The 53,280-nt window shown below is 62.1% G+C and carries 51 protein-coding genes and 1 riboswitch; of the genes, 24 read left to right on the plus strand and 27 right to left on the minus strand.

Features of this window, described 5'->3' with window-relative positions; all coding sequences use genetic code 11:
- The first annotated feature begins 8 nt into the window (after nt 1-8).
- The 3 genes from QZ522_RS01240 to QZ522_RS01250 all read left to right on the plus strand — a co-directional run bounded on the left by QZ522_RS01240 (nt 9) and on the right by QZ522_RS01250 (nt 3,278).
- Nucleotides 9-719, plus strand: coding sequence for an HAD family hydrolase (locus QZ522_RS01240; protein ID WP_294606711.1), 711 nt, complete (start codon nt 9-11; stop codon nt 717-719).
- Nucleotides 716-1,615 carry a DMT family transporter gene (locus tag QZ522_RS01245; protein ID WP_294606622.1) on the plus strand — a complete coding sequence of 300 codons (900 nt, stop codon included), beginning with the start codon at nt 716-718 and terminating at the stop codon, nt 1,613-1,615. The genes QZ522_RS01240 and QZ522_RS01245 overlap by 4 nt, the downstream gene beginning before the upstream one ends.
- A gap of 100 nt (nt 1,616-1,715) precedes the next feature.
- Complete coding sequence (locus tag QZ522_RS01250; protein WP_294606624.1) at nt 1,716-3,278, plus strand: trimethylamine methyltransferase family protein; 1,563 nt, start codon at nt 1,716-1,718, stop codon at nt 3,276-3,278.
- 37 nt (nt 3,279-3,315) lie between these two features.
- Here the strand turns inward: QZ522_RS01250 and QZ522_RS01255 are convergent, their stop codons facing one another.
- Complete coding sequence (locus tag QZ522_RS01255; RefSeq protein WP_294606626.1) at nt 3,316-3,513, minus strand: hypothetical protein; 198 nt, start codon at nt 3,511-3,513, stop codon at nt 3,316-3,318.
- A 173-nt stretch (nt 3,514-3,686) separates the two neighbouring features.
- On the opposite strand from QZ522_RS01255, the gene QZ522_RS01260 reads away from it, so the two are divergent.
- The gene (locus QZ522_RS01260; RefSeq protein WP_294606628.1) at nt 3,687-4,889 is read left to right on the plus strand and encodes a helix-turn-helix transcriptional regulator; all 1,203 of its coding nucleotides are present in this window, start codon (nt 3,687-3,689) and stop codon (nt 4,887-4,889) included.
- A 13-nt stretch (nt 4,890-4,902) separates the two neighbouring features.
- On the opposite strand, the gene QZ522_RS01265 is transcribed toward QZ522_RS01260, so the two are convergent.
- The 4 genes from QZ522_RS01265 to QZ522_RS01280 all read right to left on the minus strand — a co-directional run bounded on the left by QZ522_RS01265 (nt 4,903) and on the right by QZ522_RS01280 (nt 7,740).
- The gene (locus tag QZ522_RS01265; RefSeq protein WP_294606630.1) at nt 4,903-5,517 is read right to left on the minus strand and encodes a cation transporter; all 615 of its coding nucleotides are present in this window, start codon (nt 5,515-5,517) and stop codon (nt 4,903-4,905) included.
- Nucleotides 5,518-5,579: 62 nt separating this feature from the next.
- On the minus strand, nt 5,580-6,335 hold the full coding sequence (locus QZ522_RS01270) for an ABC transporter permease (RefSeq protein WP_294606713.1): 756 nt from the start codon (nt 6,333-6,335) through the stop codon (nt 5,580-5,582).
- The gene (locus QZ522_RS01275) at nt 6,335-7,009 is read right to left on the minus strand and encodes a TenA family protein (protein WP_294606632.1); all 675 of its coding nucleotides are present in this window, start codon (nt 7,007-7,009) and stop codon (nt 6,335-6,337) included. The genes QZ522_RS01270 and QZ522_RS01275 overlap by 1 nt, the downstream gene beginning before the upstream one ends.
- On the minus strand, nt 7,006-7,740 hold the full coding sequence (locus QZ522_RS01280; protein WP_294606634.1) for an ATP-binding cassette domain-containing protein: 735 nt from the start codon (nt 7,738-7,740) through the stop codon (nt 7,006-7,008). The genes QZ522_RS01275 and QZ522_RS01280 overlap by 4 nt, the downstream gene beginning before the upstream one ends.
- A 49-nt stretch (nt 7,741-7,789) precedes the next feature.
- A riboswitch (TPP riboswitch) is annotated at nt 7,790-7,891 on the minus strand.
- A 130-nt stretch (nt 7,892-8,021) separates the two neighbouring features.
- On the opposite strand from QZ522_RS01280, the gene QZ522_RS01285 reads away from it, so the two are divergent.
- Together QZ522_RS01285 and QZ522_RS01290 are read left to right on the plus strand one after the other, a co-directional pair.
- The gene (locus QZ522_RS01285) at nt 8,022-8,624 is read left to right on the plus strand and encodes a heme NO-binding domain-containing protein (protein WP_294606636.1); all 603 of its coding nucleotides are present in this window, start codon (nt 8,022-8,024) and stop codon (nt 8,622-8,624) included.
- Nucleotides 8,621-9,655, plus strand: a complete 1,035-nt coding sequence (locus tag QZ522_RS01290) for a diguanylate cyclase (RefSeq protein WP_294606638.1) — start codon at nt 8,621-8,623, stop codon at nt 9,653-9,655. Before QZ522_RS01285 ends, QZ522_RS01290 begins: the two co-directional genes overlap by 4 nt.
- Before the next feature lie 16 nt (nt 9,656-9,671).
- Here the strand turns inward: QZ522_RS01290 and QZ522_RS01295 are convergent, their stop codons facing one another.
- The 3 genes from QZ522_RS01295 to QZ522_RS01305 all read right to left on the minus strand — a co-directional run bounded on the left by QZ522_RS01295 (nt 9,672) and on the right by QZ522_RS01305 (nt 14,224).
- Nucleotides 9,672-10,913 (minus strand): FAD-dependent oxidoreductase, encoded by a 1,242-nt coding sequence (locus QZ522_RS01295; protein WP_294606640.1) that lies wholly within the window; start codon nt 10,911-10,913, stop codon nt 9,672-9,674.
- Entirely contained in the window at nt 10,910-13,138 is a 2,229-nt protein-coding gene (locus QZ522_RS01300) for a TRAP transporter fused permease subunit (protein ID WP_294606642.1), read from the minus strand. The genes QZ522_RS01295 and QZ522_RS01300 overlap by 4 nt, the downstream gene beginning before the upstream one ends.
- A gap of 84 nt (nt 13,139-13,222) precedes the next feature.
- The gene (locus QZ522_RS01305) at nt 13,223-14,224 is read right to left on the minus strand and encodes a TAXI family TRAP transporter solute-binding subunit (protein ID WP_294606644.1); all 1,002 of its coding nucleotides are present in this window, start codon (nt 14,222-14,224) and stop codon (nt 13,223-13,225) included.
- A 183-nt stretch (nt 14,225-14,407) separates the two neighbouring features.
- Here QZ522_RS01305 and QZ522_RS01310 point away from each other — a divergent pair, with 183 nt between their 5' ends.
- The gene (locus QZ522_RS01310; RefSeq protein WP_294606646.1) at nt 14,408-15,340 is read left to right on the plus strand and encodes a LysR family transcriptional regulator; all 933 of its coding nucleotides are present in this window, start codon (nt 14,408-14,410) and stop codon (nt 15,338-15,340) included.
- Nucleotides 15,341-15,350: 10 nt separating this feature from the next.
- Here QZ522_RS01310 and QZ522_RS01315 read toward each other — a convergent pair whose 3' ends face one another.
- The gene (locus tag QZ522_RS01315) at nt 15,351-15,803 is read right to left on the minus strand and encodes a cytochrome C (RefSeq protein ID WP_294606648.1); all 453 of its coding nucleotides are present in this window, start codon (nt 15,801-15,803) and stop codon (nt 15,351-15,353) included.
- Nucleotides 15,804-16,170: 367 nt separating this feature from the next.
- Between QZ522_RS01315 and idi the strand changes: the two genes are divergently transcribed.
- Complete coding sequence (gene idi, locus QZ522_RS01320) at nt 16,171-16,686, plus strand: isopentenyl-diphosphate Delta-isomerase (RefSeq protein WP_294606650.1); 516 nt, start codon at nt 16,171-16,173, stop codon at nt 16,684-16,686.
- 82 nt (nt 16,687-16,768) lie between these two features.
- On the opposite strand, the gene QZ522_RS01325 is transcribed toward idi, so the two are convergent.
- From QZ522_RS01325 to QZ522_RS01355, 7 genes are all read right to left on the minus strand, one after another.
- Nucleotides 16,769-17,554 carry a carnitinyl-CoA dehydratase gene (locus tag QZ522_RS01325; protein ID WP_294606652.1) on the minus strand — a complete coding sequence of 262 codons (786 nt, stop codon included), beginning with the start codon at nt 17,552-17,554 and terminating at the stop codon, nt 16,769-16,771.
- A complete protein-coding gene (locus QZ522_RS01330; RefSeq protein ID WP_294606715.1) occupies nt 17,551-19,590 on the minus strand; it encodes an acetate--CoA ligase family protein in 2,040 nt (679 codons plus the stop codon). The genes QZ522_RS01325 and QZ522_RS01330 overlap by 4 nt, the downstream gene beginning before the upstream one ends.
- 255 nt (nt 19,591-19,845) lie before the next feature.
- Nucleotides 19,846-21,006, minus strand: coding sequence for an acyl-CoA dehydrogenase family protein (locus QZ522_RS01335; protein WP_294606653.1), 1,161 nt, complete (start codon nt 21,004-21,006; stop codon nt 19,846-19,848).
- A gap of 1 nt (nt 21,007) precedes the next feature.
- Nucleotides 21,008-22,417, minus strand: a complete 1,410-nt coding sequence (locus tag QZ522_RS01340; protein ID WP_294606656.1) for a carnitine 3-dehydrogenase — start codon at nt 22,415-22,417, stop codon at nt 21,008-21,010.
- A gap of 13 nt (nt 22,418-22,430) precedes the next feature.
- Complete coding sequence (locus tag QZ522_RS01345; RefSeq protein ID WP_294606658.1) at nt 22,431-22,949, minus strand: lipocalin family protein; 519 nt, start codon at nt 22,947-22,949, stop codon at nt 22,431-22,433.
- A complete protein-coding gene (locus QZ522_RS01350) occupies nt 22,946-23,710 on the minus strand; it encodes an SDR family oxidoreductase (RefSeq protein ID WP_294606659.1) in 765 nt (254 codons plus the stop codon). The genes QZ522_RS01345 and QZ522_RS01350 overlap by 4 nt, the downstream gene beginning before the upstream one ends.
- Nucleotides 23,707-24,621 (minus strand): 3-keto-5-aminohexanoate cleavage protein, encoded by a 915-nt coding sequence (locus QZ522_RS01355; protein WP_294606661.1) that lies wholly within the window; start codon nt 24,619-24,621, stop codon nt 23,707-23,709. The genes QZ522_RS01350 and QZ522_RS01355 overlap by 4 nt, the downstream gene beginning before the upstream one ends.
- 79 nt (nt 24,622-24,700) lie before the next feature.
- Between QZ522_RS01355 and QZ522_RS01360 the strand changes: the two genes are divergently transcribed.
- On the plus strand, nt 24,701-25,651 hold the full coding sequence (locus QZ522_RS01360; protein WP_294606663.1) for a GlxA family transcriptional regulator: 951 nt from the start codon (nt 24,701-24,703) through the stop codon (nt 25,649-25,651).
- 6 nt (nt 25,652-25,657) lie between these two features.
- Here the strand turns inward: QZ522_RS01360 and QZ522_RS01365 are convergent, their stop codons facing one another.
- A complete protein-coding gene (locus tag QZ522_RS01365; protein WP_294606664.1) occupies nt 25,658-26,941 on the minus strand; it encodes a hypothetical protein in 1,284 nt (427 codons plus the stop codon).
- 292 nt (nt 26,942-27,233) lie between these two features.
- Between QZ522_RS01365 and QZ522_RS01370 the strand changes: the two genes are divergently transcribed.
- Complete coding sequence (locus tag QZ522_RS01370; RefSeq protein ID WP_365353270.1) at nt 27,234-27,743, plus strand: transglycosylase SLT domain-containing protein; 510 nt, start codon at nt 27,234-27,236, stop codon at nt 27,741-27,743.
- 19 nt (nt 27,744-27,762) lie between these two features.
- Here the strand turns inward: QZ522_RS01370 and pepN are convergent, their stop codons facing one another.
- Nucleotides 27,763-30,315, minus strand: coding sequence for an aminopeptidase N (gene pepN, locus QZ522_RS01375; RefSeq protein WP_294606669.1), 2,553 nt, complete (start codon nt 30,313-30,315; stop codon nt 27,763-27,765).
- A gap of 456 nt (nt 30,316-30,771) precedes the next feature.
- Between pepN and QZ522_RS01380 the strand changes: the two genes are divergently transcribed.
- Complete coding sequence (locus QZ522_RS01380) at nt 30,772-31,548, plus strand: gamma-glutamyl-gamma-aminobutyrate hydrolase family protein (protein WP_294606671.1); 777 nt, start codon at nt 30,772-30,774, stop codon at nt 31,546-31,548.
- An 81-nt stretch (nt 31,549-31,629) separates the two neighbouring features.
- Here QZ522_RS01380 and QZ522_RS01385 read toward each other — a convergent pair whose 3' ends face one another.
- Both QZ522_RS01385 and QZ522_RS01390 read right to left on the minus strand, forming a co-directional pair.
- Nucleotides 31,630-32,622: a response regulator gene (locus tag QZ522_RS01385; RefSeq protein WP_294606673.1), complete on the minus strand. Its 993-nt coding sequence runs from the start codon at nt 32,620-32,622 to the stop codon at nt 31,630-31,632.
- A 272-nt stretch (nt 32,623-32,894) separates the two neighbouring features.
- Complete coding sequence (locus QZ522_RS01390; protein WP_294606675.1) at nt 32,895-33,647, minus strand: SDR family oxidoreductase; 753 nt, start codon at nt 33,645-33,647, stop codon at nt 32,895-32,897.
- Nucleotides 33,648-33,749: 102 nt separating this feature from the next.
- Between QZ522_RS01390 and QZ522_RS01395 the strand changes: the two genes are divergently transcribed.
- The 5 genes from QZ522_RS01395 to QZ522_RS01415 all read left to right on the plus strand — a co-directional run bounded on the left by QZ522_RS01395 (nt 33,750) and on the right by QZ522_RS01415 (nt 39,237).
- A complete protein-coding gene (locus tag QZ522_RS01395) occupies nt 33,750-34,184 on the plus strand; it encodes a methyltransferase (RefSeq protein WP_294606717.1) in 435 nt (144 codons plus the stop codon).
- A gap of 127 nt (nt 34,185-34,311) precedes the next feature.
- Entirely contained in the window at nt 34,312-35,886 is a 1,575-nt protein-coding gene (locus tag QZ522_RS01400; RefSeq protein ID WP_294606676.1) for a Re/Si-specific NAD(P)(+) transhydrogenase subunit alpha, read from the plus strand.
- Between the two features lie 13 nt (nt 35,887-35,899).
- Nucleotides 35,900-37,333: an NAD(P)(+) transhydrogenase (Re/Si-specific) subunit beta gene (locus QZ522_RS01405; protein WP_294606678.1), complete on the plus strand. Its 1,434-nt coding sequence runs from the start codon at nt 35,900-35,902 to the stop codon at nt 37,331-37,333.
- Between the two features lie 225 nt (nt 37,334-37,558).
- On the plus strand, nt 37,559-38,839 hold the full coding sequence (locus QZ522_RS01410; protein ID WP_294606680.1) for a DUF3422 domain-containing protein: 1,281 nt from the start codon (nt 37,559-37,561) through the stop codon (nt 38,837-38,839).
- Nucleotides 38,840-38,898: 59 nt separating this feature from the next.
- Nucleotides 38,899-39,237 (plus strand): cupin domain-containing protein, encoded by a 339-nt coding sequence (locus QZ522_RS01415; protein WP_294606682.1) that lies wholly within the window; start codon nt 38,899-38,901, stop codon nt 39,235-39,237.
- Nucleotides 39,238-39,288: 51 nt separating this feature from the next.
- On the opposite strand, the gene QZ522_RS01420 is transcribed toward QZ522_RS01415, so the two are convergent.
- Nucleotides 39,289-40,605: an aminotransferase class I/II-fold pyridoxal phosphate-dependent enzyme gene (locus QZ522_RS01420; protein WP_294606684.1), complete on the minus strand. Its 1,317-nt coding sequence runs from the start codon at nt 40,603-40,605 to the stop codon at nt 39,289-39,291.
- 103 nt (nt 40,606-40,708) lie between these two features.
- Here QZ522_RS01420 and QZ522_RS01425 point away from each other — a divergent pair, with 103 nt between their 5' ends.
- From QZ522_RS01425 to nusB, 4 genes are all read left to right on the plus strand, one after another.
- Nucleotides 40,709-41,590 (plus strand): LysR family transcriptional regulator, encoded by an 882-nt coding sequence (locus tag QZ522_RS01425; protein ID WP_294606686.1) that lies wholly within the window; start codon nt 40,709-40,711, stop codon nt 41,588-41,590.
- A gap of 80 nt (nt 41,591-41,670) precedes the next feature.
- Complete coding sequence (ribB, locus tag QZ522_RS01430; protein WP_294606688.1) at nt 41,671-42,819, plus strand: 3,4-dihydroxy-2-butanone-4-phosphate synthase; 1,149 nt, start codon at nt 41,671-41,673, stop codon at nt 42,817-42,819.
- An 11-nt stretch (nt 42,820-42,830) separates the two neighbouring features.
- Entirely contained in the window at nt 42,831-43,376 is a 546-nt protein-coding gene (locus tag QZ522_RS01435) for a 6,7-dimethyl-8-ribityllumazine synthase (RefSeq protein WP_294606690.1), read from the plus strand.
- On the plus strand, nt 43,373-43,867 hold the full coding sequence (nusB, locus tag QZ522_RS01440; protein ID WP_294606692.1) for a transcription antitermination factor NusB: 495 nt from the start codon (nt 43,373-43,375) through the stop codon (nt 43,865-43,867). The genes QZ522_RS01435 and nusB overlap by 4 nt, the downstream gene beginning before the upstream one ends.
- Before the next feature lie 217 nt (nt 43,868-44,084).
- Here nusB and QZ522_RS01445 read toward each other — a convergent pair whose 3' ends face one another.
- The 3 genes from QZ522_RS01445 to QZ522_RS01455 form a co-directional block, all read right to left on the minus strand.
- A complete protein-coding gene (locus tag QZ522_RS01445) occupies nt 44,085-45,455 on the minus strand; it encodes a glutamate--cysteine ligase (RefSeq protein ID WP_294606694.1) in 1,371 nt (456 codons plus the stop codon).
- Between the two features lie 65 nt (nt 45,456-45,520).
- On the minus strand, nt 45,521-46,048 hold the full coding sequence (locus QZ522_RS01450; RefSeq protein ID WP_294606696.1) for a hypothetical protein: 528 nt from the start codon (nt 46,046-46,048) through the stop codon (nt 45,521-45,523).
- Nucleotides 46,045-46,776, minus strand: a complete 732-nt coding sequence (locus QZ522_RS01455) for a 16S rRNA (uracil(1498)-N(3))-methyltransferase (RefSeq protein ID WP_294606698.1) — start codon at nt 46,774-46,776, stop codon at nt 46,045-46,047. Before QZ522_RS01455 ends, QZ522_RS01450 begins: the two co-directional genes overlap by 4 nt.
- Nucleotides 46,777-46,787: 11 nt before the next feature.
- Between QZ522_RS01455 and ubiA the strand changes: the two genes are divergently transcribed.
- From ubiA to QZ522_RS01470, 3 genes are all read left to right on the plus strand, one after another.
- Nucleotides 46,788-47,765, plus strand: a complete 978-nt coding sequence (gene ubiA, locus QZ522_RS01460) for a 4-hydroxybenzoate octaprenyltransferase (RefSeq protein WP_294606699.1) — start codon at nt 46,788-46,790, stop codon at nt 47,763-47,765.
- A gap of 72 nt (nt 47,766-47,837) precedes the next feature.
- The gene (locus QZ522_RS01465; RefSeq protein ID WP_294606701.1) at nt 47,838-49,748 is read left to right on the plus strand and encodes an OmpA family protein; all 1,911 of its coding nucleotides are present in this window, start codon (nt 47,838-47,840) and stop codon (nt 49,746-49,748) included.
- Complete coding sequence (locus tag QZ522_RS01470) at nt 49,735-50,070, plus strand: hypothetical protein (RefSeq protein WP_294606703.1); 336 nt, start codon at nt 49,735-49,737, stop codon at nt 50,068-50,070. The genes QZ522_RS01465 and QZ522_RS01470 overlap by 14 nt, the downstream gene beginning before the upstream one ends.
- Nucleotides 50,071-50,140: 70 nt before the next feature.
- Here the strand turns inward: QZ522_RS01470 and QZ522_RS01475 are convergent, their stop codons facing one another.
- The 3 genes from QZ522_RS01475 to QZ522_RS01485 form a co-directional block, all read right to left on the minus strand.
- Nucleotides 50,141-50,821, minus strand: coding sequence for an amino acid racemase (locus QZ522_RS01475; RefSeq protein ID WP_294606704.1), 681 nt, complete (start codon nt 50,819-50,821; stop codon nt 50,141-50,143).
- A 57-nt stretch (nt 50,822-50,878) separates the two neighbouring features.
- Nucleotides 50,879-52,183: a histidinol dehydrogenase gene (gene hisD / locus QZ522_RS01480; protein WP_294606706.1), complete on the minus strand. Its 1,305-nt coding sequence runs from the start codon at nt 52,181-52,183 to the stop codon at nt 50,879-50,881.
- A 123-nt stretch (nt 52,184-52,306) separates the two neighbouring features.
- A complete protein-coding gene (locus QZ522_RS01485; RefSeq protein ID WP_294606707.1) occupies nt 52,307-52,744 on the minus strand; it encodes a low molecular weight protein-tyrosine-phosphatase in 438 nt (145 codons plus the stop codon).
- A gap of 53 nt (nt 52,745-52,797) precedes the next feature.
- Between QZ522_RS01485 and QZ522_RS01490 the strand changes: the two genes are divergently transcribed.
- Nucleotides 52,798-53,280: Sir2 family NAD-dependent protein deacetylase (locus tag QZ522_RS01490; protein ID WP_294606709.1), on the plus strand; the 483-nt coding region annotated here is incomplete at its 3' end.

Raw genomic sequence — 53,280 nt, forward strand, 5'->3', positions numbered from 1 at the left:
AACTGGACATGACGCTCGCCGCGCAAACCCGCCGGGCCGATGGCATCCTGTTCGACAAGGATGGCACGCTGTTTGATTTTCACGCCACCTGGAGTGTCTGGGCCCATGGCGTCATAAGCGATCTTGGCCAGAATGACACGGCGCTGATGCAACGGATCGCCGATGCCGCGGATTACGATCTTGCGCAGCGCCGGTTTCGTCCGACCAGCCCGATTATCGCGTGCACCAACCGCGAGGCGGCGGAATGTCTTGCACGGGCCTTGCCCCTGCGCGCGGTGGAAGAGATCGAAACTTACCTGACGCGGACGGCGGCCCTTGCATCGCTCGCGCCGGCGGTGCCGCTCGCGCCCTATCTTGAAGGGCTGGCGCTTGCGGGGCTGCGGCTTGGCGTGATGACGAATGACACCGAACAAGGCGCACGCGCGCATCTTGACGCCGCGGGGGTCGCCGAGCATTTCCATTTCATTGCCGGATTTGATTCCGGCCATGGCGCCAAACCCTCGCCCGCGCCGCTTTTGGCCTTTGCAAGTGCGATGGCGCTTGATCCGGCGCGCATCGTCATGGTGGGCGACAGCGCGCATGATCTGATCGCCGGGCGCGCGGCCGGGATGCAGACCATTGGCGTGCTGACCGGCCCCGCGCAAGAGGCCGACCTTGCACCGCTGGCTGATGCGGTTCTGCCCGATATCGGACATATCCCCGGCTGGCTTGGGGCATGACGCGCCATCCGCTGTTCGGTCTGGCGCTGGCCGGTATTGGCGCGCTGACCCTGACGCCGGATGCCTTGTTCATGCGGCTCTCGGGCATGGGCGGCTATCAGATGGTCGCCTGGCGCGGTCTTTTGATGGGCGCGGTCATGCTTGTGCTTTGGGCTTTGACAAGCAAGGCGCGGCGGCGTGATCTTGCGGTTCTGGCCAGCGGCTATGGCATCCTGATCCTCCTGTGCCAGTATTTCAATGCGACGCTGTTCAGTCTCGGGATCGCCCATGCGCCGGTTTCGATCGTGCTGTTTGCGGTGGCGACGGTGCCGGTCTTTGCCGCCGTTTTTGCCCGGCTGATCCTGAATCAACCGACGCGCCCGGCGACATGGGTCACGATCGCGGCGGTGATGGCGGGCATCGCACTGGCGGTGTTTGGCGGGGATCACGCCGAGGTGGGCCTTGATCGCGCGGCGCTTCTGGGGGCGCTTGCGGGGCTGGGCGTGGCGATGGTCCTGGCCCTGAACTTTGTCATTCTGCGCGCTCAGCCACAGATACCGATCCTTCTGGTGATCGGTCTTGGGGCGCTGATGGCGGGGGCGACCGGGGCGGTCATCACCGGCGGTTCTGCGATGCTTCTGGGACAGGTCTGGGCGATTGCGGTCTGCGGGCTGGTGATCCTGCCGATCTCGTTTTTCTCCCTCTCGCTGGCCTCGCGGTATACTCATGCCTCGAATGTCAGCCTTTTGTTGTTGCTTGAAACCGTTCTCGGGCCGCTCTGGGTCTGGATCGGGATCGGCGAGGCGCCGACGGCCTTGATGCTTGTCGGAGGCACGGTGGTGGTCGTGAGTCTGGCGATTTACCTCTGGTTCACCGGGGTGCGGGTGACAAAGCGCGCGGCGCAGGTGCAAACGTGATTTCGGAAAATCAAAAACGACAAGATAGGTCGCAAAGCGGCATGTAACCTTCCCAAGGGCGGTGTTTCGTCAAATCAGACGGGCACCGGGAGGGAATGACATGGCCGGAGATCTCAAACGCAGAACACGCAGCGGCGGGCGCGCGGGCAGTGTGGCCCGGCGGGGCAGCGCGGGGATCGAGCAAATGCCATGGAACCCGCCGATCAATATCGACCGCCCGACAGAGCCGCTTGACGAGGCGGGCGTGCTGGCCATCCATGACGGCGCGATGCGGATTCTCGAAGAAATCGGCATCACGTTTCTCAACCCCGAAGCGGTCGAGATTCTGCGTGCCTCGGGCGGCTGTACCATTGAGGGTGAAAATGTCCGCATGGGCCGCGATTTTGTGATGGAAATGATCGCAAAAGCCCCCGAGCAATGGACGATCACCCCACGTAATCCCGACCATGCCCTGACGATTGGCGGACGGCATCTGAATTTCGGCAATGTGTCGTCACCGCCCAGCTATTGGGACATGAAGATCGGCCGCAAGGTGACGGGCACCCGCGAGATGTGCCAGCACCTTCTGATGCTGAGCCAGTATTTCAACTGTGTGCATTTCGTCGGCGGTTATCCGGTCGAGCCGCAGGACATCCACGCCAGCGTCCGTCATCTTGACGTGCTCTATGACAAGCTGACGCTGACCGACAAGGTGGCGCATGCCTATTGCCTTGGCAAGGAGCGGGTCGAGGATGTGATGGAAATGGTGCGCATCGCGGGCGGTCTCAGCCACGAGGAATTCGAGGCGACCCCGCATATGTATACCAACATCAACTCGACCTCGCCGCTCAAGCACGATTACCCGATGCTGGATGGCTGGATACGGTTGGCGCGGCGCAATCAGGGGCTTGTGGTGACGCCCTTTACGCTTGCCGGTGCCATGGCCCCGGTCACCATGGCGGGCGCGGTCGCCCAATCGCTGGCCGAGGCGCTCTGCGCCGTGGTGCTGGCCCAGCTTGTCCGCCCCGGCGCGTGCTGTGCGATCGGCACGTTCACCAGCAACGTCGATATGAAATCGGGTGCGCCCGCCTTTGGAACGCCGGAATACATGCGCGCAACGCAGATGACCGGACAGATGGCGCGGTTCTACAAACTGCCGATGCGCGCGAGCGGTGTCTGCGCCGCCAATGTGCCCGACGGTCAATCGGTTTGGGAGACCTCGAACAGCCTGTGGTCGGCGGTGCAGTCCGGTGCGAACATGGTCTATCACGCGGCTGGCTGGCTCGAGGGCGGATTGATCGCAAGCCCCGAGAAATTCGTTATGGATTGCGAGATCTTGCAGCATATACAGCGCTATATGAACCCGATGCTGACCGCGACCACGCCGGATGACATTGCGATTGATGCAATCCGGGAGGTTGGCGATCAGGGGCACTTCTTTGGCATTCAGCACACTCAGGACCGGTACACGACGGCGTTTTATCAACCGTTCCTGAGCGATTGGCGCAACTATGAGGCCTGGGAGGCCGCAGGTGGCGTCTGGACGCCCGAGCGCGCACATCAGATCTATCTGGATATCATCGCGAACTTCGAGGCCCCACCGATGGAGGACAGCATCCGCGAGGAATTGGCGGCCTTCGTGGAACGGCGCAAGACCGAGGGCGGCGCACCGACGGATTTCTGACGGCGCGCGCCTTTGCCACTCAACGGTCGCGTTCGATCTATTGGGCCGCTGGCTTCAGGACTGCCGGCTCGGACTTTGCCGATGTCCGCTTGACCAGAGACTGCGGCTTTGCCGGTTTCTCAAAGGCCCCCGGTGCGGGCCAGAGCGATGGAATATCGGGAATGGCCGTCATGGCCCCGGCGGTGGAGGCAAGCGTCAGACCGAAAGCGGATGCAAGCAGGATTAGGCGTGTCATGATATTATCCTTTCCATGAGGCGGGCCTTTCTGAAAGGCCTGCGGTGATCCGATGGTATGGAGGATAGGCCTGTGCGGCAGTTGACGCATGGGCAACTTTACCCAAGGCGCGTGGATTATTTTTCGGGTAAGATGACTCCAGGGTACATATATTTTCCCTGAAAGGCTTTTTGATGAAACCCGTCAAGCTATCGCATGAAGAGCTGAGCAGCCTTATTGGCCTGATCTACGAATCGGCCTTCGAGGATCCGCAGTGGAAGCGCTTTCTGGATCGCATGGCCGAGCTTTTCCCCGGCAGTGGCGGCCTTGTCTTCGTGCATGAGAACGAACGGGTTTTCCCGACCTATTCACAAACCGAGGTCATATCAGAGAGGCTGATGCAAGAGGGGTGTGAAGTTGACTTCGTCAACATCTTCGACCGCAACCCGCTAAAAGACACCCTGAGGGCAATGAATGGCTTTATTGCGCGGTCGAAGAAATACATCGACAAGGAAAGCTATGTCTCGTCGAATTTCTACAAGACCCTGATGGTCCCCTACGGGTATCACGAACTCATGAACCTGAAGGTGGACAGGCAGGGCGACCGTGCCGCCTATATCAGTTTCACGGTGTCCAGCGATCCCGCTATCGAAGCGGCCACCCATGACCCGCTCTTTGAAACGCTGAAACTGCTGGCGCCGCATGCGGTGCGGGCGCTGCAAATGGCCCGCGCGCTCACCATGGCGCGCAACGCGCTGAGTGTGGTGGGCGGGTTTCTCGATACGATCATACTGCCGATGGTGGTGGTCACCGGCAAGGCCGAGTTCGTCTTTGCCAATGCCGCCGGGCGGCGCCTGCTGGCGCGCGCGACTGCCATGCGGCTGGCCAGGAATGGCCGGGTAGAAATGCGCGATGCGCAGGATGCCCGTGCTTTTGCCGACAAGCTGCGCGAGTTGGAGGAACATCCGGTGGCGGGGGGCCTGCGCATCGGGCATGAGGATGGGCCGCTCTCGCTCTGCCTCACGCCGTTTCGGCCCGCGCTGAGCGATATCAGCCCGCTTGACCGGGATCTGTTGCAGGAAGAACGGCTTTTTGCCGTCTTCGTCGGTCAGCGGAACGGTGATGCGATCAACACCGCAATCTTGCAGGATGTCTATGGGCTGACCGCCCGCGAGGCCGAGGTCTGTGGCGCGCTGTTGGCGGGGCAGAGCCCGGTGCAGATCGCCGAAGATGCCGGCCGGTCGCTCAAGACCGTGCGCAACCAGATACAGGCGGTTCATGACAAGGTCGGCGTGACCTCGCAGGCGGACCTGAGCGACGCGCTGTCGGTGTTTCGCACCGTGGGCGCGGTGTTTGCCGAAGAGGGGCGGGGGCCGCTCGTGTCGCCGCGCCACTGACGTGGTTTCTGCATCACGCCTGGTGGCGGCGTTCATGCAAGGCCTGAGTGACGATCTGAAAGGCGGATGACAGGAACAACCCTGCCATGACCGCTGCCACGATCACATCGGGCCAGCCCGTCGCCGTGCCCCAGACCGCAAGCGCCGCGATGATCACCGCCACATTGCCGATTGCGTCATTGCGCGAACAGAGCCAGACCGAGCGCACATTCGCATCCCCGTCCTTGTAGCGCACAAGCAAAAGGACACTGGCAACATTGGTGGCCAGTGCCAGAAAGCCCACGCTGCCCATGATCGAGGCCTCGGGCAGGCCGAGGTAAAACACCCGGTAGAGGGTTGCGCCGAAGACCCATGTGCCCATCAGGGCCAAGCTCAGGCCCTTGGCCAGTGCCGCAGTGCTGCGGATATTGGCGGATTTGCCGATCACCGCGAGCGAGATGCCATAGGTCAGGGCATCCCCCAGAAAATCAAGCGCGTCGGCCTGAAGGGCCTGGGACTGTGCCAGGTGCCCGGCCCCCATCTCGACAAGGAACATCGCGGCGTTCATGAAAATCACGACCCACAGCCGCCGTTTGTAATCGGTGGACATGCCTTCAAAATTGGCGTTGTGATCACAGCATCCCGACATTTGCCCTCACTTTCAGGTCAAGCAATATCATGCCGCTTTCGGGTTGCACAGATGGGCCTTTCCTAGGCCGGTTCATGCCGCGCGGCTTTGCCATCCAGCCACTTGCGGCACGCCCGGTCAACCCCGGCATGAAGCAAGAGTGTCAGCACCGCCAGCACGATCAGCGCTGCGAACATCAGGTCGATCTTGGCGCGCCCATTGGCCAGAAGCATCAGGTAGCCCAACCCCTTCGAGGCCCCGACCCATTCGCCGATGATCGCCCCGATCGGGGCATAGACCGCCGCAAGCCGCAAACCCGAGGCAAAACCGGGTAGGGCGGCGGGCACCCGGATATGCCACATAAGCCGATGCCGGTTTGCCCCCATGATCCGCCCTAGATCAAGCCAATGCTGCGGTGTGCGCATCAGGGCGTCGAAAAACGCCGAGGTGACCGGGAAATAGATGATCAAAAGCGCCATCGCCACCTTGGACCAGAGGCCATAGCCCAGCCACAGTGTCAGGATCGGCGCCAGGGCAAAGACCGGAATCGACTGGCTGAAGACCATCATCGGGCGGATCAGGCGGCGCGCCATCGGCGAAGCGGCAAGGCCAATCGCCGAAAACCCGCCAAGCATCGCGCCTAAAGCAAGACCAAGCAGGACTTCGGCCCCGGTGATGCTGGCATGATGCGCAATCAGCGCGCGGCTTTTCCACAGGGTCTCGAACACCCGGACCGGATCCGGCAGGATGAAGGGGGGCAGGTCGGCCAGCGTCACCAGACCCTGCCAGAGGACAAGCGCCAGAACGGTCGAGGCGGCGATGGTGAAAGCACGCGTCATCATGTGGTGCGAAAGCCCGTGGTGGCGGCATCAAAGAACGCCCGCTCCAGACGGGTGGCGGTGATGAAGGTTTCTTCCACCGCGCGCCTGTCCTCGGGGTCAAGGCCATCCCACGCTTTGTCGAGTTGATCGCGCAGATAGGCCACCACGCCTTCAAAGCCTGCGCCGCTATGCAAGGTGATCCATTCCCCGAACCAGAACGGCAGGGCCTCTGCCTTGTCGGCATGCGGGCTGGCCCAACTCAGATAGGACCACTCTGCCACGACCAGAACCGCAAGCATCTGTTCATAACGTCCGGACCCTGCGGCCTGTGCCATCAGGGCCTGAAACTCGCGGGTCAGCGGATGCGCGGGCGCGGCGGGATCGACCTGTCCGCCAAGGGCCGGGATGGCGCGCAGGAAATAGGTGTTCTCGGGCCCCGAGATCAGGCCAAGAAACTGTGCCGCCGGGATCGCATCGGCAAGGCTTGGCGCATGTGCAATCGCCGAGGCCAGAAGCCGCACGAAGCCCTCGATGAACAGGTAATCCTGTTTGAGATAGGCCAGCATCCTGTCCTGCGAGAGGGTGCCCGCAACCAGATCATTGGTAAAGGCATGGGTCGTGGCCGCGTTCCAGTCGGAGTGGCACAACGATTTCAGGTGATCGGTGGGGCGCATGGCGGGGGTCTCTTTCATGGGATGGCCGGCGCACGCAACAGCGCCAGAAGACGGCCTTGGGCGGCCAGGGTTTTACTGTCGTCCACCGGGCGGGGCGGCACGCCATGGGGTGGGGGGAATTCTGCCAGTCCGGTTTCGGACAGGATATTGATAGCGTCGCCAAGGCGCGCGGCCTCTGCCGGATCATGGGTGACCATCAATACGGTGCGCCCCGCCAGATGCTCGGCGCTCAGGTCCTGCATCTGGGCGCGGGTGCGGGCATCGAGCGCCGAAAACGGCTCGTCCAGCAATACGATCGGGCGATCTTCCATCAAGGTGCGTGCCAATGCCACCCGCTGGCGTTGGCCGCCCGAAAGGGCATCCGGCGTCTTGCCGGCGTGATCGGTAAGCCCGACGCGTTCGAGCATCGCAAACGCCCGCTCGCGATCAACCGGCGTGCCGCGCAGGCGCGCCCCCAGCGTGACATTGCCCAGAACATCCAGCCAGGGCATCAACAGATCACCCTGCGCCATCAGCGCCATCCGCCCCGGCAAGGGCAGGCCGTCCGAGGCAGAGATCGTGCCGGTGAAATCACTCACATCGTCGACCCCCGCCAAAAGCCGCAAAAGCGTGGTCTTGCCAACGCCCGAAGGGCCGAGCAAACACGTCCAGCGTCCGGCGGGAATACGCAGGCGCAACGGGCCGAAAATCGGCGTGCCGTCAATCCGGGCGCTACCGTCTATCACAAGCTCGGGCGGTGTCGGGTGCATTGGCGGCCTTCCTCGGTTTGGCTCATGGCAAAGGGGAAGGGCGCCGGTGCGTGGCGCAATCTCCGTTCCCTCCGCCGGTGCGAGCCGGATCAGGTTCGGTGGGTTGGCATCCCTGCCTCTCAGCCCGAAACGGGCACCCCAACGGATATGGAAGATGTAGCAACGCCCTCTTGTCATGGCAAGCCTTGGCGGGACTCTGCGAAAAAACCGGCTGAACGACAGGCCTTCAAGGCTTGTTAACCCGGGCATGGCACAGTCACAGGACAGGAGTGGAGAATGCGATGCACGGGTTGGTTAACCGCGCCATAGAACGGTTTGTTCGCGATACTTATGGGCGTGATGTCTGGATTGAAACGATGGGACGGCTTGATCTCGGGTATACGGAGTTCGAGGCGATGATGATGTATGAGCCGCAGGTTACCAAACAACTGCTTGCGGCTGTTGGTGAACGGTTGGCAAAAACGGTGCCGGAGCTGCTTGAGGATATCGGCACCTATATGATCTCGCATCCCGATAGCGATGCGCCGCGACGGCTTTTGCGCTTTGGCGGGGTGGATTTCGTGGATTTTCTGCATTCCCTGGATGATCTGCCTGAACGCACGCATCTCGCGGTGTCCGATCTTGACTTGCCCGCCCTTGAACTGCGCGATCTTGGCGATGGCAGTTACAGCCTGACGGTCGGGCGCTCCAAGGGGCATGACCTGCGGCTGGGCTATGTGGTGGTGGGCATCCTGCGGGCCATGGCGGATGATTACGGCGCATTGGTTTTTCTGGAACACAGGGGGGCCAACGCTGGGCAAGAGGTGATTCTCATCCGTCTTCTTGAACCGGCCTTTGCCAGCGGTCGCGCCTTTGAACTTGGGGTTGGGGGGCTTGCCGGATGACGGTTGAAAGCTATCCCTTCTACGGTTTTCTGGATCTGCTGTGCCCGATGCATGCCGTGTTGGATGCGACCGGCCATGTGGTGCATGCCGGACCTACATTGCACAAGGTGTTTCAAGGTAAGCCCCTGATTGGATGCCGGTTTCTCGAGTTGATAGAATTACGCCGCCCGCATGTTGTGGATACGATGAAGGGCCTGCGCGGTTGTCATGGGCTACGTTTGCATCTGCGGTTGCGTGAGGGCCTGCGCACCGGGATGAAGGGGGTTTTGATTGCCCTCCCTGCGGATGGTGCGGCACCTGGCCCCTCGGGCGGTGCGATCATGAACCTGTCCTTCGGCATTTCCGTGGTCGATGCCGTGCGCGATTTTGGCCTGAATGCCGGCGATTTCCCGGCCACCGATCTGACCATCGAGATGCTCTATCTGATTGAGGCGAAATCCGCCGCGATGGAAGCCTCGCGCAAACTCAACCTGCGGCTTCAGGGCGCGCGCATTGCCGCCGAGGAACAAGCCTATACCGATACGCTGACCGGCCTCAAGAATCGTCGCGCGATGGATCATGTGCTTGATCGGTTGATGCAGAGCGAACAGGATTTTGCGCTGATGCATCTGGACCTGGATTTTTTCAAACAGGTGAATGACACCATGGGCCATGCGGCCGGTGATCAGGTCTTGCAGGATGTGGCGCGGCGTATTCTGACGGAAACCCGTGCCGACGATCTTGCCGCACGTACCGGAGGGGACGAGTTCGTGCTTATCTTCGCAGGGCTGACGTCGCGTGAACGGCTGGGCGAGATTGCAACCCGGTTGATCGCGCGGCTGGAAGAACCGGTCATGTATAACGGCGAGGAATGCCGCATTTCAGGCAGCATCGGGGCCACACTTAGCTGTGCCTATGACAGGCCTGATCCAGAGTGCATGATGGCCGATTCAGATCTTGCGCTTTATGCCGCCAAGGCCCGTGGGCGCGCGTGTCATGTGATCTACGATCCTGACCTGCGCGAGGACGCCCCGCTGCGAGGCGTCGTCTGAGATCGGCGAGGGGGCGCTAAAACCGGGCGGGGTCATAGGGCGACAGGTCGATATTGGGCTGCTCGCCCATGGCGAGCCCCGCAGCCAGTCGCCCGGTTTTCGGACCCATCATGAATCCCCAGTGGCTATGGCCAAAAGCGGCGATCAGGCCGGGTTGTCCGGGAACGGGCCCGATGGCCGGAAGGCTGTCGGGAAAAGACGGGCGCAGGCCCGACCATGTTTCATATCGCGCCCCGGAAAGATCGGGGCAAAGTGCGCGGGCCACCTTTGCGAGTGCCTGTGCCCGCGCCGGGTTCGGATCGGTTTCAAGCCCGCCGAACTCGGCGGTGCCGGCGGCCCGCAAGGCCCCGTCCATACTGCTGGCCACAAATTTCTTATCGGTGTCCATGACGGAATTGAAAAGAGTGACAGGCGCCTCGGGAAAGGCAAGGTGATAGCCGCGTTCGGCCTCAAGCGGCAGATCGATACCAAGCGGCGCCAAAAGCCGCGCCGACCAGGCCCCGGCGGCCAGCACAACGTTGGTGGCGCGGACCGGTCCGCTGTCAGTGCTGATCTGCCAATCCTGGTCGGTGCGCAAAAGCCCGGTGACCTTGGCCTGTATCACCTCGCCACCCATCCCGCGAAGCTTGTCCGCCAGAACGCCGCAGACCCGCCCGGGCGAGAGCGTGCGCGCTTGTCCTCTGATCAGCAGTGCCGATTTGAATGCTGGCGACAGGGCCGGTTCAAGATCACGCAAAGCAGTGGCGTCAATCGCCTCAAGATCTGCGCCGTATTGGCGGCGCAGCTGGTTGGTAAAGCTGTCAAGCTGCGCGGGTGCCGCGCTCCGGCTGGCCATCACATAATAGCTGTCCTGAATAAGGTGTTCCTGACCGGTTCCCGATAAAAGCTGGCGATAAAGCGTGATGTTGTCATGATTAAGCGCGTGCATCGCCCCAGCGGTGGCGCGTACGCGATCACGCTGACCCGCGCGCAGAAACCTGATGGCCCAGGGCAGGAACCGTGGCATGTAGCGCGGGCGCAGATGCACCGGCCCCAACGGGTCAAGCAGCCAGCGGGGGATGTCGCGCCACAGCCCCGGAAGCGATTGTGGCACCACGGAAAATGGCGAGATCACCCCGGCGTTGCCCATCGACGCCCCCTGGCCGGGGGCATCACGATCAATCAGGCGCACCGGCACACCGCGCTCGGCGAGGGCAATCGCCGTGCATATCCCGACGATGCCTCCGCCGATCACGACGATGGGTGGGGGCGTGCTCATACGTTCTGCGCCGGAACCGCCGCTGTACGGCTTGCAATGATCTGCATCGCGATGGCGGGGGCCATGACGATGAGCGCGGCGACGTCGCTGCCAAGGCTCGGGGCAACCAAAAGCACGCCTCCGGCCACAAAGCTCAGCCGCCAGAGCCCGCGCAGCGGCGCCATCAGAAAGCCCGCCACCGCGGCGCCGATGCAGAAGATCCCGAACCCGCAGGTGATCGACACCTGAAGGAATGACCCAAGCGTGAAATATTCCGGCAGAACGATCAGAATGGTTGGCGCATAGACAAAGACCATCGGCACCATCAATTTTCCCAGACCAAGCGTAAAGGCGGTCATCCCGGTGCGGAACGGGTTGGCATTGGCAATCCCCGCCGCCGCATAGGCCGAGGCACAGACCGGGGGCGTGATCTCGGATATGACGCCGTAATAAAGCACGAACATATGGGTTGCGAGCGGTGGCACGCCAAGCTGGCTAAGCGCCGGTGTGGCAACCGCGACCAGCATGATATAAAGCGCCGTCGTCGGAAGACCGTCCCCCATCAGGATACAGGCCATCGCGATCAACACCAGCGAGATGAACTGTTGCAGCGACGGCTGGCTGAACGCCTCGATCGGCATCCAGTCAAACAGCGGCGCAATCATCATCGACAGGTCAGAGGCGCCGTTGGTCACCATAAAGCCCATACGAAAGCCGACACCGGTGGTGTTGATCACCCCGACCACGATCCCCACAGCCGCCGAGGCCGCGCCCACCGCAAGCGCATATTGCACGCCAACGTGAAAGCTATCGAGAAGGTCGCGGAAATCCTGGCGTTTGTTGCGGTGAAGTGAGCCGATCAGCGTCAGCGCGCCAAGCACCCCAGCAATCGTTGGCGAAAAACCGGCGCCGCTGATCGGCGAGGCCTTCCAGAAGATGAAGCCCAGCAGAGCCAGGGGAATGATCAAGGTTGCGGGTTTGTCGATCCCGCAGAAGCCGACAATGATACAGAGCATCAAGCCCATGAAGGCCGCCATATTCGGGGAATAGCCGGAAAACAGCACCATCAAGAGTGCGACCAGCGGCACGATTGTGACCCAGCCTTCGCGCCAGACCGCCAGAAAGCGGGGCAGGTCTTCTTTGGCATAGGCATGAAGGCCAAGCCGGCGGGCGGTGAAATGTACGATCGAAATCACGCCGATGTAATGCATCAAGGCCGGTACGATGGCGGCGATCACGATGGTGGTATAGGGCACCTCAAGATACTCGGCCATAAGAAAGCTGGCCGCGCCCATGATCGGCGGGGTGATCTGGCCACCGGCCGAAGAGGCGGCCTCGACCCCGGCGGCGAAGTGGCCGGGATAGCCCATCTTCTTCATGTTGGGGATGGTCAGCGAGCCGGTCGAGACCGTATTGGCAATCGACGAGCCGGAAATCGTGCCAAAGAAGGCAGAGGACACGACCGACACCTTGGCCGGCCCGCCGGTATAGCGCCCGGCCAGCATCATCGCATTGTCGATGAAGAACTGGCCAAGGCCCATGCGCTGGGCGACGACGCCGAACAGCACGAAGTGAAACACCACCGTCGAGACCACCCAGAGGGTGATGCCAAAGATGCCCTCGGAGGGGAAATACATGTTGTTGACGAATTGCCGCCAGTCGACGCCCGGATGGCGCAGGATCTGGGCGGGCATTTGCGGGCCGAACAGTGCGTAGATTATGAACACCATGATGATCAGCGGCAGCACGAATCCGATCGTGCGGCGGGCGATTTCCAGCGTCGAGATCACGAGGATCGTACCAAGCACCACGTCGGCCGTGGTCGGGTTGCCCTGACGCAGGGTCTGTTCGGGGATATCGAGGCCAAAGCCGGTAAAGCCCCGCCAGCTTACCCAAAGAAACAGGGCGGCCATCACACTCAGGATGAGCAGCGCCCAGTCGTAAATCGGCACATTGCCCGGCGCCATCGTGCCCGGGCCCTTGTAACGCAGGCTGTTTGCTGTGCGGATCAGCGGGAAGCTTATGAAAATAAAGAAATAAAGCCCCGCCAGGTGAATGCCCATATGCACATGATCGACCGGCGTGCCAAAGCCTGCGGTCCAGATGTGGTAAAGTGCGAATATGATCGTCGCCCAATAGGTGATCTTTTTGAGCAAAGGCCCGTTATCGCGCGTATTGAGTGCGGAATCGTACTTTTTCTCAAGCTCTTCCAGAGCTTTGGCATCCAGCGCGTGCTCGCTGCTCATGGCGAAACTCTCCTGTCGGGGGCAATAGGGGGCAAAAAAACGAGGGCAGGCGCGATAGGGCCTGCCCCCGATAGGCGCGCCGGTTTACTTCAGCATGCCAATTTCGCGATAGTATTTTTCAGCGCCGGGATGCAGCGGCACGCCGATCCCCTCGACACCGTCAAGCGCAGTTTCGACGGTGATGGCCTTGCCCTTGGGGTGACCGTTGTCCAAAAGCTTGCGCGCGGTCGATGACCAAAGCGCCTTGGTGATCTCATAGACCAACTCTTCGGGCTGGTTGGCGTTGGTGATCAGCATCCCCGACACGGCCAGCGTATCAACGTCATAATCGACCCCCGGATAGGTGCCCGCCGGGATCAGCGACTTGATGTAATAGGGCACGGCGGTGTTGCCGGTGACCAGCTCTTCATCGCTCCAGTCATAAAGCTCCATGCCCTTGGTATTGTCGAGCTGGATCATAGCGGCAACCGGCGTGCCCGCAGCGTAGAAATAGGCGTCAAGCTGGCCGTCGGCCAGACGCTCGGCGCTTTGGGTATTGTTAAGCTCTGCCTCTTCGATGTCATCGCGGGTGATGCCATGCGCCGCAAGGATCAACTCGACCGCGATCTGCGTGCCAGAGCCCGCCTGTGCGATGCCGACGCGCTTGCCCTTGAGATCGGCCAGGCCGTTAAGCTTGGCGCCCTTGGGCAGCACAAGATGCAAATCCTCGGGGAAGAGGTTGGCGATCACACGCACGTCGGGCTTTTGGTTGCCCTCGAATACGCCAATACCCTTGTAGGCAAAGTGCAGCGTCGCCGCACCGGTAAGACCGGCCTCCATCTGTCCCGCCTGCACGGCATTCACGTTATGCGCCGAGGCATTGGTCGACTGCGCCATCGCCACAAGACCCGGCACGCCACAATTGCCGCCCTCGTCACAGGCCCGCGAACCGGGAGGGTTCGAGATCGCGTTGGCGATAATCCCGCCAATCGGGAAATAGGTGCCGCCCGCGCCACCGGTGCCGATGCGGAAAAACGTCATGTCCTGCGCCATCGCCGGTCCGGCCAAAAGCGCGCCCGCCATGAGCGCTGCCGAAAATCTTCTCATGAATGTCATTCTTGTTTTCTCCACTGTTGGTTTTGTTGCGGGCGGAACGTGAGTTGGCCCATCGGCAAATAGAATGGGCGTGGGGCCGCGCCCCCCGGTGACTCGCATCGTGGCGCAGAAAAAACATAAATACAAATCGCAAATTTTTGGATTAATATAATTATATATTATACGGGGGCGACGATGGATCTGCTGCAACTTACGGTGTTTCGCGAGGTGATGCTTGCCGGGTCGGTCAGCCAGGCCGCGCGCAATCTGCACCGTAGCCAACCGGCCATCTCAAGCACCATTGCCCGGCTTGAAACCGAGCTTGGATTCTGTCTTTTCGAACGCAAGGGCAAGCGCCTTTCTCCGGTGCCCGAGGCGCATTACCTTTTGGCCGAGGCGACTGAAATCCTTGACCGGATGACCTCGACACAGCGCAACATGCAAAACCTGCGCAACCTTGAAAGCGGCAGCCTGCGGATCGTGGCGATGCCTGGGCCTTCGGTGTTTCTGTTGCCGTGGATGATAAGCCGCATCACCGCGGCGCATGCCGGGATCAAGGCGACCGTCCTCACGCGCAGTTCACCGCAGGTGCATCAACTCATGTCGACCCAAAGCTATGATCTGGGAATTGCCGATCTTGGTGTCGAATTCGGGGTGAACACCCAGTTGGTGCGCTCTGAACCCTTCATGAGCGATTGCATCTGCGCGGTTCCGGCGGATGATCCTCTGGCGCAGAAACCGGTGCTTGGACCCGACGATCTTGACGGCATGCCGCTTGGGGCGCTGCACGCGGATCACCACAGCCATAAAGAGCTTCGAAAGGCCTTTTCAGCGGCCGGGCGGCATCTGGATGTCCGGTTCGAGACGCAATATTACCTGCCGCTTCTGACCTTTGTCGAGGATGGGCTTGCCTGTGCGATCATCGACACGCTCAGCGCGGAAAGTTACCTGCATTATCGCGGCGACGATCAAAAGCGGGTGGTATTCCGCCCCTTCCGCCCCGGTATCACGCTGGCCTTTGCAACGCTCACGCCCGCGCATCGCCCGCCTTCGAAACTGGCCGAGTCCTTCATGGCGCTCTGGCATGAAGAGGTGCGGCGGATCAATCAATACTGGGCGGCAATTTAGGCGGCGACTGTCAGGGCGCGTTGGTTACGCTTTCGAGATAGGCCCAGACATCGCGCGCCTTCGCCGTATCGCGCAGCTTATAAGCCATCTTGCCGCGCGCCGTGTCATCGCCAAGATAGGCGCGCAGAAAACTGGTCGCGTCTTTCACGTAGACGACGAAATCCTCTTCGTTCCAACGAAGCCCGTTCCGACCGGCGGCGACCATCGACGTTGAATACGGAAAATTCGGCACGCTGCCTGCATGCCGGCCAACCACGCCGTAAAGGTTCGGCCCGGTGCGCCCGCCGCGCAGGATAACGGTTTCTGTCTCATCAATCACCGAATGACAGGCGCGGCAATCCTTGAACAGAACCTTGCCACGCACGATATCACCGGCGAAAGCGGGCAGCGCAATCAGTGCTAAAGCCACCGTGGATATGTTCATTGTAAGGTTGAGTGGCATGGCGTCACTTCGCGTCTTCATGTTCTTCCATTAAGGCGCCGAGGCAGGCTCAGAGTCAATGGATACAAGCGCCTGTTCACGCTCTTGTCAGGCAGTGGCACAGGCAATCGTGAATTGTTTCCAAAGGCTTGCCAAAGCCGCCGCAAGTTGTCGGGCGAGGGTCGCGAAAGCGTGCCGACCCCTCTCAGGCCGCTGGAATAGACCAAAAGATCGCCTTGCGCATACTGGCATCCCTGCAAAACGCCTATTATATGTCGGGCGAGTGGCGCGCCCCGTTCGTGTCACTGTTCTATGACATGGATACGCAACGTCTGACATTCGAGGCTTGTATGAACAAGAAACTGGTGTGCGCGCGCGGTCTTGCGCGGATAGCGCCCGCGTCCCGCGCATGATGGTGCTTATCCCGGCATGGGTGGGCGGCGATCTTGTGCCCGTCGAAAAGCTTGAGGTGCATCAGCGCGGATTGCGTCACAAGGCGGTCTCGGTCTTTGTGATGGCGGGCGATGATCTTTTGATCCAGCGTCGCGCTCTTGGGAAATATCACACGCCGGGTCTCTGGGCGAATACCTGTTGCACGCATCCCAATTGGAACGAAGATGCCGGGGCCTGTGCGCATCGGCGCCTGGCCGAAGAGCTTGGCATCACGGGGCTGAGCCTGAGCCATCGCGACCGGGTGGAATACCGTGCCGATGTGGGGGCTGGCCTTGTCGAGCATGAGGTGGTGGATATCTTCATGGCGCGGGTTCCCACGCGCATCCCGCTTGCCCCGAACCCCGAAGAGGTAATGGATACCCGCTGGGTCAGTCTGGACACGCTTCGTGCCGGGTTGCAGAGGCAGCCCTCTGATTACACGCCCTGGCTTCGGATCTACATGCAGGAGCATGCGGCGCAGATCTTTGCCTGAGGCGGATAAAGGGGGCGCTGCCCCCATCGCCGCCAGGCGGCGATTCCCCCGGGATATTTAAGGCAAGAAGAAATAGCGGGGTCTATTTGCCCTTCCAGACCGGATCGCGTTTTTCAGAGAAGGCGCGCGCCCCCTCCAACTGATCCTCGGAGGCATAAAGGGTGTCCACCGTCGCCAGTTGGCGCTTGGTGATCCGGTTCATCGCATCCTGAAAGCGCAGCGCCTCGGCATCGCGCACGATTTCCTTGATCGCCGCATAGACCAGCGGCGGGCCGGAGGCCAGTTGGTCGGCCATGGCGCGGGCCTCGGCCATCAGGCGGTCGCCCGCGTGCAGGTGATTGACGAGGCCCCAGCGGGCGGCCTCCTGGGCGTCAAGCCAGCGACCGGTCAGCAACATTTCCATTGCGATATGATAGGGGATGCGTTTGGGCAGCTTGATGCTGGCGGCATCGGCCACCGTGCCGGAGCGGATTTCGGGCAGGGCAAAGCTTGCGTGATCCGCCGCCAGGATGATATCCGCCGAAAGCGCCAGTTCAAGCCCGCCGCCACAGCAAATCCCGTTGACTGCGGCGATCACCGGCTTGTTGAGGTCACGCAGTTCCTGAAGGCCGCCAAAGCCACCGACGCCGTAATCGCCATCGACCGCGTCACCCTCTGCTGCCGCCTTGAGATCCCAGCCGGGACAGAAGAATTTGTCGCCCGCCCCGGTGACGAGCGCCACGCGCAGGTCCGGATCGTCGCGGAAATCGCGAAACACCTCGCCCATGATCCCGCTGGTTTCAAGGTCGATGGCATTGGCCTTGGGGCGATCAAGCGTCACCTCGAGAACGGCGCCGCGACGTTCGGTTTTCAGGGGGCTATGGGTCATTCGGGGTCTCCGGTCCGGATCAGGGCATCTGCGGCCACGGCGAAATCCGCGCCGCAGATCAATGGGTTGATTTCTATTTCGTCTAGCTGCGCGGCATGGGCGATGACATAAGCCTGCACTGCCAGAACGGCCCGTGCAATGGCCTCTGTGTCCACCCCCGGTTTGCCGCGATATCCGGCGAGAAGCGGGGCGATACGCAGCCGGGTCAGGGCGCCAAGGATATCGTCCTTCCCGGCCGGTAGCAAAAGCGACTGGCTGTCGGCCATCACTTCGGTCAGGACACCGCCCGCCGCAAGCGTCAGCACGAAGCCATGCGCCGGGTCGCGAAGGACGCCGATCAACAGCTCGACAAGCCCGCCCGCAACCATGGTCTCGACAAGAAAGCCGGGGCTGTCCATGCGCGCGGCGGCGGCGGTCACGGCTTCGACATCGCATAGGTTGAGTGCGACCAGCCCCGCCTCGGATTTATGCGCGACGCCTTGCCCCTTGAGAACGACAGGAAAGCCAAGCTCTGCGGCGGCGTCGGCGGCCTCTTGCGGGGTGTTCGGGCAAAGCGACGCAGGCACCGAAAGCCCGAATCTGGCCAGTGCGCGCTTGGCCTCGGCCTCGGGGAGCATGCGCAAGGGGCCCGGCGTGCCGGGGGCCAGGATCGGCGGCGGCAGAGCGCCGGCGCGTCCCAACTGCGCGGCAAGCGCGATTGCGCTCAGCCCATCGTCAAGCCCGATCAGCGGGATCAGACCGGTAGCAAGGCAGCGCTCGATCATCGGCTCTGGCAGGGTCTCGGGAAGGGTGGACAAGAGCGCCAGAGGCTTGCCCGCCTCTGCGCGCGCGGCACCGGCGGCGTCAATCACGCAATCCCAGGCCGAAGGATCACAGCGATCCGCGCGCGGGAAATCGACGATGATACAGCCCATCGCCACATCGCCCGCCAGCATAGCCAGGAAGGTATCCCGCATGCGGTCGACGTCACCCCAAATAAATGTATGGTAATCCAATGGGTTGGCAAGTGCCACACGTGGCCCTAGCGCCGCGCGCAGGCCCGCGATCTGGGCCTCTGCGAGCGGTGGAAACATCAGGTCATGCTCGACCGCGCTATCCGCCATCAAGCTCGCCTCGCCCCCCGAACAGGACAATGAAACGATCCGGTTCGAGGGCAGCGGCCCCGCCAGATGCAAAAGCTTGAGGGTCTCGAGCAGGGCGGGCAGGCCATCGACCTGTGCCACACCGAGGCGTGCCAGAAGTGCGCGGGCACCGGCGTTGGATCCAGCCAGAGACGCGGTATGCGAAATCGCTGCGGCGCGCGCCTGCTCGGACTTGCCTGCCTTGAGCGCCACGATCGGCTTGCCAAGCCTTCGTGCTTCCTGGGCGAGGGCCTCGAACCCGGCCAGCTCACCGATTCCCTCGATATGCAGACCAAGGGCGGTAACGCGGCGATCGGCCAGTAGTGCGCGGCCCAGATGCGCCAGGTCCAGTTGCGCCTGATTGCCGACAGTCATCAGATAGGCAATCGGCAGGCCGCGCGTCTGCATGCTGAGATTGATCGCGATGTTGGAACTTTGCGTCAGGATCGCCACGCCGCTTTCAACACGACGCCCGCCATGCTGATCCGGCCATAAAAGAGCGCCATCGAGATAGTTGATGAACCCATAGCAATTGGGGCCGATGATCGGCATGGCGCCAGCGGCCTCTAACAGACGATCCTGCAAGGCGTCGCCATCGCCGGTCTCGGCCTGCATCTCGCGAAATCCGCTGGCGAAACAGACCGCTCCACCCGCGTCCATCGCCGAAAGACGTGCCACAACATCAAGCGTGGCCTCGCGATTGACGCCAATGAAAACCGCGTCCGGCACTCCGGGCAGGTCATCAAGGCTGGCAAAGGCCGCACGCCCTGCTATTTCCGATCGTGTCGGGTGAACCGGCCATACCGGCCCGCCATAGCCGATCTTGCCAGATTGCTCGATCACCGATGTACACCAGGCGCCGCCGCCGACGACCGCGACAGAAGCGGGGCGCAAAAGCCGGTCCAACGAGCGCATCATTGGCGACCACCTGCGTTTGCCGCGCAGTCGGAAGCCTCCGGCGGGGATATTTCCGGCAAGAAGAATTGGCAGTAACGCGATATTAACCGAGGACCGTCAAGTTGAAGGTACGGTACAGGCGGGGACGCCGATGACCGTGCAAGGAGAAGAGGCATGACCTTTTCACCGGGGGGGGCTTTGCGGCCTCCCCTTTTCTTCTTGCTCCAAATATCCCCGCCGGAGGCATTAGCTCTCTTTTGGACTGCCATTGCCTCAGGCCCCCAAGGGGCGAAGCAGGTCGCGGCTTATGATGTGGCGCTGAATCTCGCTTGTTCCGTCCCATATCCGCTCGACCCGTGCATCGCGCCAGAAACGCTCTATGGGGAAATCGTTCATCAACCCCATGCCGCCATAGATCTGTAGAGTGGCATCGGTGACCCGCGCCAGCATTTCCGAGGCGTAGAGTTTGGCGCTGGCGATTTCGCGATTGGCGGGCAGGCCCTGATCCAGCCGCCAGGCCGCGTTGAGGGTCAGCAGGTCGGCGGCGTCAATTTCCGTGATCATATCGGCGATCTGAAAGCTGACCCCTTGGAATTTACCGATCTGCTGGCCGAATTGTTCGCGTTCGGCGGCATAGTGCAGCGCGTAGTCAAAACAGCGCCGCGCGCGCCCGACACTCATCGTGGCAACCGTGATCCGGGTGGCATAGAGCCACTCGTTCATCACTGCAAAGCCGCCATCGACCTCGCCCAGCACCTGGGCATCGGGCAGACGGCAATCGTCGAATTCCAGGATCATGTTCTTGTAGCCCCGGTGGCTCACGGATTCATATCCGTTCCGGATCGTGAAGCCTGGCGTGCCGCGATCAACCAGAAAGGTGGTGATCCGTTTCTTGGGGCCCTTCGGTGTCTGATCCTCGCCGGTGGCGACAAAGACGATCAGGAAGTCGGCATGGTCGGCCCCCGAGATGAAATGTTTGGTGCCATTGAGAACCCAATCGCCCCCCTCGCGCCGGGCGCTGCACTTCATACCACGCACATCTGACCCGGCGCCCGGTTCGGTCATCGCAAGCGCGTCCATCCGCTCGCCGCGCACCGCCGGAAGAAGGTAACGCTCGCGCTGTTCGCCCTCGCAGGCCATCAGAATGTTCTGCGGGCGGCCAAAGAAGTGGTTGAGCGCCATCGACCCGCGCCCCAGTTCGCGCTCGACCAGTGCGAATTCAAGATGATTCAGGCCCGCGCCACCCACCTCTTCGGGGAAATTGCAGGCATAAAACCCAAGATCAATCGTCTTTTGCCTGATCCGTTCGGCCACCTCCGCAGGTACCTCGCCGGTGCGCTCGACCTCGGCTTCATGCGGGTAGATCTCGTTCTCGACAAAGCTGCGCACCGCTTTGACGATCATCTCCTGTTCGTCGCTCAGTCCGAAATTCATATCACTTATCCTTGTGCAAAGCGGCCAGCGCCTCGACCCGCGCCAGAACCCCGGGCAGGGGATCGCACGAGCGGCGCGTTTCGAGGTTCACATGCAGCATGAACTGATCCGCGGTTGCCAGAACCGCGCCATCGCTTTCGCGCTTCATCTCGTGATAGCAGCGCAGTTTCTTTCCCTCGCCCTGGGTCACGCGGGTTTCGACGGTGACGTGTTCGCCGGCTTGTGCCTCGGACAGGAACCTGATCGTGGTCTCGGCGGTGAAATAGCTGTTACCTGCCTCTATATAGGCGGCGTCGGCGCCGACATGGGTCATCACCGCATCGGCGGCATCGCTGAACAGCTGCCCATATCGGCCCTCGTTCATATGGCCGTTGTAATCGGTCCAGTCGGCCGGAATGACGCGGCGCGCACTTACGATCGGCGGGCCATCCTCAAGGGCGGGGCGGAACGTCACCTGATGCTCGTTGATCAGCCGACCGGCGGCGTTGCCTTGTTGGCGAAGGGCGCGCATCATTGCGATCAGGTTGTTGTCGCGCTTGCGCTCAAGCTCTCGGATGCTCAGGTGGCCCGATTGCGCATCGGACTGATCGGCAATCATCTGGGTCAACTCTTCGGTCAGTTCCGGCACATCCATCAGCTTGGTCCAGGGCCATTGAAGGCAGGGGCCGAACTGATCAATGAAATGCTTCATCCCGGCCTCGCCCCCGGCGATGCGGTAGGTCTCGAACAGGCCCATCTGCCCCCATCTCAGGCCGAATCCAAAGCGGATCGCGTTGTCGATCTCCTCAGTGGTGGCAATACCGTCCTTGATAAGCCAGAGTGCCTCGCGCCACACCGCCTCAAGGAAGCGGTCGGCAATGTGTGCGTCGATTTCCTTTTTGACATGAAGAGGATAGAGGCCAAGCGCCGTCAATGTGGCGCTGGCTCGGGTCACCAGGTCGGCGCTGTTTTTCTCGGTGGTCACCAGTTCGATCAGCGGCAAGAGATAGACCGGGTTGAAGGGGTGCGTCACCACGATCTGTTCAGGGCGCGTGGCGCAGCCCTGCAACTCCGACGGCTTGAAGCCAGAGGTTGACGAGCCGATGATCGCATCGGCATCGCAATGCTCCTGAAGGGTCTGATAGACCTTGCGCTTGAGGGCGAGGCGCTCGGGCACGCTTTCCTGAATCCATGATGCCCCCGCGACGGCCTCTGACATGGTGTCGTGAAAACTCAGGGTGCCCTCGGCGGGCAGGGCCACATCGTAAAGCATCGGAAGCGCGTGGCGCGCATTGCCAAGCACCTCGCCGATCTTGCGCCCGGCCTCCGGGTCGGGGTCGAACACCCGCACATCCCAGCCGTTGAGCAGGAACCGCGCCGCCCATCCGCCGCCGATCACGCCGCCGCCGATAATTGCCGCTGTTTTCGTCATTTTTCCACTCCTGTTAGCGCTGGATCATTGCGCCGATGTCATATCCGTTGAAATCCAGAACCTCGCGTGCGGCCGTGATCCGGTCAGCACCACCTTTGACGCTTCGATCCAGTACCCAGCCATAGCCCCCATCCGGCGCGCCGATGGCGGCGGTGCGATAGCCCTCATCGACCCAGATCACCCAGAGATCGCGCGCCGCGCCACCCTTGGGATCGGTAAGACGCCAGCGGTTGGGACCAAGCGGTTTGGCTTGCCAGACCTCGCCGGCACCCTCGCAATCGCCATTGGCCGCGCAGGCGCGAACAACCAGTTCAAAAGCCTCATGGCCTTGCCTATCACGCAGATAGCTGACCTGCCTTAGCCCCTCGTCACCGGGATAATGGCCGCGTAGGTGCCATGCACCCGCCAGGCGGCTGACATCGCTGCGGCTGGTATAGGTCAGCGGGCGTGAGGTGTCGCGATAGCCCGCAGCCTCCGGTGCGGCGCAGGCCGCTACCAGACTCCCGAAGGCCAAAGCGACACAGACCCTCATGGCACAAGGGTTTCCGTATGCCCGTCCACCGCCAGAACCTGCCCCGAAATCTTGCGTGCGGCAGGCGAGGCGAGGAACAACGCCATATCCGCCAGATCATCGACATCGACCCAACTGCGCAGGCTCACGCCCTTGACGTATTGCGCGCGCACCTCGTCTTGGGTTTTGCCGCCTGCCGCCGCTTCCATCGCCACGACGCGGTCCATCCGGTCGCCCTCGACCGCGCCCGGTGCAATCGCGTTGACGCGTACCCCGACTGGACCAAGCTCCATCGCGAGGGTCTTGGTCAGGCCGACCAAACCCCATTTCGCCGCCGCATAGGGTGCGCGCAGCGGATAGCCGAACAGCCCTGCGGTCGACGTGGTGATCAGGATCAACCCATTGCCCTGTGCACGCATCACCCGTGCCGCCCATCGACAGGTCAGGAAGGTGCCCGACAGGTTCACGTCAAGACAGGCGCGCCATGCGTCATAGTCCAGATCCTCGATCCGCCCCGCAGGGCCGCCGGTGCCCGCATTGGCGCAGACCACATCGACGCCGCCCCATGCCTGTTCCACATCAGCGAAAAACCCCTCCATCCGGGCCTCGTCGGTGACATCGGCCTGGGTTGCGATGAAATCGGGATGGGCGGCCCTGAGGCGGGCGACCGCCTCGCCATCGGCATCACAGATCGCCACCCGGTCACCGCGCGCCGCAAAGCGTTTGGCAAGGCCAAGCCCGATCCCCGACGCGCCGCCGGTGATCAGAACGCGCATGCTCATCCGCGCGGTGCCTGTTTGGTGAGGCGCAGCTTGTCACGGACTTCTTGCGGGCCGATCACCCGCGCACCGAGGTTTTCGATAATTCCGACGGCGCGTTCGACAAGCTGTGCGTTGGTCGCCAGAACGCCGCGATCCAGCATCAGGTTATCCTCAAGCCCGACCCGCACATTGCCCCCGGCCAGAACGCTGGCCGCCACATAGGGCATCTGGTTGCGGCCAAGGCTAAAGGCGGAAAATGTCCAGTTATCCGGCACGTTGTTGACCATCGCCATGAAGGTGTTGAGGTCATCCGGCGCACCCCACGGCACCCCCATGCACAACTGCACAAGCGCATCGGGTTCCAGAATGCCGTCGGCGACAAGCTGTTTGGCAAACCAGAGGTGGCCGGTGTCAAAGGCCTCGATCTCTGGCTTGACGCCAAGGTCGGTCATCATCCGGCCCATCGCCCGAAGCATGCCGGGGGTGTTGGTCATCACGTAATCGGCCTCGGCGAAATTCATCGTGCCGCAATCGAGCGTGCAGATTTCCGGCAGGCATTCGGCCACATGCGCGACCCTCTCTGTCGCGCCCGCCATATCGGTGCCTGCCGCTTTCGGGGGAAGCGGATTTTCAACCCCGCCAAACACGATATCGCCGCCCATCCCGGCGGTCAGGTTAAGCACCACATCGGTGGCGCTGTCGCGGATGCGGTCGGTGACTTCGCGAAACAGGCCAGGATCACGGCTTGGCGCGCCGGTTTCGGGATCGCGCACATGGCAATGCACCACGGCAGCCCCGGCCTTGGCGGCCGCAATCGCGCTATTGGCGATCTGTTCGGGCGAGCGCGGCACATGCGGGCTCTTGTCCTGTGTGCTCCCCGATCCGGTGATGGCACAGGTGATGAAAACCTCGCGGTTCATGGTAAGCGGCATGGTGTCCTCCGGGGATAGTGTTCCGGGCTAGCCTAGCGCGCTGGTGCTGCTATATATCTTGCCGTAAAAGACAAAAATCATGCCTAAATGGACAAAATCACCTGACGCGCCCGTCAGCATCGCCTTCCTGATCTTTGATCAGTTTTCAAACCTGTGCCTTGCCAACTGCCTGGAACCGCTACGTGCGGCCAATACCCTGACCCGGCGGCAAAGCTTTGACTGGCAGATTCTGACCCGAACCGGCGAACCGGTCCTGTCCTCTTCGGGGATGCAGGTGGTGCCGCATAAGCCGCTCAAGGCGCTTGAGGCCTGTGATTACCTGTTCGTTGTAGCGAGCTATGCCCATACCAAGCACGACACCGCGGACACCCGCCGCGCCCTGCGCGCCGCCGTGACCCGCGCCAAAAACGTGGTCGGTCTTGATGCCGGGCCCTGGCTTTTGGCCTCGGCGGGCTTGCTGAACGGACGCCGCGCCACGGTGCATTGGGATCTGCTTGATGCCTTTACCGAGCGGTTTCTGGACATAGAGGCGGCGCAGGCGCGGGTCCTGACCGATGGGCCCTATATGACCTGTGCCGGGGCGATGTCGGCGCTTGATCTGATGCTTGGGCTTATTGCGGATCGCTTGGGGCTGTCGGTGCGCCTTGATGTCGAGGCGATGTTCATCCACGGCGACCCCCCGGTCAGTGCGGCCCGCGAGGGGCAGGCGGTGGGCGATGCGCTTGTCCGCCGTGCCCTGACGGTGATGCGTGATACGCTTGAGCGCCCGTTGTCACAGGCCGATCTGGCGCGGCGCCTGTCCTGTCAGGCACGCACGCTTGATCGGCGGTTTCGCGCGGGACTAGGGGCGCCGCCGGGCACGGTCTATCGGCACTTGCGCCTTTCGTCGGCGCGCAAGATGCTTGAGGGCACCAGCCTTGGCATTGCCGAAATCGCCCTGCGGTGCGGGTATGATTCCCCCGCTGCCATGGCCCGCGCGATGCGGCGCCACTATGGCGCCAGCCCGCGTGAGTTGCGCAAATCCGGCTAGGATCGCTCAGAGAGCGGGCAGGCGATACATGCCGGAGCTGGAAAAGGCGATTGAACTGCCGTCCTCGATATCTTCGGAAAAGCGCTGTGCAATCACCCGAAGCGCGGTCTGGCGCCCTTTGGCCACAAGCGCGCGACGCGAGGGCAGGGCCGGGGTCAGCCCCGGATTGAGCAGGGTCTGAGACCAGATCAGCGGGTGCAATTCATGCAGATGGTTTTCCAGCAGCCAGTCAAGACAGTCGTGCACCCTTGCCCGCGTCGCCTCGGATCCCGAGGGCAGGCGCGCCTTGCCGCTGCGCGGGGTCATTACGATGCCGCAAAAGGCAGAGAGCTGGTTGATCACATGCTGGTCGCGCTTGCGCGAAACGATATCGCGCAGCCCGTCAATGAAAAAGTCGCAGTCAAGCCGCTCAAGCGCCCCCGGATCAAGCGCCAGGGCATCAAGGTAAACCCAGGCATAGGCGCCTGCGCCCCACACCTCGCCGGTGCGCGCGGCCGTGCGGCGCGCCTCTAGGTCAAGCATCTCGTAACTGCCGTAGCGCGCCGGCAAAAGCGCCTCGCCAAGGGCCCGCATGTGGCGCGGGCTGTCGGGATCAAGGTCGATAAGCTTCTCGTAATCATCCGCCACCCGCAAGCGCGGCTTCTGACGCCCGGCCAAAAGCGCACATTGCGCTGCGGCCAGCGATGGCGCGTCAAGATCAACCCCGTCAAACTTTGCCAGGAGTTCATCGGCGCGCTTGAAATGACGATGAAACCGCGCTTCATGCTCGACGGTGCGCCGTTCGGTTGCGCTGGCCCGCCAGGCCCAGCCAATATCAATATGGGTCAATGCGGCAATCAGGGCACAGGCATAGTTGTCATGATGCTCCGCCTGCATCTCCTCAAGCGCACTTATGCCCGAAGGGTCCGGCTCTACTCCGTCATGCAATGCGTCCTCTGCCGCCGCAACCACGTCAGCGCGCGCGCCATAGGCCAAAAGCATCGTGGCATTCTCGCCGCCGGGCGTGCGCAGACGCGCGCCATCACCATATTCGATAAGGCGTGCCAGCTCTTCCCACATCTCCTGCCGGGCCAGTTTCTGACCTTTGTCCTGATGGGTGGCGCGGGCCATTTCTTCGTCCGTGACCGGGAGCGACGGCAGCAGAATCCGCTTGGTCAGGTTGTCGATGTCTTTTTGCGGCTTGCGACGTAACAGCCCCAGAAGGTCAGGCAAAAGCCGCCCGTCACGGCCCTTGCGAGGGCGATCGTCCTGGGGGAAATTGTCTGATTTTGCGATTGGTTCGAAAGGCATGGCATCTCCGGGCTCCTATTCGAGCCTATTGTGAATCTGCTTTTCGACAAAAAGAGGGCAAGCCTTGGGTGAAGGCAGGGAAATTCCGATGCGCCGACTGGGCGTTGCCTTGATGCGCGACTCGGGGCAAACTTGAACAATGAAAAAGCTTTTGGTCTTTGTTTTCGTTGTGGTTTTTCCGGTATCCTGCCTCGCTGAAAGCGATGCGACTGTGCTATTGCCCCTTTCTCCACCTGCACGGGGCGGCAACATTCCGCGCACAAGGTGGGAACATCGCACAGATGCGCCACTTTTGACCCGCGCCGCCTTGTCTGCGCTCAAGGCTCACGGGGCGGCGCTGACAGGGGTCGTGCCGCGCGATATCGCAAACTGGTGCCCTTCCTATCCTGCGGCTAGCGATGCCAACCGCCGTGCATTCTGGGTGGGTTTTCTGTCGGCCCTGGCAAAACATGAAAGCACATATGATCCGCGCGCCGTCGGGGGCGGGGGGCGGTGGTTCGGGCTTTTGCAGATCCTGCCTGCCACCGCGCGCGGGTATAAATGCCGCGCCGGGTCGGGGGAGGCGCTGCGGGATGGGCCGGACAATCTGTCCTGTGCCGTCCGGATCATGGCGCATACGGTTGTGCGTGACGGCGTCGTCTCTGAGGGCATGCGCGGCGTGGCTGCGGATTGGGGACCGCTGCACAGCGCGAGCAAACGTCGGGACATGCAGCGCTGGACGCGGGCGCAAAGCTATTGCAAGCCGCTGTCCTCGGTCCGCCCCCGCATGCGCCCTGCGCGTCTGGCGCGGGCTGTCGATTAGCGCCCGGAAAATACCCCCCTCAGACCCCGCGAATACGGGTGGCCATTTCCGTTGTATCCCGGCTTAGCCCCGGTGTGTCCAGGATACGGTCCAATTCCGTGCGGATCAATGTCTGGCGTTGTTGGTCGTATCGCCGCCAGGTCTCGAACGCTGAACACATGCGTGCCGTGGTCTGCGGATTGAGCGGGTCAAGCCTGATCAGCCAATCCGCCAACACCCGATACCCCTTGCCCGAGGCATGGTGGAAGCCGGCCGGTGACATCGACAGCGCGCCGAACGTCGCGCGAAAGCGATTGGGGTTGGCGATGTTGAAATCAGGATGAGTGGCAAGGCGCGCCGCGGTATCGGCCGTGTCCTCGGGGCTGGCATGCACGATCTGAAGGCTGAACCACTTGTCGATCACAAGGCGGTCTTCCTGCCATTGATCATAGAATGCCCTGGTGGCCGCTTCGCCTGCGCCCGCCTGCAACAAACAGGACCAGGCCGCCAGTTGCTGGGTCATGTTGTCGGCACTTTCAAATTGCTTTGCCGCCAATGCGCCACCGTCCATGCGCGAGATCATTGCCAGAGCGGCATTGGCCAGCGCCCCCGCGCCGGCCTGATCGGCATCGGGGCGATAGGGGGCGGAAACCTGATGTTGTGCATAAAGGTCGCGCGCCAGCCCCTCGATGTTCTCGGCGCGCGCATTGCGCAGCGCTTCAAGCGCCTGCCAGATGATTTGGGGGTCTGGCGTATGCCCCATTTCATGCAGGCTTTGCGCAAGTTCGTCCTCGCTCGGCAGGCCAAGCGCCAGAGCGCGAAACGCCGGGTCCAGGGTTTCGTCGCGGGCGACCATCCTGATCGCGTCGAGATAGGCCGCATCCGGTGCGGCCCCTTCGCGGACCATCGCGATCAGCCCCTCGCGGGCAAGGGCGCGCCCGGCCTCCCATTTGTTGAAGGGATCGGTATCATGCGCCAGAAGAAAGGCGCGCTCGGCATTGCTGGTTTCGCGCTCGAGGATGACCGGAGCGGAAAAGTCGCGTAAAATCGAAGGTATGGGGCGCGATGCCAATCCATCGAATGAAAAGCTTTGCTTGGCCTGCGTCATTTCAAGAACGCGGGTTTTCTGAACCTCGTCACCATTGGCGCCAAGCAATCCAACAGCAATCGGAATGACCCGCGGAAGTTTTTCTTCCTGCTCGGGTGTCGGCGGTGTTTCTTGTGAAAAATGAAGGGTATAAGTGCCGTCGCTGAAATCATCCGTCACCTTCAGCCGGGGCGTTCCGGCCTCTTCGTACCACCGTTTGAACTGTGCCAGGTCACGGCCAGTGACCTCTTCAAACACGGAAAGCCAATCCTCGATCGTGCAGGCCTCTCCATCGTGGCGTTCAAAGTACAGATCAAGCGCCTGTGCGTAGGCCGCATCGCCCACCAACCGCTTGAGCATGCCGATCAGTTCGGCGCCCTTTTCATAGACGGTGGCGGTATAGAAATTGTTGATCTCGACGAAACTTGCCGGGCGCACCGGATGTGCCAACGGGCCGTTATCCTCGCGGAACTGCCGTGCGCGCAGGTCGATCACATCCGAGATCCGCTTGACCGGGGCAGAGCGCATGTCCGAGGTGAATTGGGAATCGCGATAGACCGTCAGCCCCTCTTTCAGGCAAAGCTGAAACCAGTCGCGACAGGTGATCCGGTTGCCGGTCCAGTTGTGAAAATACTCATGCGCGATAATTGCCTCGATGCGTTCGAAATTCGCATCGGTCGAGGTCTCGGGCGTGGACAGGACACAGGATGAATTGAAGATGTTCAGGCCCTTGTTTTCCATCGCCCCCATGTTGAAATCATCCACGGCGACGATGTTGAAGATATCGAGATCATATTCGCGCCCGTAGACATCTTCGTCCCAGGCCATGGATTTCTTGAGCGCCTCCATGCCAAAGGCGCATTTGTCCTCATCGCCGGGGCGCACCCAGATGTTGAGGGCAACCTCGCGGCCGGATCGGGTGGTAAAGCGATCCGGGTGGTTGACCAGATCGCCCGCAACAAGCGCGAAAAGATAGGCCGGTTTCGGCCATGGATCATGCCATTCGGCAAAGCCCGCGCCCTGCGTGATCGCATCGCCATTCGACAGCATCACCGGCGCGTCGCCCTCGATCCGCACGGTGAACACGCCCATCACATCGGGGCGGTCGGGGTAATAGGTGATCTTGCGAAAGCCTTCGGCCTCGCATTGGGTGCAATACATGCCGCCCGACATGTAAAGCCCTTCCAGTGCGGTGTTGGCGGCCGGGTTGATCTCGACCTCGGCCTCAAAGGTAAAGGGCGCGTCGGGCACCTCTGCACGCAAGCCTTCCGGCGTGATGTCGAGGGATATCTCCATGCCGTCAATCATCGCACGGATAAATTCAAGCCCCTCTCCATGCAGGAAAAATTCACGCCCTTGCGCATCGGGGTTGGGGCGAAACCCGATTCTGCTGATCACGCGGGTCCGGTCAGGAGAGAGGCGAAAGGTCAGGTGGACCTGATCCACAAGATAGGCGGGGGGCGTGTAATCCGAAAGATAGATCGGTTGCGGGGCGGCATCTTTCATCGCGTGCGTCTCCTTGAGGGCGGGGCGTTTCGCGTGACCCTAGGGCGTGGCGCGCGGGGCTGCAATGGGGGCTTTTCCTGTCTGCCCGTCCGGGTGTTTGCGCGGCCATGGCACGCGGCGTCATCCGTTGGTGCAAGCGTGATTTGCCTCTGTGCGATACCGGGCGGCGGGGCACGCCGCACGGTGGCGCCGCCCGTGCTCTGGTGTGGACGCCGCAGCCCCGGCCGACCGGGATGCCTATGGCCGGTGACGGGGCCGGGCATGACCAGGGGCCATACCCGTTTGCGCCGCCCACGGATCACCCTTGGCAGTTCAGGATGAACATTCGGTGCATAAACTCTGTGCAGTTCTGCGGTTACCCGCATTTTCATGTGCGCGCTTTGAGGTTTTATTATTCAATTTGGCGCTATATTTATTTCTAATGTGAGGCAAGGAAACGGCAGGCACAGAATAGCTATGAAACGCCCGATCATAGGCATTATCGGCAACGAATATGTGATTGAAAACCGCTATCCCATGCATGCAGGGGGCACGCTCAATTCCTCTGCCGTTGCGGATGTCGCGGGATGTATGCCGCTTATCGTGCCGTCCGATCCGCGGTTTGTCAGTGTTCCGGAACTGCTTGAGGCCTGTGACGGGTTCCTGTTGACCGGCGGGCGCCCGAACGTTCATCCGCAGGAATACGGCGAAGAGGCCACCGAGGCGCACGGCAAATTTGACCGCGCGCGGGATGCCATCACCCTGCCGCTGGTGCGTGCCTGTCTTGAACGGGGGCAGCCCTTTCTTGGGATATGCCGCGGCTTTCAAGAGGTGAACGTGGCCCTCGGCGGAAGCCTGCACCCCGAAATCCGCGATCTGCCGGGGCGCGACAATCACCGCATGCCCCCCGAGGGCACGATGGCCGAACAGTTTGCCCTGCGCCACAAGGTGCGCTTTGCGCCGGGCGGTGTGTTTCATCGCCTGATGGGCGCCGAAGAGGTGATGACCAATACGCTGCACGGGCAGGGCGTCGTGCGCCCCGGCCATGGCGTGGTAATCGACGGTCATGCGCCTGACGGGACGCCCGAGGCGCTTTATATCGACGGTGCCCCCGGTTTTACCCTGTCGGTGCAATGGCACCCTGAATGGAACGCCGCCAACGATCCGGTCAGCCGCCCGCTGTTTTCCGCTTTTGGCGATGCGGTGCGGGCCTGGGCCGAGGGGCGGCGCACGCCGGTTCTGAAAACCGCCTGACGTTTCAGAGGGCGGTCAGGTTCGGGAACCCGGCGTCAGGGGCAGGAAAGAGCCGCTACGATCACATATTTATCGACGCCGTCAGGCTGATCTGTTGAACCAGAAATCTTCCAGGTTTTTTCCATAGCGCTGGCTTTCTCTTTCCGCGCTTTCGTATGCCTGAGCGAGGGCATCAACCGCCCTGTCGCCGGATTTCCAGACCAGGCGAATGACAGCGCCTGCCGAGACGCTCACATTCATCGGCCTGCCGTCGTTGAAACTCAACGCCATTTGCTGAAGGATCAGGTTCACCTTGTTGGTCAGCTCAACCGAATCCGGCAGCCAGCCCTCTTCCAGAATGCATACGAAGGTCCCGCTTCCGGCATAGGAGATCAGGAATTGATGGTTCTCAAGGCAGGCCGCGATAGCTTCTGATACATCTGTCACAAGACATTCGAATTCGAACCATGAGGTTTGCTTGAACAGGTCCCGTATGCCACGAATGCTGAACGCCAGAATAGATGATCCGAAGAGCTCTTTCTTCGAAATCAGGGAGACATAGTTTTCAAGTGCCTGATGTCCGATCACCCCATCCACATTCTTGATGTGAAACGGTTCATGCAAAGGCGGCCGTGAGTCGATGATGACTCCGTTGAGTGCTTCCGTGCCAGAGTTCACGGACGCCGTGCCGGAATCTTTAATCAGTTTTTTGCGGCTGACGACGAGATTTTCCACCAATGCAAGGCGGCCCCGCATTTCGTCGATCTCGAAAGGCTTGGTAATGTAATCATTCGCCCCTGCGGCGAAAGCACGGTCGATATAGGATTTATCTGACATCGCGGTCAGCATCAGGATGGGGGTTTCCCGGTGCTCGGGGCGGTCGCGCAGAATCTTGCAGAGCTCGATTCCATCTGTACCGGGCATTTGAATGTCTAACAGAAAACAGTCAAATGGCGCTGTATCCGATCGTGCGACCAGATCGAGCGCGTCCGTAGCGCATAGCGCTGTTTCCAACGTGTTGTCCCCGACTGCATCCACAAAGGCCTGAAGCAGATCAAGAATACTTTGTTCATCATCGACCGCGAGAATATGCATCTAATGTCCTTCTAAGATATTTAACCTCCCTGAACTGATACCCCTATGATTGATATCATAGATTGAACAACAATCTTAACATGATCTTTCAATTGCGAATATACAAGGGGATTATGGCTGCTTTAAGGAATTTGAAGACAAAAAGATCTCTTAGGCACATAAAGATGGCTCCTGAAAGCAGTCCGGAGCAATCAGTAGTCGCAGGCGGTGCCGCCCGAGCGAAAGCTGACATCAGCCTACGTCGGGTAACCGCCTCGAAAACTGCGGCTGGTTCAGAACTGGCCGCCAGCGATCTCGATGGCCTGACCGTTCACGCTCTGCGATCCGGGGCCGCAGAGCCAGAGCACGGCCTGGGCCACCTCGTCGGGCGCGATAAGGCGGTTGTGGCGGTTGGCGCTGACCATCATGGAGCGGGCTTCGTCTTCGCTTACCCCGGCGCGCTTGGAGATCGCGGTGACATTGCGGCTTACGATCTCGGTGTCGACATAGCCCGGACAGATCGCGTTGAAGGTGAACGGGGTGCCAAGGTAATCCTCGCTCAGGCTTCGGATCAGGCCGATCATGCCGTGTTTGCTCGCCGAATAGGCCGCAGCCCCTTTGAGCCCCTTGAGCCCGGCAATCGAGGAAATCGCAATCACCCGGCCCCAATCGGTGTCGCGCATGCCGCCCAGGCATTCGCGCACCGTGTAAAACGCGCCGTCAAGGTTGGTGGCCATCACCTGACGCCAGAAGGCGGCGTCGGTCTTGTGCACCGCGCGCCCCTCGGCGATGCCGGCATTGGGGATGCAGATCTGGACCGGGCCACGCTCTGCGACCGCGCGCGCCACGCCTGCGACAACCTGCGCCTCGTCGCTCACATCCATCGCAAGCGGGTAAAGCCCGTTCCCGGCCACGCCTTGCAGCACGGAGTCGCGCCGCCCGGTGATCGTCACTTCGGCACCTGCGCCTGCGAGCGCACGGGCAATCGCAAGGCCAATACCGCTTCCGCCGCCGGTGATCAGCGCGTGTTTTCCGCTCAGTGTCATCTTGCCTCCGCCATATCTGGCGTTACTCTAGCGCTCTGCCGCGAACTGGCAACCGCCGGATGGCGATCACAGGGGGAATGAACAGTGCTGAAATGGATTGATATGCCGCCGGTCTGGCTTTTGGCGTTTCTGGTCACGGCCTGGATGCAGGCGACATACCTGCCCATGTGGCTTGATTTCGGCGGGGCGTGGGCGGATCTGGCGGGTGGCCTGCTGGTCGGAGGCGGGGTGTTGTTGGTTGTGCTGGCCGCAACCGAGTTTCGCCGCCATCGCACCACCATCGTGCCGCACCAAGAGGCCGAGCGCCTGATTCAGTCGGGTATCTTCACCCGTTCGCGCATCCCGATCTATCTTGGCGATGGCCTGATCCTGGCCGGTTTTATCCTGCGATGGGACGCGGTTTTGGCACTGCCGCTGATTCCCATCTTTTTCTGGATCATCGAAAAACGCTTCATAATCCCGGAAGAAGACCGTCTGAGACGGAAATTTCGGATGGATTTTGCCCGATATTGCGAAAAAACCCGTCGTTGGCTCTGAGGGGCGCGACAATCTTGGTGTCGCCTCTCACGTTTTTGTGTGAAATAACGACGCTCGGGACTAGGAAACCGGCACCTGCCATGGGCGGGGCCACAGAACACGTGATCTGCCAGAGGGGGACACAGCATTGAAGATCGGAACGCCAAAGGAAGTGCTTGAGGGCGAAAATCGGGTGGCCATGACGCCCGATTCAGCCCAGCAGTTGCAAAAACTCGGCCATAGCTGCGCCATTGAAGCCGGTGCAGGCGAACGCGCCGGGTTCTCGGACGCGGCCTATAAAGAGGCCGGTGTGGAAATCATCAAAACGGCCGCCGCGCTCTGGAAAGAGTGTGACATCGTCGCCAAGGTGCGCATTCCCACCGATACCGAGGTCAAGCGGCTGCGCGAAGGCCAGACCCTGATTTCGTTCTTCAACCCCGGCGGGAATGAAAAACAACTCAAGATGGCCGCCGACAAGGGGGCGACCGTGATCGCCATGGAAATGGTGCCACGTATCAGCCGCGCCCAGAAGATGGATGCGCTAAGCTCGATGGCGAATATCGCCGGCTATCGCGCGGTGATCGAGGCGGGCAACAATTTCGGCCGTTTCTTTACTGGGCAAATTACCGCTGCGGGCAAAGTGCCACCAGCCAAGGTTCTGGTGGTTGGTGCTGGGGTTGCCGGTCTGGCTGCGATCGGCACCTCGACATCGCTTGGCGCGATCACCTACGCCTTCGATGTGCGCCCCGAAGTGGCCGAACAGGTCGAATCCATGGGCGCGGAATTCGTCTATCTCGACTTCGAGGAAGAGGCCAAGGACGGCGCCGCCACCGGCGGCTATGCATCTGTCTCCTCCCCCGAGTTCCGCGAAGCACAGCTTGCCAAGTTCCGCGAACTGGCGCCCGAGGTCGATATCGTGATCACCACGGCGCTTATCCCGAACCGCGAAGCGCCCGAGCTTTGGACCGAAGACATGGTCGCCTCGATGAAGCGCGGCTCGGTGATCGTCGATCTGGCGGCGGAAAAGGGCGGCAACTGCAAGCTGACGGTGATGGACGAAAAGATCGTCACCGATAATGGCGTGACGATCATCGGCTATACCGATTTCCCAAGCCGGATGGCGACGCAGGCCTCGACGCTTTATGCGACCAACATCCGCCATATGATGGCCGATCTGACGCCCGGCAAGGACGGTGTCGTCAATCATGACATGGAAGACGACGTGATCCGGGGCGCGACCGTGACCCACGACCACGCCGTCACCTTCCCGCCGCCACCGCCAAAGGTGGCCGCGATTGCCGCGCAACCGAAGAAAGAGGCCCCCAAGGAGCTGACCGCAGAGGAAAAGCGCGCCAAGGAAATGGCTGCTTTCAAGGCACAGACCAAGAACCAGGTCACCCTGCTTGTGGTTGGCGCGGTGCTTTTGCTGGGTGTCGGGCTTGTCGCCCCGGCCAGCTTCATGCAGCACTTCATCGTCTTTGTTCTGGCGGTCTTTGTTGGCTTCCAGGTGATCTGGAACGTGTCGCATTCGCTGCATACGCCCTTGATGGCGGTCACGAACGCGATCTCGTCGATCATCATTCTGGGCGCGCTGATGCAGATCGGATCGGGGTCTTTCCTCGTGATCCTGTTGGCGGCGCTGTCGGTCTTCATGGCCGGGATCAACATATTCGGCGGTTTCATGGTGACACGGCGCATGCTCGCCATGTTCCAGAAGTCGTAAGGGGGCAGGTATAATGGATTACGGTTTTACAACGGCCGCATATGTGGTCGCAGCTATCCTTTTCATCCTGAGCCTTGGCGGTCTGTCAGGTCAGGAAAGCGCCAAGCGCGCGGTATGGTACGGCATTGCGGGCATGGCGCTCGCGGTGGTGGCCACGCTTATCGGGCCGGGTTCGGGCCTGTGGTTCTTGTCGGCGGTGCTGATCGCGGGCGGCGGGACGATCGGTTACTTCGTGGCGCAACGCGTGCAGATGACCGAGATGCCACAGCTTGTGGCGGCAATGCACAGCCTTGTGGGCCTTGCAGCCGTCTTCGTGGGCTTCAATGCGCATATCGAGCTGAACAACGTCCTGGCCATGGCGCATGATGAGCGCGAAGCCCTGGAAGGGTTTGCCGCGCTTCTGGCTCATAAGACTCCGGTCGAACAGTCGATCCTGCGGGTCGAGCTTTTCCTTGGCATCTTCATCGGGGCGGTGACCTTTACCGGCTCGATCATCGCTTACGGCAAACTGGCGGGCAAGGTCGACACGGCAGCAAAGAAGCTGCCCGGCGGGCATGTGCTCAACGCCAGCGCGGCGGCGATTTCGCTGCTCTGCCTGATCTGGTACTTCAATACCGGTGGCTTCCTGCCGCTGGCCCTGATGACGCTTGCGGCCCTGTTCATCGGCTATCACCTGATCATGGGGATCGGCGGCGCCGACATGCCCGTCGTCGTGTCGATGCTCAACAGTTATTCCGGCTGGGCGGCGGCGGCGATCGGGTTCAGCCTTGGCAATGACCTTTTGATCGTCGTGGGCGCGCTTGTCGGTTCAAGCGGTGCAATCCTAAGCTATATCATGTGCAAGGCGATGAACCGTTCGTTCATCTCTGTCATTCTGGGCGGCTTTGGCGGCCCGGCAGGCGAGCAGATGGCGGTTGAGGGCGAGCAGGTCGCGATTGACGTCGATGGCGTTGCTACGGCGCTGAACGAGGCCGATAGCATCATCATCATCCCCGGCTATGGCATGGCCGTGGCGCAGGCCCAACAGGCGGTGAGCGAGCTGACAAGCAAGCTGCGCGCCAAGGGCAAGACCGTGCGCTTTGCCATCCACCCGGTGGCGGGGCGTCTTCCGGGGCACATGAACGTGCTTCTGGCCGAGGCGCGGGTGCCTTATGATATCGTTATGGAAATGGACGAGATCAACGAGGATTTCCCCGATACCGATGTGGCCATCGTCATCGGCTCGAATGACATCGTGAACCCGGCCGCCCAGGAAGACCCCAACAGCCCCATTGCCGGAATGCCGGTTCTGGAATGCTGGAAGGCGAAACAGGTGTTCGTCAGCAAGCGCGGACAGGGCACGGGATATTCCGGCATCGAAAACCCGCTGTTCTATAAGGAAAACACCCGCATGTTCTATGGCGATGCCAAGGACAGCGTGTCGAGCCTGCTGCCGAAAATCGACTGATCGCGGCACGGGACGTATCCTTGAAGGGGCGCTCTGATCGGGGCGCCCCTTTTTCATGTTATATGCATGGCGCGCCCGCCGGATTTTGAGTATTTTTGCCAAGAAGAAGCCTGCACCTTGGGCAGTATACGATTGTGTGCTGCTAAATCATTGGAATTTATGGAAAAACGCTTTTGCTGGGCTTGCGGAACGGCTATGACGCCGATGAGTTAAGGAGAGCGGCCAATGCCCCCGATTGATGATCATCCGCTGCGCTATGAGCTGGCCAATGAATTGCACGCGCGTCCGTTTCCGTCGCTGAGCGCGCCCTGTACGGCGGCCTATCTGGCGATCAAGCAGCCGCAGGATGCGGCCAAGCGGGATCGCGCGGCGGATCTGGCGCATCTTACCGCCTTGCTTGATCGCTATGGTGCGCCCCACCCACAGCCTGGCGCCACGCATTATTCGGGCGAGATCGGGCGGCATGTCCTGAAATGGGAAAGCCATACCGAATTCGTGACCTATACGGTCTTTACCGAGGGGGTCAGCACGCGGCCCTTTGATCCGGCCGATTTCGAAGTGTTTCCCGCCGACTGGCTTGCTCGGGCGCCGGGGATGCGGGTGACCTCGGCCTTGATTCGGGTGACGCCGTGGAAAAACAAGGAGCAGACCTGCGAGGAAACCGATCAGTGGTTTGTCTCGGAAAGCGTGGCGGTGGCGCGGGTGTTGGATGATGCGGCGGTGATCGCGGGAGATTTCCGGATTGATACGGCGGGACATTTGCGGTTTTCGGTCAGTGTTGCCCCAAACACGGGGGCGCGCCGGATCGGGCGCATTGTGCAGCGTCTTTGCGAGATCGAGACCTACAAGTCGATGTCGATGCTGGGCTTTGCGCGGGTACGTGAAATGGGCCGCCAGATGGGGGAGACCGACAGCCAGCTGAGCCGCCTGATTGGCGACATGACCAGCGGGAGCCAGCCCGCCGACGAGACCCTTCAGGATTTGCTGCATGTTTCGGCAGAGCTTGAATCTCTGGTGGCGCAATCCTCGTTCCGTTTCGGGGCGACGGCCGCCTATGAGCAGATCGTCAATCAGCGCATCAGCGTGCTTCGCGAGGAACGTTTCGAGGGGCGCCAGACATTTGCTGAGTTCATGATGCGCCGCTATGAGCCGGCCATGCGCACAATGCGCGCCACCAAGGAGCGGCTGGATGCGATGGCTGACCGGGCCATGCGCGCAGGAGAGTTGCTGCGCACCCGGGTGGATGTGGAACGCAGCGCGCAGAACCAGAGCCTGTTGGAAAGCATGGACAAGCGCGCCGATCTGCAACTGCGCCTGCAACGCACGGTCGAGGGGCTGTCGGTTGTCGCGATCAGCTATTACGCGGTGTCCCTGGCGGGCTATCTGCTGTATCCGCTGACCGGGGTTCTGGGGCTGAGCAAGGGGATGATCACCGCCGCGGTCACCCTGCCGGTGATTGCGCTTGTCTGGTGGATGGTGCAGCGCATTCGCAACAAGCTGCATTGACGTTTTGGCGCTGAGCGCGGGCGGTGTATACTCGGGCTTTCAGACGTGAGGTAATGCCAATGCCCTTTCCCGATTTCATCATGTCTTTCCCGCCGATCGACGTGCCATTCTCCGAAGATGTCGTGCAGACCCGCGCCATCCGTTCCGATCACGGGTTATGCGTCTTTTTCACCTTCCTTCAGGATATGGAATTGCCACCCCATAGCCATGGCGCACAATGGGGCACGGTGGTGGAGGGCGAGATCGAGTTCACCATCGGCGGCGAGACCCGGATATATCGCCCCGGTGACAGTTACTCCATTCCCGCCGACGTGGTGCACGGGGCGATGATCAAAGCAGGCACGCGGGTGATCGACGTGTTTTCAGAGCCGGACCGCTATCCGATCAAGACGGCATAGCCGTTTGCACGCGCCCCTGCGGAGCGCCTAGCCAAAGGCGCGACGCATGGCTCAGTTGATATAGTGCAGCGTGTCGAATTCCTGCCGCCAGGCCGAGACTTCCGACAAAAGCGCGGCAGCATCGTTGCTGCGCAGCGCCTTGGCGATAAGGCCTGCCATGCGCGGGGCATGCTCCGGGGTCACGCCCCAACGCACCAATTCCGGTGTGCCGATGCGCAAACCGTTCATGTCGCCCGCCACCGGATCAATCGGCAGGCCGATGCCACAGGCCAGGAAACCCGCCTTGCGCAGGGTCTTTGACGCCGCCTGACCCCCGCCGAACCCGGCGGCGGCGATCGCGAACTGATGCGAATTCGTTGCCCCCTGCGTGCCCTTGAATACCGGCAGGCCTTCGGCCTCGAGGGCTGCGGCAAGCGCTTGGGCCAGGGCAACCATTTGTGCACCATAGGCCGTTCCGTGGTTGCGCCAATCGAGCAAAGTCACAGCCAAGGCCGCCGATTTTGCCGCGTCGAAATTGGCGGTCATCCCCGGAAAGGCAATTGCATCAAGGCGTTCGGCAATAGCGGCGTCATTGCTGATGATCAGCCCGCCCGCCGGGCCGCCAAGGCTTTTATAGGTACTCATCGTCATCATATGCGCGCCCTCGGCCAGCGGGTTGCGCCAGGCCTTGCCCGCGATGATCCCGCATTGGTGCGCTGCGTCGAACATCAGCTTCGCGCCGACCTCATCGGCAATCGCGCGGACCTCGCGCACCGGATGCTCGAACAGGTTCAGGCTGGCGCCAAGGGTGATCAGCGCGGGGCGCTCCTTATGGGCCAATTCGGCTAAACCGGGCAGATCGACACTATAGCCATCCGCATCTACCGGCGCCTCGACGATCCGCAGGCCGTAAAGCCCGGCACAGCCCGCTGCATGATGCGTTACATGCCCGCCGATGCTGGCCGGGGGGGCGATGATCGTGTCGCCCGGCTTGCAGGTCGCCATGAAGCCATAGAGGTTGGCAATCGCCCCCGAGGGCACGCGGATTTCGGCAAAATCCGCCTCGAAGATTTCGGCGGCAAGGTTGGCGGCGATCACCTCGATTTCCTCGATCGCTTCAAGCCCCATTTCGTATTTGTCACCGGGATAGCCAAGCGAGGGGCGCGAGCCGATGCCGCTGGCCAAAAGGACCTCGGCGCGCGGGTTCATCACGTTGGTGGCGGGGTTGAGGTTGAAGCACTCGGCCTCATGGATGCGCCGATTGTCGGCGGCAAGCGTCTCGATCCGGGCGGCGATACCGGCGCTGTCCCCGGCGCTTGTGCGCATGGCGAGGGTTTGAACAAGATCTTCGCAATGGGCAGGCACCCAAGCGCGGCGGGCCAGTGTCATGTCAAAATCTCCCTGACTGGTTTGGTCCAGACTGGCGCGGCACGGCTTGCCTGTGCAAACCAGATTATGTAAAAATCAGCTTAGAAAAACTAAGGCTAGAAAAATGTCAGTTTCACCGCCACGCCCAAAGGGTCCGCCGCTTAATGCGTTGCGCGCCTTCGAGGCCGCCGCCCGGCTTGGCGGCTTTGCCAATGCAGCGGACGAGCTTTGCGTGACGCCGGGCGCGGTGTCACAGCATATCAAGGCGCTTGAGGATTGGATCGGTGCCGATCTGTTCGAACGCCGTTCGCAGGGTGTGCGTCTGAGCGCCTTTGGCGCCGAGGTTGCCCCCGGTTTTGCACAGGCCTTTGATGCCATGGGGGCGGCGGTGCATGGTATGCGCGTGGCGGCACGCCACAAGACCCTGCATATTGCGGCCCTGCCGAGCGTGGCGCAACTTTGGCTTTCACCGCGCCTGCCAAGCGTGCGCGCCGCCTTGCCAGAGCTGAGCATCTCGGTTTCTGCGGTCGAAACCCCGCCCAACCTTGCGCGGGAACTGTTTGATCTGAGCGTATTCATCCGCCGTCCCACCGGCGGTGCGCGCGAAACGGCGCTGGCACCCGATGCGATCTTTCCTGTCTGTACCCCCGAGATTGCCGCGCGGTTGCAGACCCCTGCCGATCTGAGGGAGGAAACGCTTTTGCATGATGCGCTCTGGCCCGATGACTGGGCGCTCTGGGGCGCTGCGGCGCTTGCCGGTCAGGCGCTGCCGGACAAGGGGCCGCGGTTTTCGCTTTATAGCATTGCGCTGGAAGAGGCGCGTAACGGCGCGGGGGTTCTGATGGGGCATCAATTGCTGGTGCAGGCCGCGCTTGAGCGTGGCGACCTGGTTGCGCCTTTTACGAAAAAGGTCGAAACCGGCAAGGCGCTGGTGCTGGACCGGGCAGGCTTTGGAGAGGGGCCAAATCATCTGGCGCAGGTTCTGCGCCTGCTGCAACAGGCGTGATCCGTGCCATTCGCCTCTGGCCATCGCCGTCCGGCTGCGCTATCCGGGCCGGGCTATAGCCGCGAAAAAGGGGGCACCTGATGTCCGACACTGTGCCATTCGAAAAACCCGGCCCCGTCGAGGCCAACCTCAAGAGCGCCATCGCGCCCACCGAAGAGATCATCGCCGAGGCGCGCGCCGGGCGGATGTTCATCCTAGTGGATCACGAGGACCGCGAGAACGAGGGCGATCTTGTGATTGCCGCCGAATTTGCCACGCCCGAGGCGATCAACTTCATGGCCACCTACGGGCGCGGTCTTATCTGCCTGCCGATGACGGCCGAACGGGTTGACCGGCTTGGTCTGCCGATGATGGCCGTCAACAATTCGTCGCGTCACGAAACCCCGTTTACCGTTTCGATCGAGGCGCGCGAAGGCGTGAGCACGGGGATTTCGGCCGCCGACCGGGCGCTGACCGTATCCGTCGCGATCAACGAGCAGAACACCATGGCGGCGCTGTCCACGCCGGGCCATATCTTTCCGTTGCGCGCCCGTGACGGCGGCGTCCTGATCCGGGCCGGCCATACCGAGGCGGCGGTCGATATCTCGCGGCTTGCCGGGCTGAATCCCTCGGGGGTAATCTGTGAGATCCTGAAGGAAGACGGCACCATGGCGCGGCTACCGGATCTGATCGGCTTTGCGCAAAAGCATGGCCTCAAGATCGGGACGATTTCCGATCTCATTGCCTATCGCCACAAGCATGACAACCTGGTGCGAGAAGTGCGCCGCGAGACCGTCGAGTCGAGCCATGGCGGCACCTGGGAGATGCGTATCTTCGCCGACCAGATTACCGGCACCGAGCATGTCGTGCTGAGCAAGGGCGACATCACCGACGGCAAGCCGGTTCTGGCGCGCACTCACGCGCTCAACGCGCTTGAGGATGTGCTTGGCATCGGGCTTGAGGCATCCGCCAAGGGCGGGCCGACGGGCAAGCTGCCCCGCGCGATGGAGATCATCGCGGCCGAGGGACGTGGCGCCGTGTTCCTGTTCCGCCAGCCCCGCCCGAGACTTTCGGGCGAGATGGAGGATGACGAGACCCCACGCACGATCAAGCAGACCGGCCTTGGCGCGCAGATCATGTCGACCATGGGCCTGCATGAGCTGATCCTTTTGACCGACAGCCCCCGGACCCGTTACCTTGGCCTTGATGCCTATGGCATTTCCATCACCGACACCCGCCCCATCACATAGGTTGATTCCAAATGGCCGAAAAAGAATACTCCCTGCCGCGCGCCGAATTTGACAAACCCGTCAAGCTTCTGATCGTCGTGGCGCCGTTTTACCGTGATATCGCCGATAACCTGATTGCCGGCGCCAAGGCCGAGATCGAGGCCTCCGGCGGCACTTGGGATCTGGTCGAAGTGCCCGGCGCGCTGGAACTTCCGACCGCCATCGGCATCGCCGAACGGATGTCGAATTTTGACGGCTATGTCGCGCTTGGTTGTGTCATCCGGGGCCAGACGACCCATTACGAGACAGTCTGTAACGACAGCTCGCGCGGGATCACCCTGCTCGGGCTTCAGGGGCTGTGCATCGGCAATGGCATCCTGACGGTCGAGAATCGTGCCCAGGCCGAAGTGCGCGCCGACCCGGGCGCTATGAACAAAGGGGCAGGGGCGGCGGCTGCGGCCTTGCATCTTATCGCGCTCAGCCGTAAATGGGGCGCTTCGCGCAAGGGCGTGGGGTTTGTTCCCTCGACCCAGGAATACAAGCTGGCAGGCGAGCCGAAGGATACCCCGAAAGCATGACGACCCCCGATCCCGACAACAGCCCGGTTTCTGGCAACCAGAAACGAAAAATGCGCTCTGCGGCGCGCCTTTACGCGGTGCAGGCGCTGTTTCAGATGGAGCATTCCAGCCAGACCGTCGATGCGGTCTGTGCCGAGTTTCTTGACTACCGCTTCGGCGCCGAAGTGGATGAGGGCGTGGACATGGCCGAAGGCGATGTCGTTCTCTTTCGTAAGCTCATCGAGGATGCGGTGAATTGGCAGGCGCGGATCGACCAGATGACCGACCGCGCACTTGTGGCGAAATGGCCGATCGCGCGGATTGATCCAACGTTGCGCGCGCTGTTTCGGGCCGCTGGCGCGGAGATGACCCAATCCGACACGCCGCCCCGCGTCGTGATCATGGAATTCGTCGATGTCGCCAAGGCGTTCTATCCGGACGGCAAAGAACCCAAATTCGTCAATGCCGTGCTTGATCACATGGCACATGAGGCCAAGCCCGAAGGGTTCTGAGGCAAGCTGCCCTGCAAAGCGGCGCGCTGCCTAGAGGCCTCTGGCGCAGGGGCGGCCACATCGCCTCGGATGATCCACCCGCACAGCACCATCAGCGCGTGGTTGCGGCCACGTCCTTCATAGCCAACAGTCTGATTCTCTTGGGATATCCATGCGGATATCATGCCAGTGCATTTGCTTCATAAGACCGGATATTTCCGGCAGGAAAACGCGGCGATCAGTAGCTGTAGTCGGCGTAGATGCGATCGAGGTTGCCGTTCCAGTCGCCGTGGAAATGATCCAGCAATTCGTCCGCCGGCGTTTTGCCGGTCTCGATGCTTTCGTGCAGCGCGTTCAGGAAATGGGTCTCGTCCGGGATCATGCCGCCGCCGCCGGTGCGTGCGCGGGCCTTGAGACCGGCCTCGGATATGGCCACGGCCTGACGGGCGATCTCATGCAGGTTGATGCCGTTCACACGGGCATGGAGCCCATCGACGCTTGCGGCGACGCGCAGGGCCTCGCGGGTTTCAGTGTCCCATGATTTGCAAAGGTCCCAGGCCGCGTCGAGCGAGGATTGATCGTACATCATCCCGACCCAGAAGGCGGGAAGGGCGCAAAGCCTGCGCCAGGGGCCGCCGTCGGCGCCACGCATTTCCATGAATTTCTTGATCCGTGCCTCGGGGAAGATCGTGGTCAGGTGATCGGCCCAATCCGACAGGGTAGGCTTTTCACCGGGCAGGGCGGGCAGCTCGCCGCGCAGGAAATCGCGGAACGACTGGCCGAGGGCGTTGATATACTTGCCGTCGCGATAGACGAAATACATCGGCACATCGAGCGCGTAATTGGCGTATTGTTCAAAGCCGAATCCCTCGTCAAACACGAAGGGCAACATGCCGGTGCGGGCCGGATCAAGATCGCGCCAGACCCGTGCACGCCAGGATTTATGGCCGTTCGGCTTGCCCTCGAAGAATGGCGAGTTGGCAAAGAGCGCGGTGGCCACCGGTTGCAGCGCCAGGGCGACGCGGAACTTCTGGACCATGTCGGCCTCGGAGCTGAAGTCGAGGTTCACCTGCACGGTGCAGGTGCGGCGCATCATCGTCTGGCCCATGGTGCCGACGGTTTGCATATAGCTGTCCATCAGCTTGTAGCGGCCCTTGGGCATCAGCGGCATCTGGTCATGGGTCCAGACCGGGGCGGCGCCGAGGCCGATAAAGCCGACGCCGACCTTGTCGGCAATATCCTTGACGTCGCGCAGATGGGCGTTCACCTCGTCACAGGTCTCGTGGATGGTTTCCACCGGCGCGCCGGACAGTTCCAGTTGCCCGCCCGGTTCAAGCGAGACATTGGCGCCGTCTTTTTCAAGGCCGATAAGCTTGCCGCCCTCTTCCACCGGGGTCCAGCCATGGCCGTCGCGCAGGCCTTCGAGAACCGCCAGAATGCTGCGGGGGCCATCATAGGGGATCGGCTTGAGCGTATCCTTGCAATAGCCGAATTTCTCGTGCTCTGTGCCGATGCGCCAGTCGTCTTTGGGTTTGCAGCCGCTTGCCATGTATTCTGCAAGCTGGTCGTGATGTTCAATCGGCCCGCCGCCGGACTGTGGAATGGACATGATCGGGCCTCCTGATCGGGTCACCTAAGTTTGGAAATCACAAGTGGCCTTTAACGCGCAGAGTGTCAATGCAGCCTTGGGCGTGCGACCGTGGTTTGCGGCTTTTGCCAGATCACGACCACTTGACCGGAGGCGCGGCGCATCTGGGCCAGCATATGTTCGGTGCGGATGCCGGGCAGGGTGGCGAAGGCGTCAAACAGCGTATCGGCGCCTTCGGCGGTCAGCGGGATGGCAAGGTCAGGCTGGCCGGGCTGGCTCAGGATCCAATGGGCGGGGCGCGCGCGCGGGTCAAGCTTGAGCGCGGCAAGGTCGCCCATGGCCACAACGCCGCCCGTCAGCGGGCCGAAATAGGCAACCTGGCCTTCATCGACGCGCACCACGCCCGGCCCTCCAGAGCCCGCGCGAAAGCGGGCGCGCTGAAGGCCTGCGGCCAGGATCGCGATGGCAAGCACGAGCAGGACATAGCCAAGCCAGTACAACAGGCCGATAGCGGTCAGTGCCCACCACAGGCCGATGGCAAGCAGGCCCGCACCAACCAGCGCCTCGCGCCACCGCCACAAGGCGGCGCGTGCTTCGGGGCGCATGAAGCTCATGCCCAATCGCCCAGGGTGTGCTGCCAGAGGGTCATGGCGGCCACGGCGGCGGTGTCGGCGCGCAGGATGCGCGGGCCAAGGGCGATGGCATGGGCAAAGGGCAGCCCCGTGAGACGTGCGCGCTCGGTATCGGAAAAGCCGCCCTCGGGGCCGATCAGGATCGCCCAGGGCGCGCCCTGGGCAAGGTCGCCTGTCAGGGTGGATGCGCCACCCGCGAGCACCTCGTCGCAGAACATGAGCTGGCGCCCCTCGGGCCAGTCCGCAAGCAGCCGATCCAGTTTCTGCAAATCGGCAACTTCGGGGACAAAGGTGCCGCCGCATTGTTCGGCGGCCTCGATTGCATGGGCCTGAAGGCGATCCTGGCGGATGCGTTCGGAATTGGTGAACTCGGTCTGCACCGGCAGGATCCGCGCGGCGCCCATCTCGGCGGCTTTTTCGACGATGAAATCGGTGCGCGCCTTCTTGATCGGCGCGAAAAGAAGCCACAGGTCGGGCGGGTTGCGTTGCGCACTGGTCTGCTGTTCGACCCTGAGCAGGCCGCCCCGCTTGCCGGCTTCGGCCACGGTCGCGCGCCATTCGCCATCGGTGCCGTTGAACAACAGCACTGCATCGCCCACACCCTGTCGCATGACACCGAAAAGGTAATGCGCCTGGTCGCGGTCCAGAGGAACCGTTTGCCCTTGCCCCAGCGGGTGCTCTACATAAAGCCTGATCTTAGCCGTTTTCATGAGGCCAACATATGACCGGAAACAACCAGACACCAGAGGCCGCAAGCGAGAATGCCGGGCAGGTGGCCGATGCCTATCGCGGCAATTGGGTGGACCGTCTGGCGCCTTCGGCGACGCGGCCCTACCTGCGGCTTGCCCGGGCGGATCGGCCGATCGGAACCTGGCTTTTGCTCTTGCCCTGCTGGTGGGGGCTGATGCTTGCGATGGTAAGCGACGGGCGCGCGGGCTGGCATGACCTTTGGATTTTTGCAGGCTGCGCGATCGGCGCCTTCCTGATGCGCGGGGCGGGATGTACGTGGAACGACATCACCGACCGTCATATCGACGGCTCGGTTGCGCGCACCGCCTCGCGGCCCATTCCTTCGGGTCAGGTCAGCGTCAAGGCCGCCCTGATCTGGTTGGGGGCTCAGGCCCTGGTGGCCTTTGGTATCCTTCTGACGTTCAATCCGGCGGCGATTGCACTTGGCGTTCTGTCGCTTTTGCCGGTGGCGGTCTATCCGTTTGCCAAGCGGTTTACCTGGTGGCCGCAGGTCTTTTTGGGGCTGGCGTTCAACTGGGGCGCCTTGCTGGCCTGGACCGCCCACACCGGGCGACTTGAGGCGCCAGCGGTGCTTTTGTACCTCGCCGGGATCGCCTGGACGCTGTTTTATGATACGATCTATGCCCATCAGGATGCCGAGGATGACGCGCTCATCGGGGTGAAATCCACCGCGCGGCTGTTTGGGGAAAACTCGCCGCGCTGGTTGCGCTGGTTCCTGGTGGCGGCGGTCTCGATCATGGCGGTTGCAGTCATTCTGGCGGTTCCGGACGGGCGGCCGCTGGCCCTTTTGGTGGCGCTCTGCGGGCCCTGGGCGATGGGCTGGCACCTGCAATGGCAGATGCGCCAGCTCAAGCTTGATGACACGTCGCGGCTGTTGATGCTGTTCCGCTCGAACCGCGATGCCGGGCTTTTGCCTGTGCCGTTTTTCGCCGTCGCCCTGTTGCTGTGATTGATCTCGGGCTGACAGGGGCCTAAAGAAAAAGCCTAGGGAACCCAGGGAACAAGGACTGACCAGAACCTCATGCGATTATCCTCAGTGTTCACGATTGCAGCCACCTTTTGCGGTGCGGCGGTTTTATGTGTGGTGGCGGCGGGGTTTGCGGTCAGCGCCGTTGAGGATGGGTCACGCCGCGCGGTGCGCGATATGCTTGACCTGCGGAATATGGTCTGGGCCGAGGTCGATACCGATGGGTTGCAGGTCTTCCTTGCGGGCACCGCCCCGAGCGAGGCCGCGCGGTTCAAGGCGCTGTCGGTGGCGGGGACCATCGTTGATGCGGCGCGGGTGATTGACCAGATGCTGGTTCAGGATGCCGCCGACATCGCACCGCCGCGCTTTTCCATCGAGATCCTGCGCAACGACCGGGGGATTTCCCTTATCGGGCTGGTGCCCAAGGCCACCAACCGCAAGGCGCTTTTGGCCGATGTCGCCAAGGCCACCGATGGTGCGCCGGTTGCGGATTTGCTGGATGCGGCGGATTACCCCTATCCCGAAACATGGCCCGATGCGCTTGCCTATGCGGTGCGTTCGCTTGGCAAGCTGCCGCGCACCAAGATTTCGGTGAGCGCCGAGCGGGTTGAGATTACCGCCATGGTCGACAGCGCCGAAGCACAACGCCGGATGGAAACCGACCTTGCGCGTTCGGCCCCTGATGATGTGCGCCTTGCGCTTGATATCTCGGCGCCGCGCCCGGTGATTACGCCGTTTACGCTGCGCTTCCTGATCGAGGACGGGACGGCGCGGTTCGATGCCTGTTCGGCCGATACCGAAGAGGCGCGCGAGCGTATTTTGCGCGCCGCCAGCCACGCGGGTCTTCAGGCCAAGGCCGATTGCGTGGTTGGCATGGGGGTGCCCTCGCCACAATGGGCGCGCGCCACGGAACTGGCGATTGCCGCCGTCGGCGAGCTTGGGGGGGGCAGCGTGACCTTTTCGGACGCAGATATTGCGCTTTGGGCGCCACAGGGCACGCCGCAGGGTCAGTTTGACGATGTGGTGGGCCAGCTTGAGGCCGATCTGCCCGAGGTCTTTGCCCTGCAGGCGACCTTGCCGCCGCTGCCGGATGAAAGTGCGCCGGTGGTGCCTGAATTCATCGCCACGCTCTCGCCCGAGGGGCAGGTTCTTATCCGCGGGCGGCTCAACAGCGAGGCCACCCGCGACACCGTGAACAGCTTTGCCCAGGCGCGGTTTTCATCCGATGCGGTGCATGTCACTGCGCGGGTCGCCGAGGGTTTGCCCAAGACCTGGCCGCTGCGGGTGCTGACGGCGCTTGAGGCGTTGTCTTATCTGTCGAACGGAGCGGTGACGGTAACGCCGGATGCATTAAGTGTGCAGGGCAACACCGGACGTAAATCCGCAAGCGCCGAGATCTCGCAGTTTCTGTCGGAAAAGCTTAGCGGATCAGAGCAGTTTTCGCTTGATGTGACCTATAAGGAGGCGCTCGATCCGGTGGCCGGGCTGCCCACGCCGGACGAATGCGAAGCCAAGATCGCCGCCGTGCAGACCGGGCGCAAGATCAACTTCGAGCCCGGCTCGGCCAACATCGACAGCGCTGGCGCGGAGATCATGGACGAGATCGCCGAAATCCTGAAACGATGTGGCGAGATCCGGATGGAAATCGGTGGCCATACCGATAGCCAGGGACGCGAAGGGATGAACGAACAACTGAGCGAACAGCGTGCGCAGGCGGTTCTGAACGAATTGCGGCTGCGCCGGGTGCTGACCTCGACGATTGATGCCAAGGGCTATGGCGAGAGCAGGCCGATTGCCGACAATGACACCGAGGACGGGCGCGAGACCAATCGGCGGATCGAATTCCGCCTGATCCGCCCCGAGCCGGTGCCGGAACAGCAAACAGCCCTTGAAAGCCTCGAGCAACCGGTGGAAGAAGGACCTGAGGGACAGGATCAGGAAAACACGACCGATGAACAGAACTGAGTTTATCATAGCCACCGCCATCGTTTTGTTCGTGGCGTTTTGCATGGGCTGGTTCGCGAATTGGCTGATTCACCGCTTTATCCGGGTTGCCGGCTCCGATGTGGGCGAGCTTGAGCGCATGGCGCAGGAGCTTCACGAAGCCGAGGAAACCCGTGATCAGGCGATCACCTATCTTCAGCAGCGCGAGGCGGAGCTGAGCAACCAGCTGAGCCAAACCGAAGCTGAGCTTGCCGCCACGATGGACGGCCTGCGCGAGGCACGTTACGAGGCCGAGCAGATGCGGGCGCATCTTGAAAAAAACAGCGGCCGCGCGGCGGGATAAGCGCCGGAATCTGAGTATTTTTGCCAAGAAGAACGAGGGGCCGCTGTGCCCCTTGTTTGTGCTTTGCGTTCTAGCTTTGCGCGAAGTCGGCGATGGCCGAGGTCAGGCAATCAAGGCTGTCGGTCCAGGGGGTTGCCTCGGGCAGGTGGCCGGTCATCAGCGATAGTTCGGTGCAGGCCACAAGTATGTGGTCGGCGCCTTCGTTGATCAGCCTGTGCGCCTGGGCGTGCAGGCGAGAACCGAGGGTGGCGCCTGTGTCACCGGCCTTGACCGCGCGGATGATGGCCAGCAGGGCACTGTCGTCGGGCAGGGTGACGGGGATCAGCCCGCGGGCGGCAAAGGGGGCCTCGAATACGCGGGCGAGCCGGGTGGCGGGCGAAGCCAGCATGCCGATGCGCCGCGCACCCTGCGCGGCGAGCGCGGCCGCCGTCAGGTCAAGCATGTTGAGGAATGGCAGCGGCGTGGCCGCGACCACCGCAGGGGCATAGTGATGCGCGGTGTTGCAGGGCATCGCCAGAGCCGCAGCGCCTGCGATGTGCAGATCGCGCGCCATTCGCGCCAGAATGGGGCCGGGATCGGCGCCGGTGCCTTCGATAAGGGCGGCTATCCGGCTTGGGACCTGCGGGTTTTGATGCACGATCAGCGGCAGGTGATCGGCGTCGTCGCGGGCGGGTACAGCGGCCAGAAGTTTCTGCATCAGCAGAATCGTCGCTTCTGGACCCATGCCGCCGAGAATGCCCACGGTTTTCATGTCTGCCATCCTGTTTAGGGCCACCGGTCCTATCCTGCCTTGTCGCGCTCTGGCTGTTTAGCCTGCCGATGTTGCGGAACGGCGTTCGGCATTGCCCTGCGCCAGCCTTATATCAGCGGTGCGTGCGTGGCCCTCCATCCGTTCGGCTCGGCTCAGGCTGGCGGTGACCCGGGCCAGATCGGGCAGGGCGCGGTCATCGACCTCTTGCCAGGTGACCGTCTTGAGGAACTTGTGGACCGACAGCCCGCCGGTATAGCGCGCCGCGCCAGACGTGGGCAGAACGTGGTTGGGACCAGCCGCCTTGTCGCCAAAGGCCACGGTCGTCTTTTCCCCCAGAAACAGCGAGCCATAGGCGCGCAGCCGGGTGCGCCAGCCGTCAAGATCGCGGGCCTGCACATGCAGGTGTTCGGGCGCGCGTGTGTCGGCGAAGTCGGCCATGTCCTCGGCACTGTCGCACAGGACGATCTCGCCGAGATCGGCCCAGGCGGTGGCGGCGGCAGAGCGGTTCGGCTCTGGCAGGTCGGCGATCAGCGCCGGGATGCGCCCGAGAACGGCGCTTGCCAGGGCGCGGTCGGTCGTGGCCAGCCAGACCGGAGAATTGGCGCCATGTTCGGCCTGTCCCACCAGATCGGCGGCGACGGTTTCGGGGTCCGCGGTGTCATCGGCGAGGATCAGGCTATCGGTGGGGCCTGCGAACATGTCGATGCCGATGGGGCCGAACAGCTGTCGTTTGGCCTCGGCCACATAGGCATTGCCGGGTCCGACAAGAATGTCGGCGGGTGGCGCGCCAAACAGGCCAAAGGCCAGGGCCGCGATCCCCTGTACGCCGCCGATGGTCAGGATCCGGGTGGCCCCGGCCAGATCCATCGCGTAGAGCATCGCATCGGGAATGCCCTCACCGGCGCAGGGCGGCGAGCAGGCTGTGATATCGGCCACGCCTGCGACGCGTGCGGTGGCGATGCTCATCAGGGCGCTGGCGATATGGCTATAGCGCCCACCGGGCACGTAACAGCCCGCTGCGCCAAGCGGGATCTGGCGTTGGCCGGCGATCAGGCCGGGGCGCAACTCGACCGTCATGTCCTGCGCGGTGGCGCGTTGCGCCTCGGCAAAGCGGGATATGTTGTCATGCGCCCAGTCGATGTCGTCCTTGAGGGCTTGCGGGACTCGGGCGCTTGCGGCGGAGATCTGATCGCGGGTCACGGTGATTTCGCCCTGCCAGCCATCAAGGCTGCGGGCATATTCAAGCGCCACCTGCGCGCCGCCCGTGCGCAACCGCGCCAGCATGACCTGAACGGTATCGGCCACATCAGCGGCGGTTTGAAGCGGTTGGCCGGGGGCGGTTTTCAGATAGGTCATAGGCATGGGGCAATCTCCTTGGCCCATGAATGACGCGGCGCGTAGACATCAGGCAAGCGGATTGACGCGCCGGGGAGGTCATTTTTTCGTGGGCTGAAAGGGGCCTTCGGAAATCCCGAAGCCAGCCGCTCAGAGCGTTGCCGCCAGCCCGCGTGCCGCAGTTTCGATCAGATCAAGCGTGCCATCGAAATCGCGGGTGTAATACGGGTCGGGCACGTGATCCATGCCCGCGTCCGGCGCGAAATCGGTCATCAGGCGCACCGGGGTTGTATTGCCGGTCGGTCGCAACGCCTCGATATCGCGCAGGTTCTGGGCATCCATCGCGATGACAAGATCAAAGCGGGTGAAATCATCGGCCCGGAACTGGCGCGCGCGCAGGTCAGAGAGGTCGATCCCGCGGGCGCATGCGGCGGTCTGCATCGGGCCATAGGGTGGCTCGCCCACATGCCAGCCACCGGTGCCGGCGCTATCGGTCGCCACCTGCGGGGCGAGCGCGCGAAATACCCCTTCGGCGGCCGGCGAGCGACAGATGTTGCCGAGGCAGACGAATAGGATTGCACTGGTCATCGGGGACCCTTTCCGGCAGGTTTGCGAGGCGCAGAATAGGCAAAAGGGCCGCAATGGAAAAGATCGTCATTCTGACAGGTGCCGGGATTTCGGCGGAAAGCGGGCTTGCGACGTTTCGTGACGAGGGCGGGCTTTGGGCGGCGCACAGGATCGAGGATGTGGCGACGCCAGAGGCCTTTGAGCGGGACCCCGATCTTGTGCACCGCTTTTACAATGCCCGGCGCGCGCAGGCCGCCAGGGTGGCACCGAATGCCGCGCATCGCGCGCTTGCGCGCCTTCAGGAACGGCATGGTGGCGAGGTGGTGCTTGTAACGCAGAATGTGGATGCCCTGCACGAGGCTGCGGGAAGTCGCGCGGTGATGCATATGCATGGCACGCTTGCCGGGGCGCTTTGTGCGCGCTGCGAGGCGCGTTGGCCTGCGCCACTGGTGATGTCAACGCAGGATGCCTGCCCGGTCTGCGGCGCAAAGGCCACCCGGCCCGATATCGTGTGGTTCGGGGAAATGCCTCACGGGATGGAGGCGATCTGGACCCAT

Source organism: uncultured Roseovarius sp. (assembly GCF_913054395.1).
GTDB lineage: Bacteria > Pseudomonadota > Alphaproteobacteria > Rhodobacterales > Rhodobacteraceae > Roseovarius.

What these genes read in the sequence shown, in the direction of transcription:
- QZ522_RS01410 (WP_294606680.1), top strand. Translation starts at nt 37,559, where the DNA reads ATGCCCCCGATTGATGATCATCCGCTGCGCTATGAGCTGGCCAATGAA.
- nusB (WP_294606692.1), top strand. Translation starts at nt 43,373, where the DNA reads ATGACGACCCCCGATCCCGACAACAGCCCGGTTTCTGGCAACCAGAAA.
- QZ522_RS01340 (WP_294606656.1), bottom strand. Translation starts at nt 22,417, where the DNA reads ATGACGAAAACAGCGGCAATTATCGGCGGCGGCGTGATCGGCGGCGGA.
- QZ522_RS01380 (WP_294606671.1), top strand. Translation starts at nt 30,772, where the DNA reads ATGAAACGCCCGATCATAGGCATTATCGGCAACGAATATGTGATTGAA.
- QZ522_RS01300 (WP_294606642.1), bottom strand. Translation starts at nt 13,138, where the DNA reads ATGAGCAGCGAGCACGCGCTGGATGCCAAAGCTCTGGAAGAGCTTGAG.
- QZ522_RS01485 (WP_294606707.1), bottom strand. Translation starts at nt 52,744, where the DNA reads ATGACCAGTGCAATCCTATTCGTCTGCCTCGGCAACATCTGTCGCTCG.
- QZ522_RS01420 (WP_294606684.1), bottom strand. Translation starts at nt 40,605, where the DNA reads ATGACACTGGCCCGCCGCGCTTGGGTGCCTGCCCATTGCGAAGATCTT.
- idi (WP_294606650.1), top strand. Translation starts at nt 16,171, where the DNA reads ATGATGGTGCTTATCCCGGCATGGGTGGGCGGCGATCTTGTGCCCGTC.
- ribB (WP_294606688.1), top strand. Translation starts at nt 41,671, where the DNA reads ATGTCCGACACTGTGCCATTCGAAAAACCCGGCCCCGTCGAGGCCAAC.
- QZ522_RS01265 (WP_294606630.1), bottom strand. Translation starts at nt 5,517, where the DNA reads ATGTCGGGATGCTGTGATCACAACGCCAATTTTGAAGGCATGTCCACC.
- QZ522_RS01245 (WP_294606622.1), top strand. Translation starts at nt 716, where the DNA reads ATGACGCGCCATCCGCTGTTCGGTCTGGCGCTGGCCGGTATTGGCGCG.
- QZ522_RS01255 (WP_294606626.1), bottom strand. Translation starts at nt 3,513, where the DNA reads ATGACACGCCTAATCCTGCTTGCATCCGCTTTCGGTCTGACGCTTGCC.
- QZ522_RS01360 (WP_294606663.1), top strand. Translation starts at nt 24,701, where the DNA reads ATGCCTAAATGGACAAAATCACCTGACGCGCCCGTCAGCATCGCCTTC.
- QZ522_RS01475 (WP_294606704.1), bottom strand. Translation starts at nt 50,821, where the DNA reads ATGAAAACCGTGGGCATTCTCGGCGGCATGGGTCCAGAAGCGACGATT.
- QZ522_RS01350 (WP_294606659.1), bottom strand. Translation starts at nt 23,710, where the DNA reads ATGAGCATGCGCGTTCTGATCACCGGCGGCGCGTCGGGGATCGGGCTT.
- QZ522_RS01355 (WP_294606661.1), bottom strand. Translation starts at nt 24,621, where the DNA reads ATGCCGCTTACCATGAACCGCGAGGTTTTCATCACCTGTGCCATCACC.
- QZ522_RS01330 (WP_294606715.1), bottom strand. Translation starts at nt 19,590, where the DNA reads ATGCGCTCGTTGGACCGGCTTTTGCGCCCCGCTTCTGTCGCGGTCGTC.
- QZ522_RS01335 (WP_294606653.1), bottom strand. Translation starts at nt 21,006, where the DNA reads ATGAATTTCGGACTGAGCGACGAACAGGAGATGATCGTCAAAGCGGTG.
- QZ522_RS01445 (WP_294606694.1), bottom strand. Translation starts at nt 45,455, where the DNA reads ATGTCCATTCCACAGTCCGGCGGCGGGCCGATTGAACATCACGACCAG.
- ubiA (WP_294606699.1), top strand. Translation starts at nt 46,788, where the DNA reads ATGACCGGAAACAACCAGACACCAGAGGCCGCAAGCGAGAATGCCGGG.
- QZ522_RS01270 (WP_294606713.1), bottom strand. Translation starts at nt 6,335, where the DNA reads ATGACGCGTGCTTTCACCATCGCCGCCTCGACCGTTCTGGCGCTTGTC.
- QZ522_RS01425 (WP_294606686.1), top strand. Translation starts at nt 40,709, where the DNA reads ATGTCAGTTTCACCGCCACGCCCAAAGGGTCCGCCGCTTAATGCGTTG.
- QZ522_RS01455 (WP_294606698.1), bottom strand. Translation starts at nt 46,776, where the DNA reads ATGAAAACGGCTAAGATCAGGCTTTATGTAGAGCACCCGCTGGGGCAA.
- QZ522_RS01285 (WP_294606636.1), top strand. Translation starts at nt 8,022, where the DNA reads ATGCACGGGTTGGTTAACCGCGCCATAGAACGGTTTGTTCGCGATACT.
- QZ522_RS01315 (WP_294606648.1), bottom strand. Translation starts at nt 15,803, where the DNA reads ATGAAGACGCGAAGTGACGCCATGCCACTCAACCTTACAATGAACATA.
- QZ522_RS01280 (WP_294606634.1), bottom strand. Translation starts at nt 7,740, where the DNA reads ATGCACCCGACACCGCCCGAGCTTGTGATAGACGGTAGCGCCCGGATT.
- QZ522_RS01405 (WP_294606678.1), top strand. Translation starts at nt 35,900, where the DNA reads ATGGATTACGGTTTTACAACGGCCGCATATGTGGTCGCAGCTATCCTT.
- QZ522_RS01325 (WP_294606652.1), bottom strand. Translation starts at nt 17,554, where the DNA reads ATGACCCATAGCCCCCTGAAAACCGAACGTCGCGGCGCCGTTCTCGAG.
- QZ522_RS01435 (WP_294606690.1), top strand. Translation starts at nt 42,831, where the DNA reads ATGGCCGAAAAAGAATACTCCCTGCCGCGCGCCGAATTTGACAAACCC.
- QZ522_RS01295 (WP_294606640.1), bottom strand. Translation starts at nt 10,913, where the DNA reads ATGAGCACGCCCCCACCCATCGTCGTGATCGGCGGAGGCATCGTCGGG.
- QZ522_RS01240 (WP_294606711.1), top strand. Translation starts at nt 9, where the DNA reads ATGACGCTCGCCGCGCAAACCCGCCGGGCCGATGGCATCCTGTTCGAC.
- hisD (WP_294606706.1), bottom strand. Translation starts at nt 52,183, where the DNA reads ATGCCTATGACCTATCTGAAAACCGCCCCCGGCCAACCGCTTCAAACC.
- QZ522_RS01365 (WP_294606664.1), bottom strand. Translation starts at nt 26,941, where the DNA reads ATGCCTTTCGAACCAATCGCAAAATCAGACAATTTCCCCCAGGACGAT.
- QZ522_RS01415 (WP_294606682.1), top strand. Translation starts at nt 38,899, where the DNA reads ATGCCCTTTCCCGATTTCATCATGTCTTTCCCGCCGATCGACGTGCCA.
- QZ522_RS01305 (WP_294606644.1), bottom strand. Translation starts at nt 14,224, where the DNA reads ATGAGAAGATTTTCGGCAGCGCTCATGGCGGGCGCGCTTTTGGCCGGA.
- QZ522_RS01275 (WP_294606632.1), bottom strand. Translation starts at nt 7,009, where the DNA reads ATGAAAGAGACCCCCGCCATGCGCCCCACCGATCACCTGAAATCGTTG.
- QZ522_RS01260 (WP_294606628.1), top strand. Translation starts at nt 3,687, where the DNA reads ATGAAACCCGTCAAGCTATCGCATGAAGAGCTGAGCAGCCTTATTGGC.
- QZ522_RS01290 (WP_294606638.1), top strand. Translation starts at nt 8,621, where the DNA reads ATGACGGTTGAAAGCTATCCCTTCTACGGTTTTCTGGATCTGCTGTGC.
- QZ522_RS01395 (WP_294606717.1), top strand. Translation starts at nt 33,750, where the DNA reads ATGCCGCCGGTCTGGCTTTTGGCGTTTCTGGTCACGGCCTGGATGCAG.
- QZ522_RS01465 (WP_294606701.1), top strand. Translation starts at nt 47,838, where the DNA reads ATGCGATTATCCTCAGTGTTCACGATTGCAGCCACCTTTTGCGGTGCG.
- QZ522_RS01470 (WP_294606703.1), top strand. Translation starts at nt 49,735, where the DNA reads ATGAACAGAACTGAGTTTATCATAGCCACCGCCATCGTTTTGTTCGTG.
- QZ522_RS01345 (WP_294606658.1), bottom strand. Translation starts at nt 22,949, where the DNA reads ATGAGGGTCTGTGTCGCTTTGGCCTTCGGGAGTCTGGTAGCGGCCTGC.
- pepN (WP_294606669.1), bottom strand. Translation starts at nt 30,315, where the DNA reads ATGAAAGATGCCGCCCCGCAACCGATCTATCTTTCGGATTACACGCCC.
- QZ522_RS01310 (WP_294606646.1), top strand. Translation starts at nt 14,408, where the DNA reads ATGGATCTGCTGCAACTTACGGTGTTTCGCGAGGTGATGCTTGCCGGG.
- QZ522_RS01450 (WP_294606696.1), bottom strand. Translation starts at nt 46,048, where the DNA reads ATGAGCTTCATGCGCCCCGAAGCACGCGCCGCCTTGTGGCGGTGGCGC.
- QZ522_RS01390 (WP_294606675.1), bottom strand. Translation starts at nt 33,647, where the DNA reads ATGACACTGAGCGGAAAACACGCGCTGATCACCGGCGGCGGAAGCGGT.
- QZ522_RS01250 (WP_294606624.1), top strand. Translation starts at nt 1,716, where the DNA reads ATGGCCGGAGATCTCAAACGCAGAACACGCAGCGGCGGGCGCGCGGGC.
- QZ522_RS01385 (WP_294606673.1), bottom strand. Translation starts at nt 32,622, where the DNA reads ATGCATATTCTCGCGGTCGATGATGAACAAAGTATTCTTGATCTGCTT.